The organism is Streptomyces sp. OR43, from assembly GCF_008042275.1.
Taxonomy (GTDB): Bacteria; Actinomycetota; Actinomycetes; order Streptomycetales; family Streptomycetaceae; genus Streptomyces.
In genome coordinates this window covers 459736-517406 of the sequence record NZ_RDBK01000001.1, presented here as the reverse complement: position 1 = coordinate 517406, position 57671 = coordinate 459736, and the positions used below count along the sequence as shown (strand labels likewise).

At 72.7% G+C, this 57671-nt stretch carries 39 protein-coding genes and 1 pseudogene (1 of these 40 running past the window's edge); 23 read left to right on the top strand and 17 right to left on the bottom strand.

Translation table 11 applies throughout. The features are described 5' to 3' along the window. The 6 genes from EAO72_RS02265 to EAO72_RS02240 all read right to left on the bottom strand — a co-directional run. A protein-coding gene (locus tag EAO72_RS02265) for a non-ribosomal peptide synthetase (RefSeq protein WP_148015544.1) crosses the window boundary here: on the bottom strand, window positions 1-1154 show its 5' portion. The gene continues 1138 nt to the left of window position 1, outside the view; 1154 of the gene's 2292 nt are visible here — the first part of the coding sequence; its start codon is at window positions 1152-1154; its stop codon lies off the left edge, out of view. A gap of 5 nt (window positions 1155-1159) precedes the next feature. Beyond that, window positions 1160-5737 (bottom strand): non-ribosomal peptide synthetase, encoded by a 4578-nt coding sequence (locus EAO72_RS02260; protein WP_148015471.1) that lies wholly within the window; start codon window positions 5735-5737, stop codon window positions 1160-1162. Window positions 5738-5812: 75 nt separating this feature from the next. Further along, window positions 5813-6595 carry a thioesterase II family protein gene (locus EAO72_RS02255; protein WP_148015470.1) on the bottom strand — a complete coding sequence of 261 codons (783 nt, stop codon included), beginning with the start codon at window positions 6593-6595 and terminating at the stop codon, window positions 5813-5815. A gap of 187 nt (window positions 6596-6782) precedes the next feature. Next, window positions 6783-8132 carry a serine hydroxymethyltransferase gene (locus EAO72_RS02250; protein ID WP_261991275.1) on the bottom strand — a complete coding sequence of 450 codons (1350 nt, stop codon included), beginning with the start codon at window positions 8130-8132 and terminating at the stop codon, window positions 6783-6785. After that, window positions 8129-11434: a non-ribosomal peptide synthetase gene (locus EAO72_RS02245; RefSeq protein ID WP_187284894.1), complete on the bottom strand. Its 3306-nt coding sequence runs from the start codon at window positions 11432-11434 to the stop codon at window positions 8129-8131. Before EAO72_RS02245 ends, EAO72_RS02250 begins: the two co-directional genes overlap by 4 nt. Before the next feature lie 86 nt (window positions 11435-11520). Further along, complete coding sequence (locus tag EAO72_RS02240; RefSeq protein WP_148015468.1) at window positions 11521-16950, bottom strand: non-ribosomal peptide synthetase; 5430 nt, start codon at window positions 16948-16950, stop codon at window positions 11521-11523. A gap of 192 nt (window positions 16951-17142) precedes the next feature. On the opposite strand from EAO72_RS02240, the gene EAO72_RS02235 reads away from it, so the two are divergent. Next, entirely contained in the window at window positions 17143-17877 is a 735-nt protein-coding gene (locus EAO72_RS02235; protein WP_148015467.1) for a hypothetical protein, read from the top strand. Window positions 17878-17969: 92 nt separating this feature from the next. Here the strand turns inward: EAO72_RS02235 and EAO72_RS02230 are convergent, their stop codons facing one another. From EAO72_RS02230 to EAO72_RS02220, 3 genes are all read right to left on the bottom strand, one after another. Continuing rightward, window positions 17970-18152 (bottom strand): MbtH family protein, encoded by a 183-nt coding sequence (locus tag EAO72_RS02230; RefSeq protein WP_148015466.1) that lies wholly within the window; start codon window positions 18150-18152, stop codon window positions 17970-17972. Between the two features lie 133 nt (window positions 18153-18285). Then, on the bottom strand, window positions 18286-20643 hold the full coding sequence (locus tag EAO72_RS02225; protein WP_148015465.1) for a M20/M25/M40 family metallo-hydrolase: 2358 nt from the start codon (window positions 20641-20643) through the stop codon (window positions 18286-18288). Further along, window positions 20640-21956 (bottom strand): MFS transporter, encoded by a 1317-nt coding sequence (locus tag EAO72_RS02220; protein WP_222724061.1) that lies wholly within the window; start codon window positions 21954-21956, stop codon window positions 20640-20642. The genes EAO72_RS02225 and EAO72_RS02220 overlap by 4 nt, the downstream gene beginning before the upstream one ends. Window positions 21957-22195: 239 nt before the next feature. Between EAO72_RS02220 and EAO72_RS02215 the strand changes: the two genes are divergently transcribed. From EAO72_RS02215 to EAO72_RS02200, 4 genes are all read left to right on the top strand, one after another. Further along, a complete protein-coding gene (locus EAO72_RS02215; RefSeq protein ID WP_148015464.1) occupies window positions 22196-22588 on the top strand; it encodes an ACT domain-containing protein in 393 nt (130 codons plus the stop codon). Between the two features lie 121 nt (window positions 22589-22709). Next, the gene (gntD, locus tag EAO72_RS02210; protein ID WP_148015463.1) at window positions 22710-23795 is read left to right on the top strand and encodes a guanitoxin biosynthesis L-enduracididine beta-hydroxylase GntD; all 1086 of its coding nucleotides are present in this window, start codon (window positions 22710-22712) and stop codon (window positions 23793-23795) included. Between the two features lie 170 nt (window positions 23796-23965). Then, complete coding sequence (locus tag EAO72_RS02205; protein ID WP_148015462.1) at window positions 23966-27202, top strand: non-ribosomal peptide synthetase; 3237 nt, start codon at window positions 23966-23968, stop codon at window positions 27200-27202. Next, on the top strand, window positions 27199-28671 hold the full coding sequence (locus EAO72_RS02200; protein ID WP_148015461.1) for a condensation domain-containing protein: 1473 nt from the start codon (window positions 27199-27201) through the stop codon (window positions 28669-28671). Before EAO72_RS02205 ends, EAO72_RS02200 begins: the two co-directional genes overlap by 4 nt. Window positions 28672-28747: 76 nt before the next feature. On the opposite strand, the gene EAO72_RS02195 is transcribed toward EAO72_RS02200, so the two are convergent. Next, the gene (locus EAO72_RS02195) at window positions 28748-31147 is read right to left on the bottom strand and encodes a helix-turn-helix transcriptional regulator (protein ID WP_148015460.1); all 2400 of its coding nucleotides are present in this window, start codon (window positions 31145-31147) and stop codon (window positions 28748-28750) included. 1043 nt (window positions 31148-32190) lie between these two features. On the opposite strand from EAO72_RS02195, the gene EAO72_RS02190 reads away from it, so the two are divergent. The 5 genes from EAO72_RS02190 (at window position 32191) to EAO72_RS02170 (ending at window position 37828) form a co-directional block, all read left to right on the top strand. Next, window positions 32191-32733, top strand: coding sequence for an NUDIX domain-containing protein (locus EAO72_RS02190; RefSeq protein ID WP_261991274.1), 543 nt, complete (start codon window positions 32191-32193; stop codon window positions 32731-32733). A gap of 418 nt (window positions 32734-33151) precedes the next feature. Further along, window positions 33152-33634 (top strand): DUF6643 family protein, encoded by a 483-nt coding sequence (locus EAO72_RS02185; protein ID WP_148015459.1) that lies wholly within the window; start codon window positions 33152-33154, stop codon window positions 33632-33634. A gap of 46 nt (window positions 33635-33680) precedes the next feature. Beyond that, the gene (locus EAO72_RS02180; RefSeq protein WP_148015458.1) at window positions 33681-34505 is read left to right on the top strand and encodes an MOSC domain-containing protein; all 825 of its coding nucleotides are present in this window, start codon (window positions 33681-33683) and stop codon (window positions 34503-34505) included. A gap of 132 nt (window positions 34506-34637) precedes the next feature. Then, a complete protein-coding gene (locus tag EAO72_RS02175) occupies window positions 34638-35240 on the top strand; it encodes an Rv1733c family protein (protein ID WP_148015457.1) in 603 nt (200 codons plus the stop codon). 152 nt (window positions 35241-35392) lie between these two features. Next, window positions 35393-37828, top strand: a complete 2436-nt coding sequence (locus EAO72_RS02170) for a right-handed parallel beta-helix repeat-containing protein (RefSeq protein WP_148015456.1) — start codon at window positions 35393-35395, stop codon at window positions 37826-37828. On the opposite strand, the gene EAO72_RS02165 is transcribed toward EAO72_RS02170, so the two are convergent. Further along, window positions 37788-40172, bottom strand: coding sequence for a hypothetical protein (locus tag EAO72_RS02165; protein ID WP_410089960.1), 2385 nt, complete (start codon window positions 40170-40172; stop codon window positions 37788-37790). The two genes, EAO72_RS02170 and EAO72_RS02165, sit on opposite strands and share 41 nt — an antisense overlap. A 182-nt stretch (window positions 40173-40354) precedes the next feature. Here EAO72_RS02165 and EAO72_RS02160 point away from each other — a divergent pair, with 182 nt between their 5' ends. The 4 genes from EAO72_RS02160 (at window position 40355) to EAO72_RS02145 (ending at window position 44423) form a co-directional block, all read left to right on the top strand. After that, window positions 40355-41197, top strand: coding sequence for a DeoR/GlpR family DNA-binding transcription regulator (locus EAO72_RS02160; protein WP_148015455.1), 843 nt, complete (start codon window positions 40355-40357; stop codon window positions 41195-41197). A gap of 53 nt (window positions 41198-41250) precedes the next feature. Then, window positions 41251-41703 (top strand): SRPBCC family protein, encoded by a 453-nt coding sequence (locus EAO72_RS02155; RefSeq protein ID WP_148015454.1) that lies wholly within the window; start codon window positions 41251-41253, stop codon window positions 41701-41703. A gap of 123 nt (window positions 41704-41826) precedes the next feature. Continuing rightward, the gene (locus EAO72_RS02150; protein ID WP_148015453.1) at window positions 41827-43827 is read left to right on the top strand and encodes a hypothetical protein; all 2001 of its coding nucleotides are present in this window, start codon (window positions 41827-41829) and stop codon (window positions 43825-43827) included. 116 nt (window positions 43828-43943) lie between these two features. Beyond that, on the top strand, window positions 43944-44423 hold the full coding sequence (locus tag EAO72_RS02145) for an SRPBCC family protein (protein WP_148015452.1): 480 nt from the start codon (window positions 43944-43946) through the stop codon (window positions 44421-44423). A gap of 6 nt (window positions 44424-44429) precedes the next feature. Here the strand turns inward: EAO72_RS02145 and cds1 are convergent, their stop codons facing one another. After that, window positions 44430-45590, bottom strand: a complete 1161-nt coding sequence (gene cds1 / locus EAO72_RS02140; RefSeq protein WP_148015451.1) for an L-cysteine desulfhydrase Cds1 — start codon at window positions 45588-45590, stop codon at window positions 44430-44432. 224 nt (window positions 45591-45814) lie between these two features. Here cds1 and EAO72_RS02135 point away from each other — a divergent pair, with 224 nt between their 5' ends. Together EAO72_RS02135 and EAO72_RS02130 are read left to right on the top strand one after the other, a co-directional pair. Next, window positions 45815-46132 (top strand): hypothetical protein, encoded by a 318-nt coding sequence (locus EAO72_RS02135; RefSeq protein WP_148015450.1) that lies wholly within the window; start codon window positions 45815-45817, stop codon window positions 46130-46132. A 187-nt stretch (window positions 46133-46319) separates the two neighbouring features. Next, on the top strand, window positions 46320-46841 hold the full coding sequence (locus EAO72_RS02130; protein WP_187284893.1) for an ATP-binding protein: 522 nt from the start codon (window positions 46320-46322) through the stop codon (window positions 46839-46841). 118 nt (window positions 46842-46959) lie between these two features. Here the strand turns inward: EAO72_RS02130 and EAO72_RS02125 are convergent, their stop codons facing one another. From EAO72_RS02125 to EAO72_RS02115, 3 genes are read right to left on the bottom strand one after another with little or no spacing between them, the layout of a single operon-like run. Continuing rightward, complete coding sequence (locus EAO72_RS02125; RefSeq protein ID WP_148015449.1) at window positions 46960-49530, bottom strand: ABC transporter permease; 2571 nt, start codon at window positions 49528-49530, stop codon at window positions 46960-46962. After that, on the bottom strand, window positions 49527-50303 hold the full coding sequence (locus tag EAO72_RS02120; protein ID WP_148015448.1) for an ABC transporter ATP-binding protein: 777 nt from the start codon (window positions 50301-50303) through the stop codon (window positions 49527-49529). Before EAO72_RS02120 ends, EAO72_RS02125 begins: the two co-directional genes overlap by 4 nt. After that, a complete protein-coding gene (locus tag EAO72_RS02115) occupies window positions 50300-50590 on the bottom strand; it encodes an SHOCT domain-containing protein (protein WP_148015447.1) in 291 nt (96 codons plus the stop codon). The genes EAO72_RS02120 and EAO72_RS02115 overlap by 4 nt, the downstream gene beginning before the upstream one ends. 202 nt (window positions 50591-50792) lie before the next feature. On the opposite strand from EAO72_RS02115, the gene EAO72_RS02110 reads away from it, so the two are divergent. The 4 genes from EAO72_RS02110 to EAO72_RS02095 all read left to right on the top strand — a co-directional run bounded on the left by EAO72_RS02110 (window position 50793) and on the right by EAO72_RS02095 (window position 53428). After that, a complete protein-coding gene (locus tag EAO72_RS02110; protein ID WP_261991273.1) occupies window positions 50793-51362 on the top strand; it encodes a TetR/AcrR family transcriptional regulator in 570 nt (189 codons plus the stop codon). A gap of 176 nt (window positions 51363-51538) precedes the next feature. Next, on the top strand, window positions 51539-51937 hold the full coding sequence (locus EAO72_RS02105) for a (R)-mandelonitrile lyase (RefSeq protein WP_148015445.1): 399 nt from the start codon (window positions 51539-51541) through the stop codon (window positions 51935-51937). A gap of 10 nt (window positions 51938-51947) precedes the next feature. Next, a complete protein-coding gene (locus EAO72_RS02100) occupies window positions 51948-52529 on the top strand; it encodes a DUF4865 family protein (RefSeq protein ID WP_148015444.1) in 582 nt (193 codons plus the stop codon). Beyond that, window positions 52523-53428 carry a phosphotriesterase family protein gene (locus EAO72_RS02095; protein ID WP_148015443.1) on the top strand — a complete coding sequence of 302 codons (906 nt, stop codon included), beginning with the start codon at window positions 52523-52525 and terminating at the stop codon, window positions 53426-53428. Before EAO72_RS02100 ends, EAO72_RS02095 begins: the two co-directional genes overlap by 7 nt. 37 nt (window positions 53429-53465) lie before the next feature. Here the strand turns inward: EAO72_RS02095 and EAO72_RS02090 are convergent, their stop codons facing one another. Beyond that, complete coding sequence (locus EAO72_RS02090; RefSeq protein WP_148015442.1) at window positions 53466-54680, bottom strand: ROK family protein; 1215 nt, start codon at window positions 54678-54680, stop codon at window positions 53466-53468. A 299-nt stretch (window positions 54681-54979) separates the two neighbouring features. Here EAO72_RS02090 and EAO72_RS02085 point away from each other — a divergent pair, with 299 nt between their 5' ends. The 3 genes from EAO72_RS02085 (at window position 54980) to EAO72_RS02075 (ending at window position 57459) form a co-directional block, all read left to right on the top strand. After that, window positions 54980-56200 carry an MFS transporter gene (locus tag EAO72_RS02085; protein ID WP_148015441.1) on the top strand — a complete coding sequence of 407 codons (1221 nt, stop codon included), beginning with the start codon at window positions 54980-54982 and terminating at the stop codon, window positions 56198-56200. Window positions 56201-56313: 113 nt separating this feature from the next. Continuing rightward, a complete protein-coding gene (locus EAO72_RS02080; RefSeq protein ID WP_148015440.1) occupies window positions 56314-56685 on the top strand; it encodes an SCO4225 family membrane protein in 372 nt (123 codons plus the stop codon). A gap of 21 nt (window positions 56686-56706) precedes the next feature. Continuing rightward, window positions 56707-57459 (top strand): maleylpyruvate isomerase family mycothiol-dependent enzyme, encoded by a 753-nt coding sequence (locus EAO72_RS02075; RefSeq protein ID WP_148015439.1) that lies wholly within the window; start codon window positions 56707-56709, stop codon window positions 57457-57459. Here the strand turns inward: EAO72_RS02075 and EAO72_RS02070 are convergent. Continuing rightward, window positions 57452-57671, bottom strand: a pseudogene (locus EAO72_RS02070) (maleylpyruvate isomerase family mycothiol-dependent enzyme); the annotation flags it as partial. The gene EAO72_RS02075 and the pseudogene EAO72_RS02070 overlap by 8 nt on opposite strands.

Here is a 57671-nt window from a genome sequence, read left to right as displayed (position 1 = left end):
GCCAGCCGCCCGCCGTTGACCAGGGGCGTCCAGATCTCGAAGGTCGAGGCGTCGAAGGCGACCGGGGCGAGCTGCAGGAACACGTCGTCCGGCCCGAACTTGGCCCAGTCCGGCTCGACGACCAGCCGGGAGACCGCGGCGTGCGGCACCCGGACGCCCTTGGGAACACCGGTGGAGCCGGAGGTGAAGCTGACGTACGCCACCGCGGAGGGCGCCACGCCGGCCGAGACGGGCGCCGATACCCCGGCGGCGGTGTCCTCGGCGACGGGCACCACGCACATGCCGGCCGGCGCGTGCGTGCCGAACCTGTCCTGCGCGACGAGGAGGCGGACCCCGGCGTCATCAAGGAGCCGGTGCAGCCGCTGGGTGGGCAGGTCCGGTTCGAACGCGGCGTACGCGGAACCGGCCTTGAGGATCGCGAGCAGGGCCACGACCAGCTCCGGCGACCGCTCGGCAAGCACGCCGACCACGTGCCCCGGGCCCGCGCCCCGCGCCATGAGCCGGTGCGCGAGCCGGTCGGCACGGCCCACCAGCGCGCGGTACGTCAGCTGCTGTCCCGCACAGCTCACGGCCACGGCGTCCGGAGTCCGCTCCGCCTGGTCCTGGACGAGTACGTGCACGGGCCGGGCCGGCGCCGCGGCGTGACCGGACCCCGCCAGACCGCCGACCAGATATCCGTCGTCGTCGGCCAGGGGAAGGGCCGACAGCAAAGAGGACTCACCGGCGTTCAGCGCCCCGGCAGCCGTGGCGAGGAGCCGGGCGAGGTCCACGGGCGGCGCGGTCGCGCCGGCCGAAACCCACCAGCCGTCGAAGCGGACGGCTGCACCGAATCCGACGCGCTGCTCCGGCGGCCCGGCGTCCCCGCTGAGCCGCAGGTCCACGGTGGCTCCGGGGTCGGCGTCCTCGGCCGCCTCCCGGTCGGGGGCGGACAGGGCCGTGCGGATCTCGGCGAGCAGACCGGCGAGGGTCGGATCGGCGGAGACGTCGAGTTCGAGCACGCCTTCGTCCTCACCGTCCGGGTAGGAGAGCCGCACGGTCTCCTGAAGCGTGCACCGGTGCAGGACCGCCACGGCGACAGCCGCGGCGGCGGCGAGTCCGAGAGCGGTTCCACCACCCGAAGGACCCGGCGTGGCGCGTTGCTGCGATTCCGTCATGGGGGTCACGGGGTCTCCTTCGAAGGGGCGGTGCCGGCCGGGATCCGGGCGCGTCGCCGCCGGAGCGAGGAGCGGTCGACGCGCTGGATGGGTGCGACGGCCTCGCGGGGTTTGGCCAGTTGCTCGTCGACATAGGACGCGACGGCGGCGATCGTCGGTGATCCGAAGAGCAGCCCGAGAGGCACGTCGACCTGGTACTCGTGGCGGACCCGCTCCATGATCTCCGAGCCCATCAGGGAGTGGCCGCCCAGAGCGAAGAAGTCGGCGTGCACACTGACCCGGTCCACCCCGAGCGCCGCCGACCAGATGACGGCGAGCCTGGACTCCGTCTCCGTGCTCGGTGCCTTGTGCGCGTCGGCGGCGGCTGTCGGATCCGGGTCGGGCAGCGCCGTGGCGTCGACGGCTCCGGACCTGCCCAGCGGGAAGCCGGGGATCACCAGGAGGTCCGGCGGCACGGCGTGGACGGGCAGCCGCTGCTGCAGGTGACGGCGGACCCGTGCGACGGCCGCACGGCCCCGGGCGACCGTCGACGGGTCGTTGTACCGCTGCGGCCCGGCGTCGACTCCCTCACCCTTCGGCCGCTGCCCGAACCCGGTCGGCAGCTCCGTGCCGGCGCCCGCTTCGCCGCTGCCCGCTTCGGCGCTCCGGGTGAGCAGGACCGTCACCGTGCCGTCGGCGGGGTCCGCGCCGTACTGCACGGTCGCGGCGTAGCCCTCCCGTGCGGCGAGCGTGGTCAAGGTGTGGGGGTCGACCGGGGAGCCGGGGCCCTGGCTTCGGGGGGCGAGGGCCGCGGTGGTGTCGGAGACCGTGCCGGTACGGCCCTCCAGGAGCTCCGCACACGCACGCAGCCGGGTGTGCACCCTGCTGTCCGGCACGGCACCGAGCAGCAGCCGCTGCGGAGTCCGCTCCCGCAGGAGCCCGGCGAGCGCGTCGGCGGTCAGGCCATCGGCCTGCCAGTCCAGGGTGAGGTCCGGAGTCCCGGGCGCGACAGGCGTACCGGCCCGCAGGACGGCGTCGTAGCGGTAGGCGCCGAGCTCGTTGCGGTGGCGGCTCAGCCTCGGGAGCAGGAACACCTCGGAGATACCCGGGAGCCGGGTGGCCAGCTCGGCGAAGTACCGCGGGTCCAGGCAGAGTTCCTCTTCCTGGGCGACCCGGGCCGACACCGCCGCGCGCAGCCGGTCGGCGGGGTCCGCGGCTTCGTGGAGTGCCAGCTGGGCGGGCAGATGCAGCGGCCCGAGCAGCGGCAGGCTCCGTACGGCCCCGAGATAGACATGGCCACCGGGCCGCAACGCCCGCAGCGCGCCTGCCAGGACCCGCTCCAGATAGGCGGCGTCGGGGAAGTACTGGACCAGCGAGTTCAGGACGACGGTGTCGAAGCTGCCCTCGGCCAACGCCCCGAAGTCGTCCGCGGCCCGCTCCAGGAGCTGTACCTCGTCCGCCTTGTCGGCCAGCCAGTCCCCGTGGTCGCGGATGTGCTGCAACGCGTGTGCCGACAGGTCCGTGGCGGTGTATCCGGAGCAGCGCGGCGCCAGCCGGAACAGCAGCGCGCCGGTCTTGCAGCCGATCTCCAGGACATCGCTGGGCCGCAGCGCGAGAATCCGGCGGAAGGTGGTGTCGGCCCACTCCTTCATCTCGGCGGCCGTCAGGTACTCGCCGGTCTGCGGGCTGTTCCAGCCGGCCGGGTTCAGGGTCGGGTCGTCCTCCGCGGCCCGGGTGGAGTAGATCTCCGCGAACCGGGCGCGGCCCGGGTCGCCACCGTCGCCGCCCTCCTGCGGGAGCAGCGTCAGATGGGCGGTCAGGCCGGTCTCCTCGCCCGGTCCGGGCCTGGCCGTGATCAGCGCGCGCTCGACCTCCGGAGCCGTGTGCAGGATCGCCTCGACCTCACTCGGCTCGACCTGGTGGGTGTGGACGCGGATGTCCTCACCGAGCGGGTCGAGGGTGCCGTCCGGGAGCCTGCGGGCCCGCAGGCCGGTGCGGAACAGGCGGGTGCCCGGCCGGAGCGGATCGTCGGCGAACAGGGCCCGGTCCTCGTTCGGGCGGCCGAGGACTCCGTCGGGCAACGGAACGCCGCCCAGGCACAGTTCACCCGGTACACCGAGCGGGACCGGGAGTCCGCAGGCGTCCAGGACCCGCGGTACGGCGCCGGGTTCCTCCGCGCCGACCTGGGACAGGGTGCCCGTGCGGTGCTCGGCCAGCAGGGGCTGGGCCACGACGTCGAGCGCCGCGTGCGCGGGGCCGTACTGCAGATGGACGCGGCAGCCGGGCGCGCGTGCCCGCAGCCGGCGCACCAGTTGCGGCCAGGGCCGCTCGTCATGGCAGACGACTTGGCGCAGGGCTTTCCCCGGCAGGCCGGTGTCGAGCAGTGCGGCCAGCTCGGACGGGGTGCAGCTCAGGGTGTTCACCTCGGGGTCGCCGGGCGTCCCGGCCCGGTCCACCGGTTCCTCCCGGCCGGTCAGGGTCAGGCTGCCGCCGGCGGCGGGGGCCCACAACAGCTCCCAGGGCGAGAGGTCGAAACCGGCTCCGGTGACCAGGCAGTGGGGGCGGTCCGTGCCGGTCTCCGCGTAGGCCGAGGCCGCCCAGCGCAGGCGGTGGGTCACGCCCGCGTGGGTGTTGACCAGGCCGCGGGGCGTTCCGTTCGCCGGCTGCGGGTAGTTGACGAAGGCCCGGTCCGCGGGCGTCCGCGTGAGCGCGGGGCGGTCGGCCGGCCACGCGCCGAGTCCGCCCGTGGCGTCGAGGCGGCTGACCATGGAGTCGAGGCCTTCGGGACCGTCACCCTCGACGAGCACGAGGCCGGTGGAGCAGTCGAGCAGGACGTCGTTGAGGTCCGCGACGGGGTAGCCCGGATGCAGTGGCACCGCCAGGGCGCCGGCCTTGAGTACGGCCAGCAGGGCGACGAGGAGGTCGGGGGACGGCGGCAGGCAGACGGCGACCGGCTGGTCCGGGAGCACCCCCCGGTCCCGGAGCAGCCAGGAGAGGCGGTTGGACCGCTCGTCGAGCTGCCGGAAGGTCAGGCTGCTGTCGCCCGCCCGGACGGCGGTCTCGTCGGGCCGCAGCCCGGCCTGCTCCTGGAAGAGTGCGGGGACCGTGGCCGGCGCGTCCTGTTCGCGGCGGGGGGCGGGGTGGCCGGAGCCGATCCGGGCCAGCTCGGCGGCGCCCACCACCGCGAGTTCCCGTGCGGGGACGTCCGGCTGCCGGCCGGCCTCCTCCAGGACGGTACGCAGGGAGTCCAGCATGCGCACCACGACGTCCTCGGTGAACGCGTCGGTGGAGAAGTAGACCGTGCCGGTGATGGCGCCGTCATCGGCCGGCGACAGGTCCACCTCCAGGTCGAAGCGTGCCGTGTTGGTGCTCAGCGGCTCGATGGTGAAGGTGAGGCCCGGCAGCTGCGCGCTCCAGTGCGGTTCGTTGTGGAAGCCGAGCTGGTGCCGCACCAGGGGCATCCGCGCGAGGGCGTCGCGCTCGGGCGTGACCGCTTCGATGATCCGCTCGAACGACACGTCCTGGTGGTCGTAGGCGCTGAGGCAGGCGTCCCTGGACTGCCTGAGCAGGTCCCGGTAGGTCGGGGTGCCCGAGGTGTCCATGCGCAGGACCACCTCGTTGATGAAGCAGCCCGCGAGGTGTTCCAGCTCGGCGTGGCGGCGCCCGGCCACGGGGCAGCCGATCAGGATGTCGTCCTGGCCGCTCCAGCGGGAGAGGACGAGGGACTGGGCCGCGACCAACGCCATGTACGGGGTAGCCCGTTCGGCCTCGGCCACCTCGGTGATGCGGCGCACCGTCTCGGGGTCGATCCGGTACTCCAGGGTGCCGCCGGACCAGCTGAGCTCGGTGGGCCGGGGCAGGCCCGTGGCGACGTCCACCAGGCGGGTCTCGTCGAGGCGCTCCCGCCAGTAGTCGAGCTGGCGCCGGACCGCCGCGTCGTCCAGCCAGCCGCGCTGCCAGGCCGCGAAATCACCGTACTGGACCGGCAGTTCGGGCAGGTCGGCGGGAACGCCGCGCACGTGTGCGGCGTAGCGCTCGCCCAGCTCCCGGATGAGGACGTTGAGCGACCAGCCGTCGGTGGCTATGTGGTGCTGGCAGATGAGGAGCAGATGTTCGTCGTCGGCCAGCCGCAGCAGCATCGGGCGCAGCATCGGGTCGCGTTCGAGGACGAAGGGCCGGTCGGTCTCCTCCTGGCAGCGACGCCGGGCCGCTGCCTCCCGCTCCGCTTCGGGCAGACCGGTGAGGTCGACCGTGGGGAGCTCCACGCCGGTGAAGGGGTGGACCGTCTGTATGGGGATGCCGCCGGTCTGCCCGTACGTGGTGCGCAGGATCTCGTGCCGTTCGACGATCTCGCCCAGGCAGCGGTGGAGCAGCTCCGCGTCGAGCCGGCCGCGGAGCCGGGCCGCGCCCGCGACGTTGTACACGGTGGCTTCGGGTTGCAGCCGGTAGAAGAACCAGATGCGCTGTTGCACGGAGGACAGGGGCATGCTCGTGCGGTCCCCGTCGTAGCGGGGGATGCGGGTGCGCGCACTGGCCGGAGCCTCGTGCTCCGTCAGCCGGCTGAGCAGTTCCCTCTGTTCAGCTGTCAGCGTTGCCGGTCGCATGGACGCCTCACTCTGTCTGCGGGGACGGGTCGGTGGAGTTGGCCGTACGGCTGCGAAGACGCCGTACGCGGTCGGTCAGGGCACCCGCTGCGCGGGCCCGCTCCTCGGGGACCCGATGGTGTCGGTGACATCGGCGCACAGCCGTGCCAGCACCTCGGCCGTCCGGTCGTGCACGAAGAAGTGACCCGAGTCGAACGTGTGGACCGCGAAGTCGCCGTTGCTCTCCGCCCGCCACTCGGCGGCCCGCTCCGGCCGTACACCGGTGTCCGATTCCCCGAGATAGACCCGCACGGGGCAGTCCAGGGGCCGGGTGTCCTCGGGCCAGGGCCCTGCCAGGACCGCCAGGTCCGCGCGGAGCGGGGGCAGCATCAGCGCTATGTAGTCCTCGTTGCCGAGCAGTTCCGGCGGGGTGCCGCCCATCTCACGGAGGAACGCGCGTGCTCCGTCCTCGCTGAGCCACTTCGTGTAGTCCGTGTCCCGGGCGGGACGCGGGGCCTCGCGGGCCGCGGCGATCAGCAGCGCGGGCGTGATGGCCCGCTCGCGGCGGAGCAGCCGGGCGAGTTCGGCGCCCACAGCGGCGCCCATGCTGTGCCCGAAGATCACCAGCGGTCGGTCCGCGAGCGTCGCCACCTCGTCGGCGAGCGGTTCCAGGATCTCCCGCACGGTCCGTGCGGGCGGCTCGCTCAGCCTGCTGCCGTGCCCGGGCAGCTCCACCGCCACCACCCCGATGTCGGCCGGCAGCAGCTGCGACCAGCGCCGGTAGGTGTGCGCCGCGGTGCCCGCACCGGGAAGGCAGAGCACCCGCAGGGTGACCTGCTCGCTGTGCGACCAGTCACGCAGCCATGTCAGCCGTGCCATCCTCATGTTCCCTTCACAGCCCGTCCGGCGCCGCAGGACACCGGGTTCCAGCTTCGCCACCGGGGGCGGGAGTTGCAGTCGGGGGTGTTCCTGACAGGGACACCGTTGCGGGCGCGCCCGGCCCGCTGAGTGCCGCAAGGAGCCCTTCGGCCCCACGCCGTCGGGGGCGCGGGGCGTCCGCTTGCTGTCATCGCCCGGGCAGCGGGTGATCGGGCAGCGGGAAGCGCCGGCACAGTTCCGTGACCCGGCCCGCGACCCGGGCCCGTACCTCCTCGTCCAGGACGTAGGTACGGTCGCCCGAGGGACGTACGGCATCGAGCACGGTGTCGAACAGTTCCGCGCACTCGGTCATTTCCGTCACCCCCATGCCGCGCAGCGCGAGCACATTGGTCCCGAGGCGTACGCCGCTGGTGATCTGTGGTCCGTGCCGGTCGCCGGGGATGCTGTTCTTGTTGACGACGATCCGGCACTCTTCCAGCGAACCCTCGGCGATCTTCCCGGTCAGTCCGCGCCGGCCCACGTCGATCAGGACCATGTGGGTGTCCGTGCCCCCGGTCAGCACGCGGTGTCCGAGGCGGTCCAACTCCTTGGCCAGGGCACTGGCGTTGACGACGATCCGCTGGGTCAGCGCACGGAATCCGGGCTTGGCCACCCGGGCCAGGGCACGTGCCTTGGCAGCCACCGTGTTCAGCCGGGGGGTGCCCTGGAGGTAGGGGAAGACGGCGTCCTGGAGTGCGGCCGCGAGCGGTTTGCCCGAGGCGGTGGGGGTCTCCGCGTCACGGCCGAGCAGGATCAGTCCGCCGCGGGGTCCGTACAGCTGCTTGTAGGTGCTGGTCGTGGTCACATGGGCGACGTCGACGGGGCTGGGGTGCTGGCCGGTGGCGACCAGACCGGCGATGTGCGAGATGTCCGCCACCAGGTAGGCACCGACTTCGTCGGCGACCTCACGGAACCGCCCGAAGTCGATGGCCCGGGGGTAGGCGCTGGCGCCGCAGAAGATGAGCCGGGGCCGGTGCCGTCGGGCCAGTTCGGCCATGGCGTCGTAGTCGATGAATCCGTCCTCGTCGAGGCCGTACCGGACCGGCGTGAAGAACCGGCCGCTCATCGACGCGGCGGCACCGTGCGTGAGGTGCCCGCCCGCCTTGAGACCCATGCCGAGGACGGTGTCGCCCGGGTCGAGCAGGCTGCAGAGGACCACCTGGTTGGCGGTGGATCCCGAGTGCGGCTGGACGTTGGCGTACCGGGCGCCGAAGGCCGTCTTCGCCCGGTCCACGGCCAGGCGTTCGATCGCGTCGACCACGTCGCAGCCCGCGTGGTAGCGGGCGCCGGGGTATCCCTCGGTGGTGACGTTGCCCGCCGCGCTGGCCTCGCAGGCCAGGACGGAGGGGTCGGCGACGCTCGCCGCGGCGACCATGGCCAGCGTCTCGTGCTGGCGGAGCTGCTCACGTTCGAGCAGCCCGTGGAGCTCCTGGTCCTGCTCGGCGAGCAGCTCCACTCCGTGGGCCAGGGTGCGGCCGACGATCCCGGCCGCCCTCACCGGGCCTCCTCGAGGTCGTTGAGAAGTTCCCTGGTGCGTTCCTGGTCCAGCGAGATCACCCGGAGGTAGATCTCGGCGATGGCGTTCACGTCCGTCCCCAGGTCCCGGGCGGTGCGCTCGGCGACTTCCGCCTGCCCGGCCACGGTCGCGGCCTCGAAGACGTCGCGCAGCGGCAGGTCGACGCGCAGGTACTCGCTCAGGGCGGACGCCACCTGCGTCACACCGAGCGAGTTGCCGCCCAGCTCGAAGAAGTCGTCATGCAGTCCGACCCGTTCGCCTCGCAGCACGCCCTGCCAGATGTCGGCGATCGCCCGCTCCAGGGCGGTGGCGGGTTCGACGAACTCCCCGGACAGCGCCAGTGTCCCGGCCCCGGCGGCCGGCAGCGCGCGGCGGTCCACCTTCCCGTTGGCCGAGAGCGGAAGCCGCTCCAGCGGGACGAACGCGTCCGGGACCATGTAGTCCGGCAGGGAGGCGGCGAGGTGCGCGCGCAGCTCGCCGACGGTCGGGAGCAGGTCGCCCTCGGCCACCAGGTACGCGGTGAGACCGACGCCGTGTCCCGCCTCGTCGGTGCGTACGGCCGTCACCGCCTCGGCGATGTCCTGGTGCCGGCCGAGCGCCGCGTCGATCTCTCCCAGCTCGATCCTGAAGCCGCGCACCTTGACCTGGTGGTCCAGGCGCCCGATGAGGTGGATGGTGCCGTCCGGCGCGTAGCGCGCGAGGTCCCCGGTCCGGTACAGCCTGCTGCCGGCGGGGATGCCGGGGCGGGTGCCCGCGTACGGGTGCGGCACGAAGCGCTCGGCGGTCAGTGCGGGGCGCCCCAGATAGCCGCGGGCCAGGCCGATACCGCCGAGGCAGAGCTCGCCGGGCACGCCGACCGGCACCGGTTCGAGCCGTTCGTCGACGACGAGGGCCTGCTGGTTCGCCATCGGCCTGCCGTAGGGGATGTGTACCCAGTCGGGGCCCACCTCGCCGACCGGCTGGACGATGGAGTGGATCGACGCCTCGGTCGCGCCGCCCATCACGATCACGTTCAGGTCCGGGAAGAGCGCCCTGGCCCGGTCCGGCAGCGGGACCGGCACCCAGTCACCGCCGAGGAAGGCGACGCGCAGCGTGGGGCGGGCCGGGGAGCCGTCGCCGTAGCCGTCGACCAGGGCCTCCAGGAGCGTGGGGGCGGAGTTCCATACGGTGACGCCGTGCCGTTCGATCAGTTCGGCCCAGTGCCGCGGGTCCTTGGCGCGGTCGGGGTCGGGCAGCACCGTGGTGCCGCCGGCGGCGAGCATCCCGAGCAGTTCGTACACCGACATGTCGAAGCTGAGCGACGAGAGCGAGAGGACGGAGTCGGAGGGCCCGATGTCCTGGCCCCTGTTGAGGTCGGTGATGTTGTTGACGACACCGCGGTGGGTGACGGCGACGCCCTTGGGGCTCCCGGTCGAACCCGAGGTGTAGATGACGTAGGCGAGATGGCCGGGTGTCACCGCGGCCGGTGCCCCGCTCTCGGCCAGGAGTCCGTCGTCGTCGAGCTCCGCCACGTTCATCACGCGCACGGCGGCCGGACCGGCGCCGCCGGCCACCTGCCCGGTGGCCGCGTCCACCGGCAATCGTGACAGGGCGGCGGAGTCGGTGAGGAGGACCGCGGGCCGGGCGTCGGCCAGCATGAAGGCCAGACGTTCGGCCGGGTAGCCGGGGTCCAGCGGAACGTAGGCGCCGCCCGCCTTGAGTACCCCGAGCACCGCCGCGGCCAGATGGGCGGAACGCTCCATGCAGAGGGCCACGGGAACATCGGGCCCTACGCCGGCCGCGCGCAGCGCCGCGGCCACGTGCCCGGCCTTCCGGTCCAGTTCGCCGTAGCTGATCCCGCCATCGGTCCAGGCCAGCGCCTGCGCTCCGGGGCGCTCCTCGGCCTGCCGCTCGAACAGCTGGTGCAGGCAGAGGTCCGGTGCGGGCGCCGCCGTGTCGTTCCACTCGGACACGGCACGTTCCGTCTCGGCCCCGGTGAGCCAGGGCAGTTCGCCGACCCGGCGCTGCGGGTCGCGGACCGCCGCGGTCAGCAGCACCTGGTAGTGGTCCCACAGGCGGGCCACCGTGGCGGCGTCGAAGAGGTCGTCCGCGTACTCGATGAAGCCCGTGAACACCCCGTCCACGGAGCGGAGCTGGACGTCGAGGTCGCACTGCGCGCCGCCGCGCTCCATCCCGGTGACGGTGGCCCGGAGACCGCGCAGGGCCGGCTCGGGCACCGGCGCGTTCTGGAGGATGAACATCACCTGGGCCAGGGGGTTGACGCTCAGATCGCGCTGTGGCCGGACGTCCTGGACCAGCCGCTCGAAGGGTAGGTCCTGGTGGTCGAGGGCGCCCAGGGTGGTGTCACGGACCCGGCCGAGCAGTTCGGCGAAGTCCGGGTCGCCCGCCAGTGAGGTGCGCAGCAGCAGCGTGTTGATGAAGCACCCGATGACCTGTTCGGTCTCCGGTGTACGGGTGGCCGCGCCGGTACTCACCACGATGTCCTGCTGTCCGCTGTAGCGGCCGAGGAGGAGCTGGAAGGCAGCGAGGAGCGTCATGAACGGGGTGACGCCCAGACGTTGCGACAGGTCATGGACCGCGGCCGAGAGGTCGGGGGCCAGTCGTACGGCCAGTTGCCGGCCCCGCAGACTCTGCACCGCGGGACGCGGGCGGTCGAAGGGAAGGTCGAGGACCGGCGGGGCCCCGGCCAGTGCCGCCCGCCAGTAGCCGAGCAGTTCGCCCAGGCGCTCGCTCTGCAGCTGCTCCCGCTGCCAGACCGCGAAGTCCGGGTAGTGCAGCGGGAGTTCCGGAAGGTCCACGGGCTCACCCGCGCTCAGGGCGGCGTAGGCGATACCGACCTCGCGCAGGAGTATCCCGCAGGACCACATGTCGGCGACCAGGTGGTGCAGGGTGACGGCGAGCACATGGTCGTCCTCGGCGAGACGCAGCACGCGGCCGCGCAGCAGCGGCCCCCGGCCCAGGTCGAACGGCCGGGCGGCCTCGGTGCCCAGCGTCTCGTCGAGGTCCGCCTCGGCCACCTCGACGAGCGGCAGAGCGATCGGCGCCGCCGCCTCGACCACCTGCACCGCACGCCCGTCCACCTGCCGGAACACGGTGCGCAGCGCCTCGTGACGGTCCACGACGTACTGCAGGGCACCGTGCAGTGCCTCGCGGTCGAGGCTGCCGCGCAGCCGGAAGGCCAGCGGGATGTGGTAGGCGGCGGTGTGCGGGGTCAACTGCTCCACGAACCAGAGCCGTTCCTGGGCGGAGGCCAGGGGGAAGATCGTCGGTTGCGGGGTCTGCATGGCCGTCTCCACACGTCGGTATTGCGGTCGGGGACAACAGGACTGCGGGCCGTACCCCATGCCGTGGGCACCGGGCGCGGCGGCTTTCAGGAGAGGGTGTCGGGGAGGGTCAGGCGCCCGGAGCCGGTCGTGCCGGCCAGATAGCGCGAGCGGTCGACCCGGGCGATGACGGTGCGCGACGCGCCCTGCCCGCCCGGGCCCCCGGTGCCGGCCGCTCGCTGCATGCCGGTGTCGACCGAGGCCGCGACGCGGGCGACCGTCGGCTCGACGAAGAGTTCCTGGAGCGGGACCTTCACCCCGAACCGGTCGTCTATGCGCAGCGCGAGCCGGGCCATGAGCAGGGAGTGCCAGCCGAGGGCGAAGAGATCGTCGTCGCGCCCGACCCGCGCGGTTTCGAGGAGCTCGGCGACCAGGCCGGCCACGGCCGCTTCGGTCGGGCTGAGCTGCGGGGCGGCGCCGGCCGTGGCGTTGTCCGGCGTGGCGTCCGAAGGTTCCCGGCCCAGGGCGACGAGCGCCCGGCGGTCCACCTTGCCGTTGACCGTCAGCGGCAGGGCGGAGACCGGGCGGAAGCTGCCCGGCACCAGGTACTCGGGCAGCCGCTCCCGCAGATGCGCCCGGAGTCCGGCGGCCGTCGGCGGCGCCTCGCGGGGCACCACGTATCCGGTCAGCCCGGTGCGGCCACGGGAGTCCTGGTCCGCCAGGACGAAGGCGTCGCGGACGCCGGGGTGGGTGCGCAGCGCCACGGCGATCTCGCCCGGCTCGATCCGGTGACCGCGGATCTTGACCTGGGAGTCGGCGCGGCCGAGGTACTCCAGGGAACCGTCCGGCCGCTGCCTGGCCAGGTCGCCGGAGCGGTACATGCGCTCCCCGGCCCGGTCGGGGTGCGGGACGAACCGTTCGGCCGTCAGGGCCGGCTGCCCCAGATAGCCGCGTACGACTCCCCGGCCGCCGATGCAGATCTCCCCTGCCTCACCGGGGGCCACCGCACAGCCGTCCTCATCGAGCAGGCGCAGATCGGTGCCCCCGAGCGGAGCACCGAGCGGGACCTCGGCGGCCGTGTCCGGTGGCGCCGGAACAGGAGACGGCGCCGGTCCGGTCCCCCGCCGCAGCGGCCCGTAGGTGGCGTGCACGGTGATCTCGGTGATGCCGTACATGTTGGTCAGCCGGGTCGCCGGATCACCGTGCGCCGCCCAGCCGGCGAGGTGGCCGGTCTCGAGCTTCTCTCCGCCGAAGATGATGTGGCGCAGGTCCAGGCCGCGGAGCAGCCGCGGTGGGACGTCGGTCAGTTCGGCGAAGACGGCGGGAGTCTGGTTCAGCACGGTGACCCGGTGCCGGCGCAGCAGTTCCCAGAAGTCCGGCGGCGACAGCGTCTCCCTCGCCTCCACCAGTACGAGCTTGCCGCCGTGCACGAGCGGGCCCCACATCTCCCACACCGAGAAGTCGAAGGCGTAGGAGTGGAAGAGCGTCCACACGTCGGTGTGGTCGAAGCGGAAGTCCGCGGCGGCCGCGAAGAGGTTGGCCACGCCCCGGTGGGGCACGAGCACGCCTTTGGGCCGTCCGCTGGAGCCCGAGGTGTGGATGACGTACGCCAGCCGGTCGAGGTCGCCCGGAACACCGGGGTCGGTGGCCGGCAGCGCCGCGAGCGTCTCCGCCTCCGCGTCGAGGTCGATGAGCAGGGCGTCGTGGGCGGGGACCCGGGACCGGGTCTCCGCACAGACCAGGACGATCGGCGGCCGGGCGTCTTCGAGGACGTACCCGGTCCGCGCGGACGGGTGCGCCGGATCCAGCGGCACATAGGCACCGCCCGCCTTGGCCACCGCGAGGACGGCCACGACGAGCTGGGGCGAGCGGGGGAGGCAGAGCGCCACCAGTGACTCGGGGACCACCCCGGCCTCGCGCAGCCGGTGGGCGAGCCGGTTGGCCCGGACGTCGAGCTCCGCGTAGGTCAGTGCGCCGCCGTTCCAGACGAGCGCCGTCCGGTCCGGTGCGATCTTTGCGCGGCGGGCGAACATCTCGTGCACGGGGAGCGGTTCGGCGCTCTCCCCGTAGTCGTTCCTCGCCGTGCTCGGCTCCGGGCCGAGGAGCCGCGGATCGGACAGCGGCGTCCGCGGGTCACGGGTCACCGTGTCGAGGACGGTGCGGAACTGATCCGCCCAGTCTCCGGCGGACGCGGACCGGACCAGCGCCGCGTCGAAGTGCAGCACTCCGTGCCACTGGCCGTCGATCTCGGCGAGGGTCACGCCGGTCTCGAACTGGCTGGCCGGCGGAGTGAACGGCACTGATTCCAGGGCGAGTCCACCGACCGTGCCGCGGGCCCCCGCGAGTCCCAGGGCGCAGGCTGCCGCCAGCGGACCGTGTCCGCCGACCGGCCGGTGCACGGTGATGACGGCCTGGGCGAGCGTGGGGCGCCCGGGGCTGCGCCGTGGCCGCAGGCGTTCGATCAGGACGGGCAGGGGCAGTCCCGCGTGGGCGGCCGCGGACCGTGCGGTGCGGTGGGTGCGCCGGAGCAGTGTGCCGAAGTCGTCGGTGCGCCCGAGCCTGCCGCGCAGCACCAGCATGCCCGCGAACAGCCCGATGCCGTCGGCCTCGTCCGCCGATCGGCGGCCGTGCTCCGGGGTGGCGACGAGCAGGTCCTGTCGGCCGCTGAGGCGGGCGAGGAGGATCTGGTAGGCGGCGAGCAGAACCGTGTAGGGGGTGGTCCGGGCAGCGGTCGCGGTGGCGGCTGTCCGGGCGCTGAGCTCCGGGCCGAGAGCGAAGGGCACGCTCGCACCCCGCGACGCCGTGCGGGCCGGCAGCGGGTGGCCGGCGGGCAGCACGTCGGGAGACGGCCCGTCCGTGGGCAGCGGCAACAGCGCTGGGGCGCCCGCCAGTTCCTCGCTCCAGTACGCCCACAGCCGCTCCTGCTCGTCCGCGGCCGGTTGCTTCGGCTCTCCGCTGTCGCCCGGCCGCGCGGGTGGCGTGTCGCCCCGCAGCGCAGCGGGATAGAGCAGGTCGAGATCGGCCAGGAGGACCTCGACCGACCACAGGTCCGCGACGATGTGATGGATCGCGAGGACGAGTCGGTGGTCGTCGGCACCGAGCGTGAAGACCGCGGCCCGCAGAAGCGGCCCCCCGGCCAGGTCGAACGGCCGGTAGGCGGCCTCGGTGAGACGCTCGCGCAGGGTCTCCGCGTCGAGCCCGGAGGCGTCGTGCCGGACGAAGTCGATCCGCGGGTCCTGCCGAAGGCGTCGTACGGGACCGTCGCCGGTCATGGGGAAGGTGGTACGCAGCCCCGGGTGCCGTGCCACCGCAGCGTGCAGGGCCCTCTCCAGCGCTTCGGTGTCCAGGGGGCCGCGGACGGCCACCGCCGAGGCGATCACCTGGGCGCGGCCGTCGGGCGCGACCTGGTGTCCCAGCCACTGCGCGTACTGGTTCGAGGTGAGTGGCCGGTCCCCGGCGGGCTCGGCGGGTGTGGTTTCGGCCGGGCCCTCGATGGTGGGCTTCGGTGCCGCGACGAGCGCGGCGAGCTCGGAGAGGGTCAGGGCCGCCGCTTCCTCGAAGTCGATCCGGTATCCGAGCTCGCGCTCGATCCGGTGCTGCAGTTCCACCGTGCCCAGCGAGTCGAGGCCCAGCTCGATCAGCGTCCGGTCGGCGGGTAGGTCGTCATGCCGCAGAAGGCGGCTGAGCTGCGTGCGGAGGAGGCTCAGAGCCCGGCCGGCGTCGGCCTCCGGCAGCGCGGGGCCGGGCACGGCGGGAACGGGAGGCGCAAAGGGCGCGGAGGGAACGGAGGGCGCGGAGGGAACCGTGGGCGCGGAGGCGGGTTCCGCGTCGGCGGCCGGCCCGGCGGCACCTTCGTCGTCCGCGTGGACGGTCTTCAGTGAACCGGCCAGGAGCTCCGCCTTGCAGGCACTCCGCTGCACCTTGCCGCTGGACGTGCGCGGCAGGCTGCCGGCCCGGATCAGCACGACGGTGTGCGGCCGTACCTGATGCGCGGCGGCTACGGCGGCGCGGACGGTCGTCACCACCTGTGCGCAGTCGCCGTCGAAGCCGCGGTCGAGTTCGTGCACGAGGGCGAGTTCCTCGGCCCCGGCGTCGCCGCTTCCGGTGAGGGAGAAGGCCGCTCCCCCGCCGGGACGCAGCGCCGGATGGCTGTGCTCGACGGTCTGCTCGATGTCGGTCGGATAGTGGTTCCGGCCACGCACGATGATGAGGTCCTTGAGCCGGCCGACCACGTGGAGCTCGCCCCCGGACCGGTACCCCAGGTCGCCCGTACGCAGGAAGCGCGGCTCGGTGGTGCCGCCGAGGGTGGCCGCGAAGGTGGCCTCGGTGAGCTCGGGCCGGCCCAGGTAGCCCTCGGAGACACCGGGTGAGCTCACCCAGATCTCGCCGACCCGGCCGGGTTCGGCGAGATCGTGCGTGGCGGGGTCGACGATCTCCACACGGACGCCCGGGGCCGGTGTCCCGCTGGACACCACGGGAGCGCTGCCGTCCGGTGGGGCCGCGTCGACGGCCGCCGCGGTCCCGCGCGGTTTCGCCGAAACCAGCAGGGTCGCCTCGGCGAGGCCGAAGCAGGGTGTCAGCGCCTCGGCACGAAAGCCGCTGTCGGCGAAGGCGTCGGCGAAGCGGCGCAGGGTGGAGGGCCGCAGCGGCTCGGCGCCGTTGAAGGCGATCTCCCAGGAACCGAGGTCGAGCGCGGCCCGCTCCTCGGGCGAGATGCGGTCGACGCACAGGTCGTAGGCGAAGTTGGGGCCGCCGCTCGCCGTTCCGCCGGCCGCGCTGATCGCCTCCAGCCAGCGGGCGGGCCGCTGCGCGAACGCGGAGGGCGACATCAGTACGCAGCTTCCGCCGCAGTACACGGTGCCGAGGACCGAGCCGATCAGGCCCATGTCGTGGTACATGGGGAGCCAGGACACCACCCGTGTGCCGGCGGACGTCCCGAACGCCTGCTGGGTCACGTGTGCGTTGGACAGCAGATTGCCGTGGCTGAGCACCACGCCCCGCGGGCTGCTGGTCGAACCCGAGGTGTACTGGATGAACGCCGTGGTCCGCTCATCGGCCCGGTACGGCGTCCAGCCGTCGGCCGCTGCTCCCCGCGCCACGGAATCGGTCGCCACCAGCCGCAGTCCCGCGACCGCGGGCGCCCTGGACGCCAGGCGTGCGGCGAACTCCGCGGTGGTCAGGGCCGTGTCCACGCCGCAGTCCTGGATGATGCCCGCGATGCGCTCCAGCGAGCGCGCCTGGCGGGTGGGCGGATAGGCGGGGACCGCCACGGCGCCCGCGTACAGACAGCCGAAGAACGCCGCCACGTAGTCGAGACCCGAGGGGTAGAGCAGCAGCACCCGGCGACCGGCCAGGCCGAGTCCCTGGAGGTGGACGCCGATCATCCGGGCCGTGGAGTCGAGCTGGGCGTACGTCAGTTCTCCGGCCGGCACCTCCCCGTCGGAGAGGTAGCTGAAGGCGACACGGTCCGGTGAACGCAGTGCGGTATCGGCGAGCAGCTCGGTCCAGCTGCCTGCCACGGGGCGGATCTGGGTCATCAGCACCTCTGTCGTCCGAGGGCGCGGCGGAAACACCCACCCGTGGGTACGCGAACAGCCTGGCCACACGCGGGGGACGCAGACAGTCGGGAACACTCCTGACACCGGCGCCGCCCCGACCGGGGCCCGGAACACCGTCCGGGCGCTCTAGGGTCGCTGGCACGATCAGCCACCTGCCGCTGAGGAGACACCGTGCCCCCGATAACGACCTTCTCCGTCGACGCCGCCTTCAACGGACCCCCCACCAGCGCCAACGGCGGCTACGCCTGCGGTGTTCTGGCGGAGCTCGCCCGGTCCGCCGGCCATCTCAACGGCCCGCTCGCGGTCTCCCTGCACCTGCCGGTTCCACTGGACACACCGCTCGCCTACCGGCCCGCCGGACGGCGTGGTCATGCCTGGCACGGGGAGGACGTGGTCGCCACGGTCACGGCGGCGAACGGCGACGCGACCGTGCCTGCCGCCGTCTCCGCCACGGCGGCAGCGGTGGCGCAGGAGTCGTTCAGCGGGGCCGGCCACCCGTTCCCGACCTGTTTCGTCTGCGGAACCGAGCGGGAGAAGGACGGCCTGTCGCTGCGACCGGGAGCGGTCGAGGGCCGTCCGGACACGGTCGCCTGCGGCTGGCGCCCGCGCCCCGAACTGGCCGACGCCTCCGGTCTCGTACGGCCCGAGGTCGTCTGGGCCGCCCTGGACTGCCCCGGCGGCTGGACGACCGATCCGGTCCGGCGTCCCAGGCTGCTCGGCCGGATGACGGCCGGGATCGACGAGCGCCCGCGCGCGGGAGCGGACTATGTCGTGGTGGGCAGGCTCGACGGCGTCCAGGACCGCACCGCCACCAACGTCACGGCCCTGTACGAGGCGGAGACGGGCCGTCTGCTGGCCCGGGCGAGCGCCCTCTGGATAGCCATCGACGCGGACCCCGCGGCCTGAGGAATCCGCGCGAGCGCGAAACGGCGTACGGGGCTCCGCCTTCGGTCCGAAGGCGGAGCCCCGTACGCCGTTGGGTGACGGCTCCGGTCCGGTCAGCGGGCGCTGAGCGGGCGCATGTCCGTCCAGACGGTGTCGATGTGTGCGAGGCACTGCTCCTTGGACCCGGTGAAGCCCGCCTCGCTCCAGCCGTCCGGGAGATCCCGCCCGGCCCGCCAGATCGAGTACTGCGCCTCGATGTTGACGACCACCTGATAGTCCTGGGTACCACCGGCCATGTGAACCTCCTGATGTGGTGCGCCCCGACGGACGCCTTGTACCGTTACCTGTCCTGGATCGAGTCCGGTGCGGACGAGCCGGGCGTCCGGGGCGGCGACCTCCGTCGCGGGAGCCGTCGGATGCGGCCGCCCATCAGACGGTGAACTCCGTTGCCACCAGGGTGAAGCCGGCGTCCCAGGCGGCCCAGGCGACATCGGCGGGCGGGTCCTGTGCCAGCGCCCCTTCCGGGAAGCCAGAGGATTTCGCCAGCAGTCGTAGCCGCAGTGGCCCGTCGCCCGCGACCTTCAGCCGGAGCTCGACCCCCTCGGAGGGTGGTGCCACATAGGTGAACCCCCAGCCCCAACGGCCCTTCACCCCGGGCCTGTTGTTCCCGCCGGGCCACTTCTCGCCCGCCACGGTCAGGCTCCGTACGCCGCCGCTCCCGGTGTCCGCGTACAGCATCAGCTGACTGGCCGCGCCATGGGCGGCGCCGATGCGTACGGTGACCTCGCGCGATCCGTCGGTTCCCCGCCGGGTGGAAAGCACGCGCGCGGTCGGCGCCGGGGCCTCGGCCCGCGGCGCGGGGCCGGTGCGCCACTCGTCCGGCTCCTTGAGATAAGGGAACTCCGCCGCCAGCGGCTCGGTGTCCGCGTCCACGTACGGATCGAGCCACGGATGGCTGCCCCGCCCGGAGCTCACCCAGCGGGCTCCCTTCCCGTCGGCGACGTAGACCATGCTGACCTGGGACGGGTGTCCGCTGTCCGTGCCGTCCCGGGCCACTCCGACCCCGCAGACGACGACGCCCGCGAGGGCCGCCGCACCTGCCCCGAGGAACAGCGGCCGCCGCGCCAGGGGACGGGCGAACGGCGCCGCCACCAGGGCGACGAACAGCACGAGGACGACCAGCGGCGCCATGGCGAGCACCAGGCCGAGCGCGGCGAAGAGCAGCGCCACCATGGGGGCCAGCAGCGCGGCGCCGGGCACGGCCGGAAGTGCCGCGACCGCGGCACGCCAGGGTGAGGACGCCGGCAGCCGGACCGCGGCGGCGAACCCCGCCGCGCCGGTCAGGGCGGGCCAGAGGAACAGGTACGAGGCGCCCGGGACGAGCAGCGCGGTGAGCAGGGTGAGGAAGGTCAGCCAGCAGGTGACCGCCGCGGTGAGCTCAAGAAGGCCGCATCTGCGCCGCAGCACCGTCGCCCAGACCCAGACGGCCACCGCGGTCACCAGGCACAGGCCGAGCGCGGTGGGGCCCGGACGGTAGGGGTCTCCGAAGATGAAGCCCGCGTAGTGCGGCCGGACGAGGGTCATCAGCTGCCAGCCCGCCCAGCCGACGGCGGCGGCCGTGATCAGTGGCAGGGGCACCGTGGCGGCGGCGATCGTCAGCGCCCGGCCTCCGACGGCGCGCCGCCGGAGCGCGAGCCACACGACGAGGGCGGATGCGGCCACCGCGATCCCCGCCAGCGGCAGCACCAGGGCGCCCGGATAGCGCACCAGGAGCGGACCGAGGGTGAAGTAGGTGGCCTCGCCGCCGCTGSCGGTCGCGGCGATGTCGGCCGCCGCCAGGCTCCTGGTGGCGCTCAGGACCGTGGCGCCCATGTCCTGGAGGGAGGCCTTGCTGGAGTTGGCGAGCTTGTCCTGGGGCGTGTCGTAGTTCGCCGACGTACCGACGTTGGCGAAGTTCATGCCGGTGAAGCCGGCCTCGCGGAAGACCGTGAAGTCGGTGTTGTTGGGAAGCAGCCGGTACACCTCGTAGGCGAGCGAGGTGGTGACCGGCGCGTGGTCCGCCAGGGCGGGCACGAGCGCCGCGTTGTGCGCACCGGTCTCGAACATGACCGCACGGCCCGAGGTGCCGCGGGACTCCAGATTGAGTACGACGGTACGGTCCGCATCGCCCCGGTCCGCGGCGGCGAGCCGGCCCCGGGCGCCCATCAGGCCCGGCTCCTCGGCGTCGGTGAACAGGACGGTGACGTCGTTGCGCGGCGCGGGGCCCGACCGCAGTGCCCGCACGGTTTCGAGGAGCGTCGCCACTCCGTGCGCGTCGTCCGTGGCGCCCGGCCCGATCTCCACGGAGTCGTAGTGGGCCACGACCAGTACCCTGCCCGTCGGGTCGCTGCCGGGCAGCGTGGCCTCGATGTTCTGGACCGGGGCGGCCATGGTGTGGCCGGGGGTCCGGTCGACGCCGAGCTCCTTGTGGACCACCGGGTCCAGGCCGAGTCCGCGGAGTTTCTGCACGAGTTGGTCCCGTACCCGGTCGTGTGCGGCCGACCCGACGGGGCGCGGCTCCGTCGCGATCTGCTCGACGTGGGCGTGGGCCCGCGTGGCCGAGAACTCCGCGGCGGGCGCGTCGGCCGGCAGCGGGTCGGGCGGTGTGGCGACGGACAGCACACCGAGGACCGCCACGGCCAGCGTGGCCAGGAGGACCAGCAGGCCGGGCAGCCACCGGCGGCCGGGTCCGTGTGTCTGCCCCGGGTCCGCGGCGGTGGCGGGGAGCTGGATCTCGCGCAGGGTCATTCGCCGTCCGTTCCTGTCGGTGTGGCCGGACTCCCGGCGCCCTCGCGTCCGGGCGGGGTGTCCTGGTCCGGGACGTGGCCGATCCTGCGGTTGGAGAGCAGCGGCAGGGCCGCGCACGTGACCCCGGCGAGCACGACGGCGGCGAGGAAGAAGGGCGCGCGCAGTCCGAACCGGTCCGCGGTCAGCCCGCCCGCGAGCCCGCCGAGCGGCGAGAGGCCGTTGATGACCAGCCGGTAGGCGCCGTTGATCCGGCCGAACCTGTCCGGCGGAATGAGTGCCTGGCGCAGCGTCGTGGTGACCACGTTGACCAGGGCGACGCTGATCCCGGCGAAGGCGAAGACGACGGCGGCGACGAGCGGCTGCGAAGTGATGCCGCCGAGCACGAACACGAACGGGCAGATGCCGAGTGACAGTTGGAGGACGCGGCCGCGGCCGAGGCCGGCGATCAGCTTCGGCGCCAGGGTCAGTCCGGCGAGCCCGCCGACCGCGATCACCAGGAGCAGCAGGCCGTACACCGTCTCGCTGACGTGCAGCACGTGCAGGGCGTAGAGGACGGCGACGCCCATCACCGCGAGGACCGCGAAGTTCAGCAGCCCCGCCATCACACACATGGTGCGCAGCAGCGGATGGCGCCACAGCCAGACCACGGCCTCGCCGGTCTGGGAACCGAGCAGCCGCAGTGTGACCCGGCCCTCGTCCGCGGCCGTGCGGCCCGATGCCGGCCGTACTCCGAAGATGAGGAGCGCGGAGAGGGCGAAGCAGACCGTGGCCAGTCCGAAGGGCAGCAGATGGGCGGTGGCGAACAGTGCGGTGCCCACGGGTGCGCCGAGGAACTCCATCGTCACCAGGCGCCCGGTCAGCAGTTTGCTGTTGGCCGAGTCCAGCGAATGGGAGCCGGCCACGTCGGGCACGACGGCCTGGGACAGGTTGTCCGCCATGGTCTCGATCGAGCTCAGCAGAAAGGCCGTGACCGCCAGGACGGTGATGGTGACCCGGTCCCCGACGATGGCCGACACGAAGCCCGCCAGGACAACGGCCCTGGCCACATCGCAGATCCAGAGCATCCGCCAGCGGTCGAGATGGTCGATCAGGGTGCCGGAGAACGGGCCGACGAGGACCCACGGCAGTTGGCCGGCGACCGCCACCATCGACACCTCGACGGGGTCGCTGGAGACGGTGGCGGCGTACACGGACAGGGCGAATATCCGGACGCCGTCACCCAGCCCGGAAATCGAGGTCGCGGTCCACAGCCGCCAGAATCCTGCCCCGAAGCGGCGTTTCGGCACCGTAGCGGTGCTCGGTTCGGCCACCACGGGCGCCTCCTTTCTGAGGCACTTGAGCAGCAGAGGTACGCCGATACTGGCAACCCCGCGCCGCGGGCAGCAGTCGGGGGAATCCCCCACGGCGGCGGCCCGTGCGCCCGCCGGTCAGGGAGCCTCCTGACCCGCACCCGTCCGGCCACGCGGTTCGGCCGGTTTCGCGCAGGGGACCCGCGGGGCCGCGGCGACGCGCGCGCCCCTCCCGATCGGGCGAAAGGCCCTAGGGTACGCGCATGATCACCCCTGCCGCGCAGCACCTGCGGGTGCTGCCCTCCGAGTTCACCGTCGAACAGCTGCCGGCCGGGCAGCTGCCGCCGGACGGTTCCTGGTACGTCCTGCACCGGGCGCCGGAAGGCCTGACCGTGGTGAGCGAGATACCGCCGGACCCGGCGGCGGAGCCCGACGCGCCCGGTGCTCCGGAGCGCTGGGCCGGTCTCTACGGCGAGACGTCGCACGGCCTCGACCTGCCCGGCATGCTGGCGGCCGTGCTCGGCCCGCTCGCGGCAGCGGGCGTCCCGGTGTTCGTCTCGTCGAGCTACCTCAGCGACCTGGTCCTGGTGCCCTGTGAGCGCCGGGCCGAAGCCTGTTCCGTACTGCGGGAGGCGGGCCACACCGTGACCGGGTGAGGGCGTCCGCCGCCGCCGGGCCCCGGTGTCAGGAAGGTTCCCGACTGCCTGGCGGCACCGGACCACTGCCAGCCTTTCGCGAACGGCCCCGACCCTGGCCGTTGACTCCAGGAGGCTGAACGTGGGACTGGCACATGTCGAAGAAGCCGAAGACCTCGAGATCCGGGCGGACGACGGTGTGCCCTGCCTGGCACTGGACGGGCAGGAGAGCGCGACGGTCCGCGACATCGCCGACACCCTCCTCGACGAGGACCCGGAGCGCCCTCTCGAGGACCGGCTGAACCGCATCTCGGTCCGCTCCCACGAGCTTCCGTTCCGCCTGCGTCGGCGGCTCACCGATTTCCGGCTCACCGGGCAGCCGTACGGGGGCCTGGTCGTCTCCGGGCTTCCGCTGGACGCCGCCGCGCTCGGCCCGACCCCGCTGGAGTACACCGACGATCCCCGGAGCCGCGAGACGGACCGGGCGGCGGCGGTCCTCCTTCTGATCGGTTCGCTGATCGGCGACCCGATCTCCTATCTCACCCAGCAGCGCGGCCGGCTGGTCCTGGACGTCTTCCCGGTGGCCGGGCACGAGGAGTCGCAACTGGGTTCGAGCTCCACGGTCAACCTGGAGTGGCACAACGAGGACGCGTTCCATCCCCTGCGCGCCGACTGGATCATGCTGTTCTGCCTGCGCAACCCCGACCGGGTGCCCACCACCTTCGCGCCCGCCCAGGACCTGCGACTGGACGAGGAGACCCGGAGGATCCTCTTCGAGGAGCGGTTCATCATTCTCCCCGACGAGTCGCACACCGCCGCGTTCAACGAGACGACGACCGGGCTGGAGACCGACGCCTGGGCCGACAAGGCGTTCCGGCAGATCGCGGAGATGAACAGCAGTCCACGGCCGACCGCGATTCTGAGCGGCAGTCAGGAAGCCCCGTTCATCCGCATCGACCCGGCCTTCATGGAGCGCTCGCTCTCGGACCCGGCCGCCGAGAAGGCACTGGAGACCGTGATCGCGGCCTTCGACACCCGACTGCGCGATGTCTCCCTGGCCCCCGGCGAGCTCCTGCTCATCGACAACAAGCGGGCGATCCACGGGCGCCGGCCGTTCAAGGCGCGTTACGACGGCACCGACCGCTGGCTGCGGCGGATCAACGTCACGTCGAACCTCCGCGATTCCGAGGACCGCCGCTACGGCTCGCACGGACGCGCGCTGGTCTGAAACGGCGGGGCGTGTTCCGAGAGCAGCGCCGTCCGCCGAAAGGCCTCAGGGCGTGTCTGAAAGTCCCGCCTGCCCGGCGACGCCCGGCACGCCCCCAGGGGTACCCGGTCCCGGCCGGGTACCCGCACGAGGTGTGTCCGCCAGCCCGCCCACCGCGACAGGAGCCCCCCATGACCACCGCACCAGAAACCGGGTCCGCGGCGACGGACGACCGGCCGGCGGACGACGAACCGCTGATGGCCGAGACGTCCTTCAGCCAGCAGAGCCTGTGGCTGCTCGACCAGGTCGACCCGGATCAGCCGACGTACAACGTGCTCGCGGCGGCCCGCATCCGCGGCCCGCTCGACGTCACGGCGCTGCGCAGGGCGCTCGACAGCGTCGTGGAGCGGCACGAGTCGCTGCGCACGGTCTTCCACTTCGACGGCGTGGAACCGCTCCAGGTCATCCTCGACGAACTGCGGATCGAACTGCCGGTCGTCGAGGTCGCGGGCCGGGACACGGACGAGCTCATCCTCGCCGAGATCGAGCGGCCGTTCTCCCTGGACACCGGCCCGCTCCTGCGTATGCGGCTGCTGCGGCATTCACCCGAGGAGCACATCGCCGTCCTGACGATGCATCACATCATCACGGACGGATGGTCGTCAGGCATCCTGTTCCAGGAGCTGTCGCTCTGCTACGAGGCCCATGCGAGCGGCCGGCAACCCCAGCTGGAACCGCTCCCCCTCCAGTACGTCGACTACGCCGTCTGGCAGCGCGAGTCGCTGCGGGGCGAGACGCTGGCCGGCCTGGTCGACTACTGGCGAGACCGCCTCGCCGGCCTCGCACCGCTCCAGCTCCCCACCGACCGGCCGCGTCCGGCCGAACCGTCCTCGGCCGGTGCCGTGCACGCGTTCACCATCCCCACGGCCCTGGTCACCCGGGTGGACCGGCTCGCCCGTGAGCACGAGGCCAGCCCGTTCATGGTGTTCCTCGCGGCGTTCAACGTCCTGCTCGGCCGCTACTCGGGCAGCGAGGACATCTCCGTGGCCACCCCGGTCGCGGGCCGGGGCCGTTCCGAACTCGCCGGGCTGATCGGGTTCTTCGTCAACACCCTGCCCCTGCGCGTCGACAGCTCCGGCGATCCCGCCTTCACCGAGCTGATCGCCCGGGCCCGGGAGGCCTGTCTCGGTGCGTACGCCCATCAGGAACTGCCGTACGAGAAACTGGTGGAGGAGCTCCGGCCGGCGCGCTACGCGGGGCTCGGTGGGCCTCTCTCGCAGGTCATGTTCTCCCTGCAGAACCTGCCGCAGGAGGGCTGGTCGGCGGGCGGACTCTCCTTCGAGGCGATGCCGGTGGCCACGCGCACCGCGAAGTTCGACCTCTCGCTGGAGATCACCCCCGGGCCGGAGGTCGCCGACGCCACCCTCGAGTACAGCACCGAGCTGTTCGACGCCGGAACCGTCGAGCGGATGGCACGGCAGTTCGTGACCTTGCTGCACTCCGTCGCCACCCGGCCGCAGGAGCCCGTCTCCCGGCTGCGGTTGCTCGACGAGGACGAGCGCGAGCTGCTCCTCGGCTCCGCCCGTGCGTCCGCGTCGGATGCGGAGGAGCAACCCGACTGCCTGCACCGGGCGTTCGCCCGCCGGGCCGCCGCGGCGCCCGATGACGTCGCCGTGGTCTGCGGGGCGCGGCGGCTCACCTACGCGGAACTGGACGCCGCCGCGGACCGGCTCGCCTGGCACCTGCGGGACCGCGGCGTCGGGCCCGGCACACCCGTGGCCGTACTCCTGCCCCGCTCGCCCGAGCTGATCACCGCCTACCTCGGTGTACTCAAGGCCGGTGGCCACTATGTGCCGCTCGACCCGGACTACCCGTCCGACCGGATCGACTACATGGTGACCGACTCGGACGCGTCGCTGGTCATCACCACGGCGGAGTGCGCCGCGCAGCCGTGTCTGCGGGGCCGTGAACCCGTGCTGCTCGACGCGCTGCCGCCCGCGGCCCGCCAGGGACCGCCGCCGGACGAGGCCACACCGGACCAGCTCGCCTACCTCATCTACACCTCCGGCTCCACCGGACGTCCCAAGGGCGCCATGAACACCCACCGCGGCGTCACCGCCTTCGCCCGCGCGCTGGCCGGCTCCCTCGGCTTCACCCCGCGGGACAGGGCCCTGCAACTGGCACCGCTGGGCTTCGACGTGGTCGCCGAGGAGGTCTATCCGCATCTGCTCACAGGCGGCTCGATCGCCCTGCCCGACGGTAAACCCCCGCTGGCGACCGAGGAGTTGTGGGAACTCGTCGCGGAGACCGGTGCCACCGTGCTGTCCACCACGCCCAGCCGGCTCGGCGCCATCACGCAGGCCGAACGGGAGGCGGCGCCTTCCTGCCTGCGCATCCTGATCTTCGGCAGCGAGGCGGCACCCGCGCTCGGCCGACTGCTGCCGTGGCGGCAGTGGCCCGGCCGGCTCGTACAGGTCTACGGCGTGACCGAGGCCGCGTGCACCTCCGTGGCGGCGCCCGTCGACTACGACGGCCCCGCCGACGCCATCGCCCCGCTGGGCCTTCCGCTGCCGCACTGCCGGGCCTACGTGCTGGACGCGTGGCTGGAGCCGGTGCCGCCGGGTGTGGCGGGCGAGCTGTGCCTGGCCGGCCCGTCGGTCGGCCGGGGCTACCACGCCCGTCCGGGCCTCACCGCCGAACGCTTCGTGCCCGACCCGCACTCGGCCGAGCCGGGCGCCCGGCTCTACCGCACCGGCGACGTGGTGAGCCGGCGCGCCGACGGCACCCTTCAGTTCGTCGGCCGGTCGGACGAGCAGGTGAAGATCCGGGGATACCGGGTGGAGCCGGGCGAGGTGGAGGCCGTACTGAACCGGCACCCCGGACTCTCCGGCGGCGCGGTCATCGCCCGGCCGGACGCGCTGGGCGCCCAGCAGCTGGTGGCGTACCCGGTGCCCGTGGCGGGTGCTGAGGCCGGCCCCGCGGAGCTGCGGGAATTCCTGGCCGAGCGGCTGCCGGAATGGATGGTTCCCGCCCTGTACGTGCCCCTGGACGAGCTCCCGCTGACCGCCAACGGCAAGATCGACCGGGCGGCGCTGCCGGACGCGTCGGGAGCCGCCGCGTCAGCGCGGTACGAGGCCCCGCGGACCCCGGTGGAGGAGGAACTCGCCCATATCTGGTCGGAGCTCCTGGGCCTGGAACGAGTCGGCGTCCACGACAACTTCTTCGATCTGGGCGGCCACTCACTGCTCGCCGTCCGGATGCTCGCCGAGGTGAGCGAGACGCTCGGCATCCAGGTCCCGATGCGGATCCTGTTCACGATCGAGCCGACGGTCGCCGAGGTCGCCCGGCACATCTTCGAACTGCTCCTGGCGGACAGCGGGGACAGCACGGACTACGCGGACAGCGCGACCGAGGGGGCCGGAGCATGACGGCGGGCCCGGCCGACCTGGCCGCGCGCGCACGCATCGAGGCCTCCCTGCTGGCCCGGCGCGCACGCACGGGCCGGTCCGCGGTCCCCCGCCTGCCGAGGAGCGAGGGCGACAACCGTTTTCCGCTCTCACCGGTCCAGCACCTGATGTGGCAGCTGCACCACGACTCGCCCACGCGGAACAACTGGGTCACCCTCGGAGGCATCAAGCTGTTCGGAGCTCTGGACATCAGCGCACTCGAACGCGCCTGGAGCGCCCTGGCCGACCGGCACGAGGCCCTGCGGACGGTGTTCACCACCGACGGTCAGGGCGAGCCCTCGCAGCTCGTGCGCGCGCCCGGAACCGCCCGCCTGTCCTTCCAGGTCGTCGAAGTGACACCGGAGGACGCCGACGACGCGATGGGGGCCTTCTTCGACGAACCCTTCGACCTGTGCGCCGATCCGCCGGGACGGCTGCGGATCCTGCGGGTGGGGCCGGACGAACACCACATCGCCATCGTGGTGCACCACATCGTCAGTGACGGCCACACCATGTCGGTGCTCATCGAGGAACTGACCACGCTGTACTTCGCCTGCTCGGCCGGGCTGCCTTCACCGCTGGCACCGCTCCAGGTCCAGCCCGCGGACCTGGCCGCCTGGCAGGACGACCGGCTGACCACGGCCCGGCGGCAGCAACTGCTCGGCTACTGGCGGACTGCCCTGGAAGGCGCCTCCGTTCCGCTGCCGCCCGCCGACGTACCGCCGCGGCCGGGGGCCGACTGCACCGGGCGGACGTATCAGCTGCCGGTCTCCGAGCAGACCGTGTCCGGGCTGCGGCAGCTCGCCAGGAAACAGGGAGCCACCCCGTTCATGGTGAGTCTGGCCGCCTTCCAGGTACTGCTCGCCCGCTACACGGGGATACGCGACGGAGCGGTGACGACTCCGTACTCCTGCCGGGACCGCCCGGAGGCCGACCGCCTCGTCGGCGTCTTCATCAACCTGTTGCTCGTACGGGCGGATCTCTCCGGCGATCCCACGTACCTCCAGGTCCTGGAACGGGTGCGCGACCGGACGGCGGCGGACTTCGAGCACCACGACCTCCCGGTCGCCGAGGTGATCGAGGCCCTCGGCCACGAGCCCGCGGCCGGCCGGCGCGAGATGCTGCGCACCCTGTTCACCGAGGAGGACAACCCCGCCGTACCCGATGAGGCCGAGGAGATCCTGCGCAGCGAACTGGTCATGGATCCACCGTGGCACCAGGCCGAGCGGGACTTCACGCTCCGGGTGACGCATGACGCGACGGCCGGGACCCGGATCATCGTCACGTACCGGACCCATACGTACACCGCCGCGCGGGTCCGGGACATCGCCGCCGACTACCGTGACCTGCTGGACCGCATCGCGGCCGATCCCTCGTTCCGCGTCTTCGACGACCGTGGCGGGCCGCCCCTGCGGGTGCCGTCCTCGCCTCCGGTCGTGTGCGGAACCTGACCGGCCGTCGTCGGCGGCGCATGAGCGAACGTGGCCCGGTCCCGGCGGCCGCCGGGACCGGGCCACGCTCCTGCCGTCAGCCGCACTCCCCCTCGGGCCCGAGGCCCGGCACTTCTCTGGGGAGCACGTACGACCGGCCGACCAGGGTGGCGAGTTCGGCCCTGGAGGAGACGTCGAGCTTCTTGAAGATCCGGCCCAGGTGGGTCTCCACGGTCTTGTGGCTGACCGTGAGGGCGCGGGCGATCTGCTGGTTGGTACGGCCCCGGCTCACCTGGACCGCGACCTCCAGTTCGCGCTTGCTCAACCGGCCCAGCCGCGTCTTCGCCGTATGGGTCGGCCCCGGCGGCTGCGCCGAATCCGGCCGCGGAACAGGGACCCGGGCCATGTGCGGCGTGGCCGTCCCGGCGCCCCGGCCCGCCGCCCGCAGGGCCGCTTCCGCCTCCTCGGTGACCGCACGCAGATACTCGCTGTCCGTCATCGCGGCGGCCGCCGCCGCAACCACCGCATGCCGTACCGAACCGGCGAGGTCTCCGTCCGCCAGGTCCATCTCGCCGACCGCGAGCGCGAACTGCGGTACGCGGCTGAGCTGTTTGCCGCGCTCGGCGAGCAGCAGTCCCCGCTCGTAGTGCCGGGCCGCGGACTCCCTGCGCCCGAGTGCGGACTCGGCCGCGGCCAGCCAGTACAGACCGTCGAGATACCGGACGGCCTCGTCGTCCTGTGCCTGGTCGAGGAGCCGGCACGCCACCGACCGGTGGAGCACGGCGTGTTCGATGGCCCGGCTCCGGGCGGCGCCCATGGCCAGCAGTGCGTACAGCCAGCCGCGCGTCACCGCGGACAGTCCGGCCGCGTCGTCGAGCAGCGCGTCCTCCTCGATCTCGGGCAGGGGCGCGTTGGCGGCGAGCGCGTTCTCCAGGCGTGCGCCGAGCAACAGGGCGTGCCGCTCGCGTTCCTGTCCGCCGGTCAGCTTCAGGGCCGCGGCGATCTCCTGGTCCGCTCCGTCCGGCCTGCCCAGCTGGCGCAGCGCCCACGCACGCCAGAGCGTCGCCTTCAGATGGGTCGGGTGCGTCTCGTCCTCGCCACGGAGACCGTCCAGCACCGTCATGCCCTGCGACAGTTTTCCGCTGAGCATCAGTGCGCTCCCCAGCAGCAAGGTCTCCGGCCCCGATCCGGGCCCCGGCCGGCTCATGTCCCTCGCGGTCGCGGCCCACGTCGCTGCCTGCCCCGGGTCGGTCCACAGCGTTTCGGCCGCCGCCTCCAGCAGAATCCGGCTGCTGTCGGTGTCGCCGGTCACGGCGGCGTACTGGAGATGCCCGGCCAGGTCCAGCGGGTCACCGCCCTGCTGGGCAAGGATCGGCGCGGCCCTGCCATGGGCGCCGAGGAGCCAGCCGGTGCCTGCCGTCTGGTAGGCGGCGGCGCGCAGGAGGGGGTTGCTGTACCGCAGCCGCCTGGTGGCTGTGTCGACCCGCAGCAGGTCCTCACGCACCAACTCGTCGATGGCCGAGCAGAGTTCCTCGCCGTTCACGCAGGCGACATATCCCACGTTGGCGGGGATGAAGGGTTCGCCGAGCACGGCGGCAGCCCTGGCGACCTGCCATGCGAGATCGGAGAGCCCCCTGAAGTCCCGCAAGGTGTCGGTGAGTACGTCCAGCGGGAGCCGGGGCATGGTCGGCGCGTGCTCCCCGGGGATCGAGCGCAGCGCCGAATACGCCTTGAGCAGACCGGGGTTGCGGTCCGACTCGTCGAGCATGAGATTGCACTGCACCCGGCTCATGTCTTCCGGAAGCAGAGCGAGGGCCGCCTCCCGGGAGATGCCTGCCGCGACGACCCGCTTGGCCCGGCCGTTTGCCACGGCCTGGTTCAGCACGTCCTGCAGGTTGTGGTCGAGCTGGCGAGGGCGATAGGCGAGTGCCATCAGCACGGGTCCGGCCGGCGGGTGCCGCACCAGGTGCGCGACCAGTTCCATCGAAGCCTCATCGGCACAGTGCAGATCATCGAGGGTGATCAACAGCCCGCCGTCCGAGCCCAGGTGCTCCAGCAGGGCCCGCACCGCGCTGAACAGGTGGTACCTGCCCAGCGGGCTCGTGGGTACGCATAACTGCGCTGTTCCGGAGAGGGCGGGAAAGACGGCCTTCAGCCATTGCGCCTGTTCTTCCGACCAGGGGTGACGGGTCCTGTACTGGACCAGAACGTCATCCAGAGCGTCGACGAAAACACCGAATGGCATTCCGACGCGCGAGCGCGGCACGGCACACCCGGAGGCGATGACCCTGCCTCTGCGGGAACCGCTTGCGGCCAGCGTCGAAAGCAGGAGGCTCTTCCCTGTCCATCGCTCGCCAGGTATTTCCAGAACTGAACTGCCGGACGGCTCATCAAAGATGGTTTCGAACCAGGACTCCGACTCCTGCCCCGAGATTTCCGGTCCAAACTCTCTATTGATTACACATGCCGAAGACGAAGTCTCAGCTGTAGCGCACATACCTCATCCACAAAGTCGCCAACCATTGAAACGGAGAGGCTCTCTCACATACTTGAGCCCGAAGACGCCACGAAAACAAGGTGAAGGATCTGCACGCGGGTCACGTCTTCACGACCTGAACGCCGAGCTCCGGTCCGTCGAGGGACTGCCCGGCGGGGACGAGTGCCCCGGAGGCAGGGAGCCGTCCGTGAACACCTCTCCCACCTGGCTGTTCCGTGCACGGGTGAGCTCATCCCGCACGTGAAGGAGCCACCCGGACACGCCGTGCCGCACGAGCCTGTCCTCTGAGACGCCCGGACGCCGGGCCCGGTTCCCCGGTCGCACCTCTCGCCGCGACCGGCATCCGGGAACACGTAGCGGCCCGGTCCCCGGCAGCCCCGGCCTCATCCCGTCCGGGCACCGCACCACCGCATCCGGACCGCACTCATACGCACGTTTCGTGTACGAACGGACCGTCCAGCCGCAACCGACCATCAAGAGTTTTCCCATAGTTCCCCCTTGACACCATCACGTGCCCAGCTATTGGTGGGCCGATCATTACGCAACTCCCTCTGCTCACACAAGGATTCGAGGGGGTTTATATCTTGAACGGATGGCGTGCCGCCGGCCACCCGGGGCAGTTTCGAGAGATGTCGGCGCAAGACTGCGGGAGAGCACGATCTGTGCACGAAAGAGCCGGTCTCGAACAGATACGGACAGGGTTCGCGGCGGTCATAGCAAGAAGTCCTGCGACCACTGTGATGAGGTCCGAGCTGATTTGTTCTCGGCCGGCGGCGCGGAGGCAACTGTGCGAACCACGCGTTCCGACGCGGAAATCCGCCGCGATCCGGGCTCGGGCGCAGCCGGTGCGCAGGCGGGCCGGGACGGCCTGGGGCCGGGGCCCCGCCCGGGTCCTGCCGGGCGCCGGGCCAGCGGCGCGGAAGCACTGCCCGTAACCGAAGGAATCACGCGCGCGTTGGTTCGACGGGACTGCCGTCACCCGCCCCGCCCCACGAGTCGAGACCCGCCAGAAAGGCAGGAACTCCTTGCCGCACGCCCGGTCGATGAGCGAAGAGCTGCACCCAGGCCGCAGGGGGCAGGTGGTGAACCCGGGATGGCTGCCGCCGGAGCAGTACGCCGAGACGGTGATGAAGGCGACCGCGTTCGCGTGCATGTACTTCACCGACGAACACGACAACCCGCTTCAGCTGAAGGCGGTGTACTCACGGACCCATCCGTGGCAGCTCGTCGGCGGAACGATGGATCCTGGCGAGCGGCCGTGGGAGACGGCCCTGAGGGAGTGCCGGGAGGAGACCGGGATCGTCTACGACGGGCCCGCGGAACTCCTGGCATCGGTGTTCGGCCAGCCAGGGGCGGAATGGCCCTATGCCACCATCGGCTTCGTCTTCGACGGCGGCCGACTCACCGACGAAGAGATCCACTCCCTCGTCCTGGACCCGGCCGAACACGACCAGGCCCGCGTGCTTCCGCTGGCTGAATGGCGGGCACTCATGCCGCGTCGGGATTTCGTCCGGCTGGACGCGGTGGCGCAAGCCCGTCGCACCGGCACTGCGGCCTACTTCGGTTCATGGGACTGGGAGACGTGACAGCCGAAAGAGATCATGGGTTCGTGCCACTCCGGTGAGAGTTCCCGCGCGGCGGGGCCCGCCCGGACGATGCGGCCCAGCGTGTGTGCGATCCGGACTGAAGCGCAGGTGGGAGGCGCCGCCGGGAGCAGGGTGATGACCTGTGCGCGGCTGCCGTCGGCGACCCCTGGCCGTCGCGAAGTTCCGGATGCCGGGGGGGCGAAGCCTCGCGCCGCGGCGCCCGCCGAGCGGATGTCGCCCTTTGTAGTGCATCCGCCACTTCTTGTTGACCTCAGAGGCTCTCGCACGGAAAAGCCCCCGTCGTTAACGGCGGCTTTAACGGTGTCCAGGCATGTCGGGCCGACAAAAGCAGCGTAAAACGGATAACCCCAAGATTGGGACTCCCCAATCAGCACATCGTGGGCTTAACTTAGGTGCCATGACCTCCCCCCGCTCCACCTACGGCGGCGGCTACTACGCCGCACCGTCGTTCCCCGACACTCCGATCTACGACTCCCTGGTCGCGGAGCGGGGCACGCCTCAGATCGCACCGATCCGAGTGCCCGCCGCGTACGACACCGGCAACAGCTATCTGCCGGCGCTCCCGTCGGCCCTGCCGGCCCTGCCCGCGGCACCCTCCCAGCCGAATCCGTCGTACGGCTACCCACAGCCGGCGGCGCAGCAGGGCTACGCGCCGATGCAGCCGGCGCAACTGCAGCACGCGCCGGCGCCGTACATCCCGCAGCAGCCCTCCGCGGGGCGTGGCGGCTACCAGCAGTCGCCCCCGCAGTACCAGCAGCCGCAGCGGCCCGCTCCGGGCACCGGCTACGAGTCGATGCGCCCGGCCTCGCCGCGTCCCGCGCCCGCGCAGTCCCCGTACGAGGACCCGTACAACCGCCCGTACCAGGGCCGGGGCTACTAGGCGGCTCAGCGGCAGGTCACCGGGGAGTGGCTGGCAGGATGGAGGCATGCCCTCTCCCGAACTGAGTGCCATCTGCATCCACCCGGTCAAATCGCTGGCCGCGTGGACGGTGGACGAGGCCGCCGTCGAGCCATGGGGACTCGACGGCGACCGGCGCTGGATGCTGGTCGACAGCGCGAGCAAGGTGGTCACACAACGTCAGCGGCCCCGCATGGCGCTGATCTCCGCCACCCCAGTGCCGGGCGGTGGAATCGTGCTGAGCGCGCCGGGGAGCGCGCCCTTGGCCGTGGAGGTTCCCGAGCCCCGGGAGATGACGGGCGTAACTCTGCACCGCAGCCGGCTCGACGTCGTCGAGGCGGCGCCGCGTGCCCATGCCTGGCTGGGTGCGTACCTCGGGGCCGAGGTCAGGCTGGTCCATCTCGACGCGCCGGACCGGCGCAGGCTCATCGACCCCGCGTACGCACGGCCGGGTGAGACCGTCAGCCTGGCCGACGGCTACCCTCTGCTGCTCACCACCCTCGCCTCGCTCGACGCGCTGAACTCGTTCGTCGCGGACGGCGACCATGCCGGTGAGGGGCCGGTGCCGATGGACCGTTTCCGGCCCAACGCCGTGGTGGCCGGCACGGCCGCGTGGGCGGAGGACACATGGACGCGGCTCTCCATCGGCGACGTGACGTTCCGCGTGGTCAAGCCGAGCGCCCGCTGTGTGATCACCACGACCGATCAGCACACCGCCCGCCGGGGCACCGAACCCCTGCGCACCCTCGCCCGGCACCGCCGCTCCGGCAAGGAGCTCCTGTTCGGCCAGAATCTGATCCCGGACACGACGGGCGTCATCCGGGTCGGGGACCCGGTGCGCGTTCTGGGCTGACGGGCTCCGCACACCGGGAACTCACCATGCCGCCGGGCGCGTTGACCGCGTGAGGTTGCTCTCTCTTCGACGCTCCAGCGCGCGGACCGCGCCGTATCGGGTTATGACGGATACGGAAGGGGGTGAGGGACTGTGCGAGCGCTCACGGGAGTCTGGCGTTGGCGGCACAATCCCCTGCGCCGCGCCACGGACACGCTCGAGGCGTGGGTGGCTCTGGTCGCGTTGCTTCTGCTCGTCGTGGCGGCGCCGGCGCTCGGCTGGTTCTGCGGCTCGCGCGCCGACGACGCGCTGCAGGAATCCGTGCGGGCCCAGCAGGCCGGCCGCCGCCTCACCACCGCCGTCGTGGTGCGCCCGGCCGCCCGGCACTTCACGACCGATCCCGAGGCCGCCACGGACCGCGGGGCGCAGACCCCGGTGGTCGCCCGCTGGCACGCCCCGGACGGGACGGCGCGCAGCGCCACGGTGACGACCGCCGCGCGCGACACCACGGCCGGCGCACAGGTGAGGATCTGGACGGACCTGGCGGGCAACCCCGCGCCGCGCCCCATGGACGCGCCCACGGCCCGCACCCATGCCGCGCTGGCGGGTTTCGGCGCGACCATGACGGCCGTCCTGCTGATCGAGGGCGGGCGGCGTCTGATCGTATGGCGCATGGTGCAACGGCGGTACGAGCGGCTCGACCGGGCATGGGCCGAGGCCGGTCCGGACTGGGGCAGGACGGGCACCGGCAGCTGAGGAGCCGCTCATCGGGTCAACTCCCGGCCTTCGCGCGCGCTACGGTGGACCGGCCCGCCCGTCACTCCTGCGGGGCAGGCCCCGGGTGACCGCTGCCGCGAGGCCGGTGACACGGGCTTCACACACGCACGAGGTGGGGGCACAACAGCGCCATGGCACAGGGCACGGTCCAGGTGACGCACACCGGCACATCGCGGTGGCGGCGCCGCACAGGCGAGTACGCCTCCCTCACCGCGGCTCTGGAAGCGGCGGCGGACGGTGATGTACTCACCGTCGCGCCGGGCACCTACCGGGAGAATCTGGTCATCGCCCGCGCGGTGACCCTGCGGGGGCCCGAGGGCTCCGTCGGCTCCGTGCGGATCGCCCCCGTCGACGGTGTTCCGCTGACCCTGCGCGCATCGGCCGTCGTCCAGGACCTGCACGTGGAGGGCCAGGACTCTGCCGCTCCCGCCCTGCTGGTCGAGGAGGGCGCCCCGGATCTCTCGGACCTGCGGATCGTGACCCGCTCGGCCGCCGGCATCGAGGTGCGCGGGGCCGCGCGGCCCACCGTGCGCCGCTGCACCGTCGACAATCCGGCCGGTGTCGGCATCGCCGTACTCGACGGGGCGGGCGGGGTGTTCGAGGAGTGCGAGATCGTCTCCGCCGGGCAGTCCGGTGTCTCGGTGCGCGACGGCGCGCATCCGAGGCTGGAGCGCTGCCGCGTCCATCACGCCTCGGGGGCGGGCCTGTCCGTCACCGGCGAGGGCAGCGGTCTGGAGGCCGTGGGCTGCGAGATCTACGAGATCAAGGGCAGCGGGATACAGGTGTCGGCCCGCGCCGCCGCCCATCTCACCGACTGCACGGTGCACCGCACGTCCGCCGACGGCGTCACGCTGGACACCGACGCGGTGCTCACGCTGGCCGACTGCGACATCCACGACATCCCCGAGAACGCGGTGGACCTGCGGTCGCGTTCCGTTCTCACCCTGACCCGCTCCACGGTGCGCCGCTTCGGCCGCAACGGGCTCTCCGTCTGGGACCCGGGCACCCGGGTCGACGCCAACCAGTGCGAGATCCACGACAGCACCGGCGACTACCCCGCGGTCTGGGTCAGCGACGGGGCCACCGTGATACTGGATTCGTGCCGCGTCCACGACGTGCCGGACGCCCTCTTCGTCCTCGACCGGGGCTCGCGCGCCGATGTCGTGGACAGCGATCTGTCCCAGGTTCGCAACACGGCGGTGTCGGTCAGCGACGGGGCGACCGCCCAACTGGACGACTGCCGGATCCGGGAGGCGTCCACGGGCGCCTGGTTCCGCGACCACGGCAGCGGCGGCACCCTGAACAACTGCACCGTCGACGCGGTGCAGACCGGCGTGATCGTCACCAAGGGCGCCGATCCGGTGATCGAGCGCTGCACCGTCACCTCGCCCGCCGAAGCCGGCTTCTACGTGTCGGCCGAGGGCCGCGGCACCTTCCGCGGCTGCCGGGTCACCGGCAGCGAGGGATACGGCTTCCATGTGATGGACGGCTGCCGTACGACGCTGACGCGCTGCCGCACCGAGCGGTGCGCACGCGGTGGTTACGAGTTCGCGGAGGGCGGGGCACACGGTGACACCTCGGCCACCGGGCCGGTCGTGGAGGACTGCACCAGCGACGAGAGCGGTCTGCGTACCGCCACTCCCCCGTCGCCCGCCGTCCTGACGGCCACCCAGTCGGCCCCGGGGCTGCTGCTGGGTGCGGTGCCCGCGCCGCGCGCGGTGGAGCCCGTGGCGGCCGAGGTACCGGACGAGCCCGCGCGTACGTCCGCGGCGGTCCTCGGCGAACTGGACGCGCTGGTCGGCCTCGACAGCGTCAAGCGCGAGGTGCGCGCGCTCACCGACATGATCGAGGTGGGGCGCCGGCGTCAGCAGGCCGGGCTGAAGGCGGCTTCGGTCCGCCGCCATCTCGTCTTCACCGGCTCCCCCGGCACCGGCAAGACCACGGTGGCCCGGCTGTACGGCGAGATCCTGGCCTCACTCGGAGTGCTGGAGCGGGGCCATCTGGTCGAGGTGTCCCGGGTCGACCTCGTCGGCGAGCACATCGGCTCGACCGCGATCCGCACCCAGGAGGCCTTCGAACGGGCCCGCGGCGGGGTGCTGTTCGTCGACGAGGCCTACGCCCTGTCGCCCGAGGACTCCGGCCGGGACTTCGGCCGGGAGGCCATCGACACCCTGGTGAAGCTGATGGAGGACCACCGGGACGCGGTGGTCGTGATCGTCGCCGGGTACACCCACGAGATGGAGCGGTTCCTCACCGTCAACCCCGGGGTGGCGTCCCGGTTCTCACGCACGATCACCTTCAGCGACTACGAGCCCGGTGAGCTCCTGCGTATCGTCGAGCAGCAGACCGAGGAGCAGGAGTACAGCCTGGCGTCCGGGACCGGGGAGGCGCTGCTGAAGTACTTCACCGAGCTTCCCAAGGGGCCCGCCTTCGGTAACGGCCGTACGGCCCGCCAGACCTTCGAGTCGATGGTCGAACGGCATGCGGGCCGGGTCGCCCAGCTCGCCGAGACGAGCACGGACGACCTCACTCTGCTGTTTCCGGAAGACCTTCCGGAACTTCCCTGACCGCTCTGCCGGACTGGCCCGCCTGGTGGGGCAGGACGGGGACGAGCCGTTCCAGGAGTGCGGCCCGCTCCTCGGCGAAGACGGGGTCCGCCTGGTAGTCGGAGTGCCCCAGCACCGGCTCGGGAAGCGGGTGTTCGGGGGTACGTCCGTAGACCAGCGGATCCTTCAGCGGGCCCCGGTCCACTTCGGGCCCGGACTCCTCGCCGAGCCGGACCTCTCCGCCGATGGGGTCGGTGGCCCGCCACAGGTTGCGCCAGCAGTGCACGGAGCGGTGCAGCCCGTGCAGCTGGACGGGACCGAAGTAGGCCGGGAACCAGCGCCCGTAGAGGCGTTCGATCGGTGAGCCGTAAGTGAGCAGGGCAACCCGGCCGCGGGTCTCGGCCGGCAGCTGCCAGACGGCCGACGCGGCGAGCACGCTGCCCTGGGAGTGACCCGAGATGACGAGCCGGCCGCGGGTGCGCGCGGTCCAGCCGGACATGCGTGAGGCCAGGTCGGGGACGGCCCGCTCGGCGTAGCACGGCGGGGCGAAGGGGTGTGCGGCGCGCGGCCAGAAGGTCCCCACGTCCCAGAGGATGCCGATGGTGCGGCGGGCCGCGGCGTCCCGGTAGGCGCGGCGCCCGCAGGCGACGAACACCAGGAAGCCGAAGCCGATGAGCCAGGAGCCGGTGGACTGTGCCGCCTCGGCCACCGATTCGACGAAGGGACTGCTGCCGTCCATCGCGAGGCCGGGTACCTGACCGCTCGCCCAGGCACCGCCGACCGCCCCCGCACCGAGAAGCAGCGTGGCCCCGGAGAGCAGGCCCAGCATGCCGGACGCCGAGTCGGTGAGCGCGGCCGTGGCCCGGATCCGGGCGATCTGCCTGGTCCGTGCCGGATCGGGCCGCTCCGGCGCGTACTCCGCGTCGATCAGCGGCTCCAGCCGGCGGGCCGCACGGTATGTCCGCAGGCCGAGCACGAGGACCGGGATCACCAGGAGCACCAGGAGCACCGGGATGACGGAGGCCTGCCAGCTCAGGAGCACCGGCGGTCCCTCTATGAGGGCGCTGCGGCCCATCCCGGGGCTGCCGGGGCCGTCGAGCCAGTCCGCGACGCGCTGGGCCACCCCGCCGGTCATCACACCGCCGAGCGCACAGGCCAGCATCGCGACGGCGGGACCGCCGAGCCCCCGCATCACAGTGCGCGGCTCGGGGCTGCGCCGGTACAGGTCCAGCGCGACGACGGCGAGGAGCACGACGAGCGCTCCCTGGGCGAGGGTCACGACGCGGAACATGACGTCGCCGGGAAGCGCTCCGGCGGAGACCCAGCCCGGGCGCGACCATGCGGCGTGCAGCGCGGCCAGGACCAGCAGAACGAGGGTGGTCGCGGGCAGATACGTGACGAGGGCGCGGTCGATCCGGTTGTCGAGGCGCCGTTCGCTCCGGCCGCGCCGGCAGACCACCGCGAGCACCACGAGCGCGCCCGCCACGAGGGCCGCCCCGATCAGCAGGCCGAACACCTCGGGCACCGGCCCGGCCACCGACCGGTCCCTGCGGGTCGCCGCGCCCGTGACGAACGCGGTGACGGTGAGGAAGCCCGCGGCGGTGTGGGCGGCCCGCAGCCGCGCGACGAGCCGGCGTCCGTACCAGAACCCGGGGCGTCCGAGCGCGGGCCGCACCACGGGAGCCGCGTCCGATCCGGAGCCCGGCGGCGGCGCGTCGTCGTCCGGGTCGGTTCCGGTGAGCGGGCGCTGCGACTCGTACGCGCTCCAGGTCCGGTTGGACAGGTACCAGAGCAGCACCACCAGCGCGGTCGGCGCGAGGGCGGCGAGGGCGAGGCGGCGGCCCGGCTGGGACCACCAGCCGCCCTGCGCGGCGGAGAGGAACCCCAGCCACGACCGCTGGTCGGAGCACTCCGCTACGCCCGCGCACTGCCAGGCGGTCAGGTCGAGCGCGACCTCGCACACGGCGGCGGTCAGCAGGATGGTGAGGCTCAGCGCGACCAGCCGGACGAGCACGCCGTACAGCCGGATCGCCCGTGGTCGGCGCGTGGCGGCCGGGCGCATCCAGTGGGCGAGGTTGATCACCATGAACGGCAGGAGCAGGAGCCACAGCGCGCGGGAGCCGTTGCCCGACGTCAGGTTGGACCAGCAGTACGCCTCGGGGATGGGCCGGTCCCGGTAGCGCTCGGGGTGCGCCTCCGCGTCGATGTCGCCGGGGCGCCGGTAGAGAGCGGCGGTGGCGTCGCCGGTGACGCGGACGGTGCGCGGGTCGACGAGCATCTCCTGGGGCGTGGCTCCGCCCACGCCGTGGACCAGCAGCTCCAGTGCGGGTCCTTCGCTCTGCGGGGCCTGGGGGGCAGGTGGCACGGGGGTGACTCGCTCTCGGAGGGGGACGCGGCTGACGGCCGGTCACCAGAGTGCTGGATGAGACCGGGTGTCCGCACCGCTCTTACGGAATCTCCCCAGTGCGGCGGCCCGCGACACCGCGTGGCAGGATGAGCCGTCGACACGGACTGCCGCACGGCCAGAGGAAAGGACCGGGCACAGCGTTGAGCGAGAATCAGAATCTGCTCGCGGAGCAGCGGCGTGCGCTGATCCTCGACGAGGTGCGCAGACGCGGCGGGGTCAGGGTCAATGAGCTGACCCGGAAGCTGAATGTCTCCGACATGACCGTCCGCCGGGACCTGGACGCGCTGGCCCGCCAGGGAGTCATCGAGAAGGTGCACGGCGGCGCGGTGCCCGTGGTCGAGGCGAGAACGCACGAGCCCGGCTTCGAGGCCAAGTCGGCGCTGGAATTGTCCGCCAAGGAGGACATCGCGCGCGCCGCCGCGGCGATGGCCGTGCCCGGCAGCGCCATCGCGCTCTCCGGCGGTACCACCACCTATGCCCTTGCCCAGCATCTGCTGGACGTACCGGACCTGACGGTGGTGACCAACTCGGTGCGGGTCGCCGACGTGTTCCATGCGGCGCAGCGTCCGGGCTCGCCCGGCTCGCGGCCCGGTGCCGCGACGGTGGTGCTCACCGGTGGGGTCAGGACCCCGTCCGACTCGCTGGTCGGCCCCGTCGCCGACCGGGCGATCGCCTCGCTCCACTTCGATGTGCTCTTCCTCGGCGTGCACGGGATCTCGGTGGAGGGCGGACTGTCGACGCCGAACCTGGCGGAGGCCGAGACCAACCGCCGCTTCGTCCAGTCGGCGCGACGGGTGGTGGTGGTCGCGGACCACACCAAGTGGGGCACGGTGGGCCTGAGTTCGTTCGCCGCGCTGGAGCAGGTGCACACGTTCGTCACGGACGCGGGTTTGTCCGACGGCGCCCGTGAGGAGATCGAGGAGCGTCTGCCGGGCCTCGTGGTGGCGGGCCGGGCGGCTGGCGGCGAACCGGAGCAGGACTGAGCACCGGATTCCGCTCAGCTCGCGCCGGAGCCGTGACGTCCTAGGATCGACCTGTGGCCGTCTTCCGCATCGAGCGTTTCACCCCTCTGCCCGCAGCCGAGTCCTGGCGCCGGGTGACGGACTGGGAGCGGCACGCCGCGCAGGTCCCGCTGACGACGATCACGGTGCCGACCGGGCTGCCGACCCGTGTCGGGACGGTCTTCGTGGCCCGGACGGGGATCGGCCCGCTGGCCTTCGACGATCCGATGGAAGTGGTGCGGTGGTCGCCGCCGGCCGGCAGCCGGGCGGGGATGTGCCGGCTGGAGAAGCGCGGCCGGGTGGTGCGGGGCCGGGCGTCGATCGATGTGTATCCCACCCACGCCGGCTCCCATGTGGTGTGGGTGGAGGAACTCTCCCTCCGGCTGCTGCCGCGGTGGGGCGACCCCATGATCGCCGGCGCGGGCAGGCGGATCTTCGGCCGGGTCCTGGACTCCATGCTCGACCGGCCGGCACAGCCGTACGGCTGACCGCACGTGCCGCGCCGGCGCGGGTCCGGGCGCGTGCGTCATGGGCAGGTGATGTGACCGTCACACGATCGAGTCGTTTGTCGGTGTGACGGTTTCCGCCCACGGCTCAGAAGGCACCGAATCATGCCGATCCACCCACCGCGGCAGCGTTCCGCCGGCAACAGCGAGCGCCCCGGCGTGCAGCAGGCCGAGTCCGCGCTCATGGAGCACTATCCCCGTCTCGTCCGGCTCGCCTATCTGGTGCTGCCGCCGTCCCTCGGCCGGCACCGCCGGGTGCTCGCCGCGCACGCGGCGGTACAGCGTGCGCTGCCCGGCGTGCGTACGGCGTCCGAGGCCCCGGCCCTGTCGCGGGTCCCGGCCCAGACCCGTGGTGCCGTCCGCGGCCCGGCCCCGGACGGGACCGGCTCGGCGTACGCCTGGATGCGGCTGCGGGTGCTGCGCGCCGCGTTGGCGCACGAGCGGCGGCCGCGCTGGTGGCCAGAACGGCTCCCGGCACCCGCGGCCCTGCGCCCCTCGCTCCCGGCAGTCTGGGGTCTGCGGCTCTTCCCGCGCGCCGGCGGAGCGGCGGAACTGGCTCTGGACCAGGCGCTGTCGGCGGTTCCCGGAGCCGTACGGGCCGCGTTCGCGCTGCGGCTGCTGGAGGCGCTGGACGCCCCCGAGGCGCAGGCCCTGCTCAGCCGGGCGGGCTCGACGGACCCGGCGGGGGCGGTGCGGGCCGCGAGGCGGCTGGAGGACGCCGACCGGGCGGGCGCCGAGGAGCTGCTGCGCTCCGGGGAGTTCGACCCGTGTGTGCTGCAGACGCGTCCCAGCGATCTGCTGCGGCGCAGGCACCGCGTGCGGGCGGTGGCGGCGGTCGCGGCACTCTGTGCGGTGGCCGGCGGTCTGGTCGCGCTGACGGAGCAGGGTGCGTCGGCCCCGCAGCCCGGCGCGCGGAGCACGTTCGCTCCCGCACTCGACCCGCAGACGCTGCTGACCACCGCGGACGGCGAGTGGGCGGACACCTCCCGCATCGACTTCACCGCCTGGCCGGCCCGCGGTGACCGGACCGGGGACCGGGCCCTGCTGAGCCGGGCGCTGCGGACCTGGGGCCACACCCCGGCCGGCGTCGCCGTCTCGGCCACGCCCGGCACGCTCGCGGTGCCGCCCGCCCAGCCGCCGCAGCTCCTGTACGCGGGTGAGGTGGACGGCGCCGCCGTGGTGCTGTTCCACGACCGCGGTGTACGGGTGGTGCGTTACGCGGAACCACTGACCGGGTCCGCGCCGCCCGCACTGGACTTCGCGCGGACGGACGGCGCGGATGTGACGACGGGAGCGGCCCTGGTCGTCAGCCGCGGCGGGGACCGGGCCCGGTTCCTGATGGCTCCCTGGATCTCGCGGACCACGACCCGCGACCTGCTGGCGCCGGACAGCCCGGCGCGCACGCTGGAGGTGAACGCGGACGGGGTCACCGCGGCCGTGCCGCGGCCCTCGCCGGGCGGACGCTGCGATTCCTGGCCGGTGCTCCAGTTGCGCTCCTCCGGACGCATCGTGGAGAACCACGCGTTCCTCCTCACCGACCTGGGCGACCTCGCCCCGGTCCACCTGACGTTCACGCCGGGCCCGGCCGCCGGTGCCGGGGCGCGGCAGCCGAGGGAGGCGACGAGCACCCCCGCGCTGCTGGCCTGGGCCCGCAGCGCCTGTTCGCTGACGGCGCTGCGGGGCACCGGTGTCCGCGCGGTCAACAACTGGAACTTCGCCGAGCAGCGCCTGCCGGAGTCCGGCACGCCGGCCCAGTGGCTCTGCACCCGGGCCGACACCTGGCAGGGGCCCGGACGTGTGCTGGTGCAGTTCCTGCCGCCCAGTTCCTCGCCCACCGGACCGGGGACGGTGGTGGCGGACGAGCGCGACACGGCCCTGTGCAGCCGGTTCGGACAGCACATTCTGGCGGGTACGCACTGGAAGGCGCCGTCCGGGCGTTGGTACGTGCTGGCGGCGGGGAGCCGTGCGGTGGACCGGATCGAGGCCACCGGCTCCGTGCGGGACGCCGCGGCCGGGACGACGCTCGCGGTCCGGGCACCGCGGGACGCGCCGGTGGAGCTGACGGCCCGGCTGAGGGAGGGCGGTTCGCTCACCGCGGTCCGCTGACCCCGTCCTCGTACCGTGGCACGATCGGGTTCCGTCGCACCTGGCGACTTCTGGGGGTCCGCCGGTTAGGGTGTGCGCGGCTCCATCCGCCGCCGATCGCACGGGAGGTGCGTTCCATGGCACGCCGACTCCGCTCCGTGGACCTCGACTTCGTGGAGTCCGCTCCGGTCAGGCTGGTCTTCGCAGCCGAGGTGTCCGCGCCGCCCGAGGCCGTGTACCGGGCCCTGGCCGACGACATCGAGGGCTGGCCCTGCTGGTTCACCCAGCTCACTGCGGCGTTGCCGCTCGACGGCGGGGCGGGCCGCGAGGTGCGGTTGCGGGGCGGGATCGCGTTCCGGGAGACGGTCGTGGCGACCGACCCGGGTGAGCGGTACGCCTACCGGATCGACCAGTCCAACGCCCCGGGCCTGCAAGCCCTGTTGGAGGAGTGGCGGCTGACCCCGGCCGGGACCGGCACCCGGGTGCAGTGGACCTTCGCCGCCGATGGTTCGGCACTGTTCCGGTTCACGTTGCGGCGGGCGCGGGGCGCGGTCGGCAGGTCGTTCCGGGGCGCGGTGCGCAATCTGGACCGCCGGCTGTCGGCGGCCGGCGCCTAGGATTCCTCACCGGGTGCCGGACGGGCCCTTGTCCTGTCCCGGCCAGTTGCCCGTGGCCAGGAAGTGGTCGATCGTCCGGGTGTACGGGGCGATGTCCAGGCCCTGGGCGGCCAGCCAGGTGTCGGAGTAGTACTTGTCGAGGTAGCGGTCGCCCGGGTCGCAGATCAGGGTAACGATGCTGCCGGTCCTGCCCTGCGCGACCATCTCGGCGACCAGCTTGAACGCGCTCCACAGGCCGGTACCGGTGGAGCCGCCCGCCTTGCGGCCGATGGACCGCTCCAGTGCGCGCACGGCCGCGACGGTGGCCGCGTCCGGGACCTTCATCATCCGGTCGATGGCGCCCGGGACGAAACTCGGCTCCATCCGCGGTCTGCCGATGCCCTCGATGCGGGAGCCGCAGTCGCTGGTGGCGTGCGGGTCGTGGTGCGTCCAGCCGTCGAAGAAGCAGGAGTTCTCCGGATCGGGGACGCAGATCCGGGTGTCGTGCTGCATGTAGTGCACGTACCGCGCGATGGTCGCCGAGGTGCCGCCCGTGCCCGCCGTGGCGACGATCCAGGCGGGCTCGGGGTACCGCTCCATCCTCAACTGCTGGTAAATGGACTCCGCGATGTTGTTGTTGCCCCGCCAGTCCGTGGCCCGCTCGGCGTAGGTGAACTGGTCCATGTAGTGACCGCCGGTCTCCTCGGCGAGCCCGGCGGACTCCTCGTAGAGCTTGCGCGAGTCGTCCACGAAGTGGCATCGACCACCGTGGAATTCGATGAGCCGGCACTTCTCGGGGCTGGTGGTGCGGGGCATCACGGCGATGAAGGGGACGCCGATCAGCTTGGCGAAGTACGCCTCCGAGACGGCGGTCGAACCGCTGGACGCCTCGATCACGGGCTTGCCGGGGCGGATCCAGCCGTTGCAGAGCCCGTAGAGGAACAGCGACCGGGCCAGCCGGTGCTTGAGGCTGCCGGTGGGGTGGGTCGACTCGTCCTTGAGGTAGAGGTCGATGCCCCAGCTCTCGGGAAGCGGGAAGCGCAGCAGATGGGTGTCGGCGGAGCGGTTGGCGTCGGCCTGGACCTTACGGACGGCCTCCTTGAGCCAGGCGCGGTACGCCAGGTCGGTGCGGTCGATGTCGACGGTCGCCGCAGCGTCTGCGTCGTCTCTGTGCTCGCTCGTGCCCATCAGTGCGCTTCTCCTCGTACGACCGGTCCCGGCGATGCCCACGATATGCCCCCCACCTGGGCAAACGTTGACTTTGATACTCCATAGCACTGCCTTGGTGCCGCGGGCCGTCTCCGTGGGCCGACGTGTCGGGAATGAGCCTTCGCGTCCCGTTCCGCCCTGGTGCACACGCCCCTGGATGTGCACACTCCTTGCAGGGGTGCGACGAAGGGGGCGAAGGGGCCGTGTACGAAACGGAGTTCAGTGAGACGGGCGTGCGTATCGACCGGTGGGCGCGCTCGCTCACCCGGGCCGGGCAGGTCACCGTCAAGGACGGCCGGGTGGCGCTGCTCACCAGCTACGGCCGGGAGATCGACAGTGCGCCTGCGGGCACGGTGAGTGCGGGCAGACCGTGGTTCGCCGGTGCGGACGCCACGGTGGCGCGGGTAAACGGGACGCGGTACCGGCTGACGATGCCGCGGCGCCCCGGCAAGCCCGATGACGCCGCGCCCGCCCGCCGTTTCCTGGAGGCCGTACGCCGGGCCGGCGGACGGCGGGGCTGACGGAACGGGGCCGCGAGGACACCGCGAGTTGCGGAGCGGTGGCCGCTGGGTGACATTGGAGACGCATCACTCATGGTTCACCGGCGGTGACAGTGAGATCCAGGCCGCCGGGCCAGAACCAGCAGCCAGCCATCTGCTGGATCCGTTCCTTCGTCTTCTTCCGGACCTACTTCGGGGAGTCGCAGCCGTGATCAGCGAGCCAAGCAGGCACTGCACGGTGGAGCTCCAGGCCCTGCCGTCGCGGATCGGTCAGGTCCGCAGAATCATTTCGGCGCAGTTGCGCTACTGGCATCTCGATCCTCTGGTCGACCAGGCAGCACTCGGCGTCACTGAACTGCTGACCAATGTCCACCGGCATGCACAGCCGGACAAATCATGCACCGTCGAGGTCGAGTTGCTGCTCGAACGGCTGACGGTGTCCGTCCATGACCACGACCCACGGCTGCCGACCGTGCGCGAGGCGGGCGACTCCAGTACGTCGGGGCGCGGACTCGCACTGATTGCCGCGGTCAGCGAGAGCTGGGGCGTGCGTCCCCGGGGCGGTGCGGGAAAGGTGGTCTGGTTCACCCTTCCCACTCCCTCCCTGTTCGCCACACAGCCACCGCACGCGCTGTACGGGGCGACGACCGACGGGCCGTTCGACCTGAGCGGTGTCACCGCGCCGGAGGGCGTCACGCCCTCGGCGGCACGATCGGTGGTCGTCGGCTGACGCCGCAGGAGCGGGGCGCCTCTCGGGGCGCCCCGCTCCTGCCGTTCACCTGCGCCTGGGGTCTTTCGTCCGGATCAGGCCGGCCTCGCGGGGTCCGGCCCGGTCCGGACGAAGAACCCTAGTCGGTGGCGATGGCGCGGAGCACATCCAGCCGTGCCGCCCGCCGGGCCGGCCGCCAGCCGGCGAGCGCGCCCGCCGTGATGCCCACCAGGGCGACGACGAGCAGTCGCGCCGGCGGGAGGGCGAAGGCGAAGGCGGTGTCGCCCGCGCCTTCGGACGCCCTGACCAGCACCCAGCCGAGGAAGCCGCCCAGCAGGAGACCGCCTGCCGTGCCGAACGCGGCGACCAGGACGGACTCCCAGCGGACCATGGCCCGCACCTGCTTCCTGGTCTGTCCCACGGCCCGCAACAGGCCCAGTTCCCTGGTGCGTTCGTGGATGGCCAGGGTGAGGGTGTTCGCGATGCCGAGCAGGGCGATCAGGACCGCCAGGGCCAGCAGTGCGTAGACGAGCGTGAGCATCATGTCGATGCCGCCGGCCGAGGACTGCGCGTACTCACCGCGGGACTGCACCTCCGGGTTCCCGTACGCGGCGGCGGCCTTCTCGACCGCGGCCCTGCCGTCCGCGGTGGACACCCCGTCCTTGAAGGACACGGCGACCAGCGCGTCGGAGTCCTGGCCGCGGTGCGGGGCCCAGGCCTGCCGGGTGATGACGTAGTCGCCCGCCAGTTCCGGTTGTCCGTACACGGCCCGGACGGTGAAGGTGCGCTCCGTACCGTCGGTGAAGGTGAGCCGTGCGGTGGAGCCGGTGCGCAGCCCCCGCTTGTCCGCCTCGGTGTCGGAGACGGCGATGCCGTTCGTTCCCAGCGCCTTCATCGATCCGTCGACCTTGCCGAGGTCGAGGACCGCCGCGAGTGCGGCGGGGTCGGTGACGGTGAGGGCGCGTCCGGATCCGTTGACCTCGGCGACACCCTTGCCGAGGCCGACAGCGGTGGCCACGTCGGGCAGCCGGTCGACGGCCGGGGCGAGGCGGGGGCTGAGCCCGCTGCCGCCGGCGCCGAAGGCGGGTGCGCTGATGGCCAGGTCCCCGGCGAAGGAGCGGTCGACGGTCTGGTTCATCGTGGCCTTCAGCGAGGCGCCGAACACGGTGAAGAGCGAGACCACCGCCACGCCGATCATCAGGGCGGTCGCCGTCGAGGCGGTCCGCTTCGGGCTGCGCAGCGCGTTGCGCCGGGCGAGGTGCCCGGTGGCGCCGCGCAGCCGGCCGAGCGGCGCGCCCAGAAGACGTACGGCACAGGTGGAGGCGACCGGGCCGAGGACGACGAAGGCGGCGAGGGCCAGCACGGCGCCGGCGGCGGACAGCCAGACGGACGGATCGGCGAGCACGCCGGTCAGGATCACCCCGGCCGAGGCGAGCAGAAGCAGGAGCCCGGTGGCGGCGCGGTTCCTGGAGGCGGCCGAGTCGTCGACGGCGGTCTCCCGCAGTGCGGCGAGCGGTGCGGTGCGTCCGGCGTGAACGGCCGGCACCAGGGCGGATCCGATGCAGACGACGACGCCGACGGCGAGCGGCAGCAGCATGGACACGCCGCTGATGACGAGCGAACCGTCGGGGAACGGGAATCCGATCGCGGGGAAGAGCGCCTGGAGCCCGGCGGCGATCGCGATGCCTGCGGCCAGTCCGGCCGCGGAGGCGATCACGCCGACGATGCTCGCCTCGGTCAGGGTCGATCCGAGGATCTGCCGGCGGGACGCGCCGAGCGCGCGCAGCAGGGCGTTCTCGCGGGTGCGCTGGGCGACAACGATGGCGAAGGTGTTGTGGATGGAGAAGGTCGCGACCAGCAGCACGATGCCGGAGAAGACGAGCAGCAGCGTGGTGAACAGGCTCAGGAAGGCGCCGGAGATCATGTCCTGGTTCTCGGCGGCCGAGGCCTGTCCGGTGATCGCCTCGGTGTCCGGGGGCAGCACGGGCCGCAGGGCGTCGACGAGTTCCCCCTGACTGACCCCGGGGCCGGCCCGGACCTGGATGCTCGACGCCTGGCCGGGCTTCGGCGTGAGGTGCTTCTCGGCGTCGGCGAGCGTCATCCCCGTGTATGTCACCTGCGCCATGCCGTCCTCGCCGCCGAAGGTGGCCAGGCCGACGACGGTGACGCGGACCGGGTCCGGGGTGCGCAGGACGGTCGTGTCACCGATCTTCAGCCCGCCCTTGTCCGCGGTGCCGCGGTTGACGACGACCTCGCCGGGTGCGGACGGGGCGTGGCCCTCGGCCAGCCGGTAGGGGTTGAGCTTCGGGTCGTCGATCCAGTTTCCGGCGAGAGTGGGCGGTCCCTGGCCGCCGATCGGTTCGCCGTCGGTGCCGATCAGCTGGCCGGCACCCTGGATGTCGGGGGCGGCCGCGGCGACCTGGGGCAGTTGCCCGATGCGCTGCGCGAGGCCGGTGCTCACGGGCTGCCGGGTGCCTTCGGACTCACCGGAGACGGTGACGACATTGGTGCTGCGGACGACCGCGTCGGTGCCGGCGGCCGCGTTGCCGAACATCGTGTCGAAGCTCGCGCGCAGGGTGTCCCCCATGACGAGCGTGCCGGCGAGGAAGGCGACACCGAGCAGGACGGCGGTCAGCGTGCCGGCGAACCGGCGCCGGTGAGCGCGGAGCGAGGAGAGGCTGATGCGCACGGAGGCGCGGGTGCTGGTCATGGCGTCCCCTGGGTGCTCGGTGCGGGGTCGAACGCCTTGAGGCGGTCGAGTACGCGTTCGGCGGTGGGGTCCGGCATCCGGTCGACGAGCCGTCCGTCGGCGAGGAAGACGACTTCGTCCGCGTGTGCGGCGGCGACCGGGTCGTGGGTGACCATGACGACGGTGCGGCCCGTCTGCCGGACGGTGCTGCCGAGCAGCCGGAGCACCTCCTGGCCGGCGCGCGAGTCGAGGTTGCCGGTGGGTTCGTCGGCGAAGACGACGTCGGGGTCCCCCGCGAAGGCCCGGGCGACGGCGACGCGCTGTTGCTGGCCGCCGGAGAGTTCGCTGGGCCGGTGGTGGAGCCGGTCGCGCAGCCCGACGGTGTCGATGACCGCGTCCAGCCGGGCCCGGTCGGGGCGTTCCCCCGCCAGATCCATGGGCAGCGTGATGTTCTCGGCGACGGTGAGCGTCGGCAGCAGGTTGAAGGCCTGGAAGACGAAGCCGATGCGGCGCCGGCGCAGCAGGGTGAGCCTGCGGTCGTCGAGCGCGCCGAGATCGGTGTCGCCGATGAAGGCCGTGCCGGAGGTGAGGGTGTCGAGTCCGGCGGCGCAGTGCATCAGCGTGGACTTGCCGGACCCGGAGGGCCCCATGATCGCGGTGAAACGGCCGGCCGGGAAGCCGACGCTCACCCCGTCCAGGGCCCTGACCTCCGTGTCGCCCGTGCCGTAGACCTTCACCGCGTCGACGACACGGGCGGCGGTCGTGGTGCCGGTGGCGGGAGCGGTGGTGGTCATGCCGCACCGCCCTTGCCGAGCGTGCCGAACTGCTCGTCGAGGACGGAGAGGCGGCGCCAGTACTCGTCCTCGTCGATCTCCCCGGCGGCGAAGCGCCGGCCGAGCAGGGTGATCGGTGAGGTCTCGGGGGGACCGTTCCGCTCCGCGCGGACCTGCCAGGGGCCGCGCCGGCCGCGCCATACGGTGCGTCGCAGGACGGTGACGACGGTGATGACGACGGCTGCCCAGACAAGCGGGAACAGGAGGACCCACGGTCCGGGTCCGCCGTCGAAGGCCAGGGTGTTCATCTCGGTCAGCTCCTCGGTTCACGGTGGTGAAGCACGCTTTTCTGTCACCACCGAGCCTGTCTCCGCAGGGGGGTCCGCGTCGTCGTACGGCCAGCGGCCGTGCGCATACCGCGCCGGGAGTAGACGGCGGTCCTGTGACTGCTCCCGGGGGGCCGGGCACCGGGCCATGGATTCTGTACCTACTAGTATGTACAGTGGGTACATGAGCACTTCGGACCGCCTGATCGAAGCCACCCGTGAGCTCCTGTGGGAGCGCGGCTATGTGGGCACCAGCCCCAAGGCCATCCAGCAGCACGCGGGCGCGGGCCAGGGCAGCATGTACCACCACTTCGCCGGCAAGCCGGATCTGGCGCTTGCGGCCATCCGCCGCACGGCACAGGAGCTGCGCGGGACCGCGGGCCGGGTGCTCGACGCGCCCGGGTCGGCGTACGAGCGGATCTCGGGCTATCTGCTGCGTGAGCGCGATGTGCTGCGCGGCTGCCCGGTGGGGCGACTGACGATGGACCCGGAGGTCGTCGCGAGCGACGAGTTGCGGGCACCCGTGGACGAGACGATCGCCTGGCTTCGCGGCCGGCTCGCCGAGATTGTCCAGGAGGGCGTGGACCGAGGCGAGTTCGACGCTCGCCTGGTGCCCGAGGACATCGCGGCTTCGATCGTCGCGACGGTGCAGGGCGGCTATGTGCTGGCCCGCGCCTCGGGCTCGACAGAGGCCTTCGACGCCGCCGCCCGAGGGCTGCTGGCGCTGCTCTCCCCGCGCACGGCCGCCAGCTGACGTGTCGCCAGGTGTGACGTGACACCCCGCCGCATGCCGCTTGACGTCCCTTCGCGTGCGGCTTCATCGCCCCTGCAGCGTCAACTGGCGCCTTTCGCAGGCCATGTGACCCCTCGCCATACGTGATCACCTGGCGTCCGTCGTACGCCATCCATTCCCCGAGGAGTACCTCACCCATGCTTATCACCAGGAACCGGCCCGACACACAGTCCGGGCCGGCCGGGCAGTTCAACGGATCCGTCTGGATCGACGAGATCGCCGCTCCCGGACCGCCGTCCCGGCTGCGGCTGTTCAGCGTGCACTTCGCGCCGGGCGGTCACACCGGCTGGCACATCCACCCGCACGGGCAGGTCCTGCACGTCACCGAGGGCGAAGGCCTGGTGCAGCACCGGGGCGGTCCGGTGGAGGCGATCCGGGCGGGCGACACCGTGTGGATCGAACCGGACGAGTGGCACTGGCACGGAGCCGCGCCGCGCACCTTCATGACCCATCTCGCCCTCGTCGAGGCGGCCGAGGACGGCTCCACCATCCACTGGCACACCGACCCCGGCGTCCCCGAGTACCCGGCAGTCTGAGGAGCGCCCGATGCATGCGATGCAGTACGAGATCACTCTGCCCCCGGACTACGACATGGCCATCATCCGCGACCGGGTGGCGACGCGGGGCCATCTCCTGGACGCCTTCCCCGGGCTCGGCCTCAAGGCGTATCTGATGCGCGAGCGCGGCAAGGACTCTCCCGTCAGCCAGTACGCGCCGCTCTACCTCTGGACCACGCCCGAAGGCATGAACTCCTTCCTCTGGGGTCCCGGATTCCAGGGCATCGTGCGGGACTTCGGGCGCCCCGAGGTGCAGCACTGGGCCGGCCTGTCGTACGAGGAGGGCCCGGCCTCGGCCGCACTCCCCCGATCGGCCACCCGGCTCCGCTCGCCGATGCCACCGTCGGCCGCCCCGGCGGACGTGGTCGGCGCCGCGCTGGAGGAGAGCCGACGGCTCGCGAAGGCACCCGGCGCGGTCGCCACGGCGCTGGCCGCCGACCCCCGTCACTGGGAACTGCTCCATTTCACGCTCTGGGAGCAGTCCGCCCCGCAGGAGGCCGGCGACCGCTACGAGGTTCTTCATCTCAGCGGGCCGGAGCGCGCATCGCTCGGGGCGGGACGCCAGTGGTAGCCGCGGTCCGCACCGTCCTCGGCGACATCCCCGCCGGCGAGCTCGGCGTGTGCGACGCTCACGACCATCTCTTCCTGCGCAGCCCCGTACTGCCGGGCCAGGAGCTCGACGACCCCGCGGCGGCGGCCGAACGGCTGCGGGCCTTCGGCGGGTTCGGCGGGCGGTCCGTGGTGCAGTGGACGCCGTACGGCATGGGGAGGCGGGCCGATGTGCTGGCGGAGCTGTCCCGTTCGACGGGGACCCATGTGGTGGCGGCGACGGGACTGCACCAGGCCGTGCACTACCCGGCCGCGCTGCTCGGCGGGATCCGGGACGGTCTCGCGGAGCTGTTCGTCTCGGAGCTGACCGAGGGAATCGGCGCGACATCGGTGCGTGCGGGTCTGATCAAGGTCGCCGGCGCGTTCCACACGGTCGACGCCCACGCCCGGCTCACCATGACGGCGGCCGCCGAGGCACATCACCGTACGGGCGCGCCGATCGCCGTCCATCTGGAACTGGGAACGGCCGCGCCTGACGTACTCGACCTGCTGTGCGGAGCGTTGGGCGTGCCACCGCACCGCGTGATCCTCGGACACCTCGGCCGGTCGCCCGACGGCGCCGCGCAGCGGGAGGTGGCGCGGGCCGGGGCGTTCCTCGCGTTCGACGGTCCGTCGCGGGCCCATCACGCGACGGACTGGCGGCTGCCCGAGGAGCTGGCGGCGCTCGCCGGGGCCGGGTTCGGCGGGCAGTTGCTGCTGGGCGGCGACACCACCGTGCCGGAGACCCCGGGCATGCCGCATCTGCTGCGACGGCTGCGTCCCCGGCTGACCGAGGTGCTGGGAGCCGGGACCGTGGCGGACCTGCTGGTCGCCAACCCCGCGCGGGCGTTCGCGTTCGAGGCTCCGGCGCAGGCCGGCTGAGGGCGCGGGCTCGCGGCGGCGCTCGGCCGTCCCGCCCTCAGGCGAGCGCGCCGAGCGGGTCGTCCAGCACCGGCTGCCAGGCCAGCTCCGCCGCGCCGACCAGGCTGTTGTGGTCGAGGGTGCAGGGCAGGATCGGCACGCTGCCGCTGCGGCCCCACAGGCTGCGGTCGGCGACCACCGCGCGCAGCCGTTCCGGGTCGGCGTCCAGCAGGGCGCGGTGCAGACCGCCGAGGATGATGCGGTCCGGGTTGAGGATGTTGACGAGTCCGGCGAGCCCGAGGCCCAGGCGGTCGATGAGTTCCTCCGCGGCGTTGCGCACCGCCGCGTCCCCGTATTCGTTGCGCAGCAGGTCCCCCGACTGCTTGAGCAGCGACTCCTCGGGTCCCGGTGCGCGGCCGGCGGCGGTGAGGAAGGCGAGCGGGTCGGTCTCGACGTCGAGGCAGCCGCGGCCACCGCAGTGGCAGGGGCGGCCCTCGGGGTTGACGGTCAGATGGCCGACCTCCAGGGCGAGCCCCGAACTTCCGGTGTGCAGGCGGCCGTCCAGGACGAGCGCTCCGCCGACCCCGCGGTGGCCGGTGGCGACGCACAGCAGGTGCTGCGCTCCGCGTCCGGCTCCATGACGGTGCTCGGCGAGCGCGGCGAGGTTGACGTCGTTCCCGGTGAACGCCGGTCCGGTGATGCCCGCTTCGCGGACACATGTGGCGAAGATCTCGCGGACGGGGGCGCCGGCGGGCCAGGCGATGTGCAGCGGGTTGAGGGCCGTGCCCTCCGGCTCGGCGACGGCGGACGGCACCGCGAGACCCGCCCCGACACATCGCAGGCCACTGTCGCGCAGCAACCGCGCGCAGTCGTCCACGACTTCGCCGATGACCTGGGCGGGATCGGCGGTGATGGTGACGCAGCCGGGCGCGGTCGCGACGAGTCGGCCGCCGAGCCCGACCAGCGCGGCCCGGAATCCGTCCGAGTGCACCTGGGCGGCCAGTGCCACCGGCCCCGACTCGCGCACGGCCAGCCGGTGCGAGGGCCGGCCCTGCGAGCCCGCTGCCGAGCCGGGGCTGGAGTCGACCCGGATCAGGCCGAGCGCCTCCAGCTCCGCGGCGACCGCGCCTGCGGTGGCGCGGGTGACACCCAGCTCGGAGGTGAGGACGGCTCGGGTGGGGGCGCGTCCGGTGTGGACCAGTTCCAGCGCGGGTCCGAGCGCGCTGCGGCCCCTCTCCAACTTCGTCCGGGTGGTGGTCACCTTGCCGTTCATGGGGGCGAGTCTCCCATGATCCGGAGGTGCTGCCGACGCCGCGGCACCGGTCTCCTCCACCGCGCCGCCCACTCCACGCCGAGGCGCGGCGCCCGCCTCCTGCACCGCGCCGCCCACTCCCAGGCGAGCGCGGCACCCGCCTCCTCCACCGCGCCACCCACTCCACGGCGAGCGCGGCACCCGCCTCCTCCACCGCGCCGCCCCCTCCACGGCGAGGAGCCGCCGAGCCCGGCGCGCCCGCCCGGACGTGGTGGGCAACCGTCTTGCGCCCGTCGTCCGCGGGCCCCTATGCTGAGTTTGTGCCGCAACTAAACAAACTGCGGACGGCCTTGCCGGGGGGACCGGGCGGAAACACCGCCCCACCTCCATCGACACGCCTCCGTACCGCGCTGACCGTGTTCTTCGCCCTCGACGGGTTCCTCTTCGCCGGCTGGGTGGTCCGCATCCCGGCCATCAAGCAGCAGACCGGCGCCTCGGCCTCCACCCTCGGCCTCGCACTTCTCGGCGTATCCGCCGGTGCCGTGATCACCATGATGCTCACCGGCCGGCTCTGCCGCCGTTTCGGCAGCCATCCGGTGACCGTGGTCTGCGGCGTCCTGCTGCCGATCAGCATCGCCCTGCCCGCCCAGACCCATTCGGCACTCTCGCTCGGACTCGTCCTGCTGCTGTTCGGCGCGGCGTACGGCGGCGCGAACGTGGCGATGAACAGTGCGGCAGTGGACCTGGTCACCGCTCTGCGGCGTCCCGTGATGCCCAGCTTCCACGCCGCGTTCAGCCTCGGCGGCATGATCGGGGCCGGGCTGGGCGGTCTGGTCGCCGGAGGCCTCTCGCCCTCCGCGCACCTGCTCTGCCTGACCGGAATCGGTCTGCTCGTCACCGCGTACTGGGGCCCGGTCCTGCTGCGGTACCCCTCCCTGAAGCCCGCCCCCGCTGCGGCCGACGGCGAGGCGGTCGGCCACCGTCCGACCGGACGGGCGCGCCGCGCGGTGCTCCTGTTCGGCGTGATCGCGCTCTGCACCGCGTACGGCGAGGGAGCCCTGGCCGACTGGGGCGCCCTCCACCTGGAGGAGGACCTGCACGCCCACCCCGGGGTGGCGGCGGCCGGCTACTCGCTCTTCGCGCTCGCCATGACCGCGGGCCGGCTCACGGGCACGGCACTGCTCGAACGGCTCGGCCAGACCCGCACCCTGGTCGCCGGCGGCGGCACGGCGGCGGCCGGGATGCTGGTCGGCGCGCTCGCCCCGAACGCCTGGCTCGCCCTGATGGGCTTCGCCATCACCGGACTCGGTCTGGCGAACATCTTCCCGGTGGCGATCGGCAGGGCCGGCGAACTGGCCGGCCCCGGTGGAGTGGCCGCGGCCTCGACACTCGGCTACGGCGGCATGCTGCTCGGGCCTCCCTCGATCGGCTTCCTGGCCGACTGGTTCTCGCTGCCCGTGGCCCTGACCACGGTGGCGATGCTGGCTCTGGCGGCGGCGGCACTGGGGTACGGCGCCCGCAACGCGGCCACCCACGCATGAGTGAGTAGGCGTACTCAGGCAGGAACGGTTCTCCCGTCGCAGGATGGAGACGTAACGACCCCTCCCGCCGACTGTCGCGGGGGAGGCCGGAAGCCGTCGACGGGGAGCACGCCATGAACAAGCCGGTCCTGACCAAGCAGCACGTCCACACGCTCGCACGCCTCACGTTCGGCAACGCCGCGTCGCTGGTCTACCTGGGCGTGGTGGCGGCGACCGCGGTGTTCGTCACGGTGGACACGCTGTTCGTCGCCCACGAGGACGCGTCGTTCGCCGGGGTGTGGCTCTTCTTCCTGGCGGCGCCGACCGTCCTCGTCTTCTTCGCCGGCGGTGCGATGCTGGGCGCGGATTCGGCCGCGCCCGACTGGTTGTTCTACCTGGCGCTGGTGGTGTCCGTGCTGGTGCAGTCGCTGGCGCTGGGCTGGTTCGCACGGCTGGTGCGCGGCGGTCGCGGCCGGGCCCGGCAGAGCCGGCCCCAGAGCGCCTGAGCCCCTGGCACAATCCCTGCCATGAAGATCGCGGAACACATACGGACCCTGGACGCCGAGGGCAGGTTGCTGGCGGACGCCGCCCAGGAGGCGGGGACCGGCGCGCCGGTGCCGACCTGTCCCGGCTGGCAGGTGCGCGACCTGCTCAGACACACCGCGATGGTGCATACCTGGGCGGCCGCCTTCGTGACCGAGGGCCACACCTCGTACGTACCCGACGCCGGGGAGCCGGACCTGGACGGCTCGGAGCTGCTCGACCGGTTCCGTGCGGGCCACCGGCTCCTGGTGGACGCGTTGGAGCGCGCGCCGCAGGACCTGGAGTGCTGGGCCTTCTTCGCCGCACCGTCGCCCCTGGCCTTCTGGGCGAGGCGGCAGGCGCACGAGACGGCGATCCACCGGGTGGACGCCGAGTCCGCACGCGGCGGGCCCCTCTCCCCCGTGACGCCGGACCACGCGGTGGACGGCGTCGATGAACTGCTGCGCGGTTTCCACGCCCGCCCGAAGAGCAGGGTGCGCACCGACACGCCGCGCACTCTGCGGGTGCGGGCGACGGACACCGGCTCCGTGTGGACCGTACGGCTCTCCACCGAGCCACCGGCCACCGAGCGCGAGAAGGACGAGTCGTCCGTGCTGCCGCCCGCGGACTGCGAGTTGAGCGCCACCGCCCAGGAGCTCTACCTCACGCTCTGGAACCGGCTGCCGCTCACCGCTGTCACGGTGGCGGGCGATGCGGACCTCGCCCGGCTGTGGCGCGACAGCTCATCGGTCATCTGAACGCGAGCGGCAGCCGGTTCCAGAGCGTGAGGTAGAGCTCCTGGGCGGTGGCGCTCAACTCGCAGTCCGCGGGCGGCAGCACGGACGACTCGTCCTTCTCGCGCTCGGTGGCCGGTGGCTCGGTGGAGAGCCGTACGGTCCACACGGAGCCGGTGTCCGTCGCCCGCACCCGCAGAGTGCGCGGCGTGTCGGTGCGCACCCTGCTCTTCGGG

Coding starts and splice junctions, on each gene's coding strand:
- EAO72_RS02080 (WP_148015440.1), top strand. CDS start 56,314: ATGAACAAGCCGGTCCTGACCAAGCAGCACGTCCACACGCTCGCACGC.
- EAO72_RS02125 (WP_148015449.1), bottom strand. CDS start 49,530: ATGACCAGCACCCGCGCCTCCGTGCGCATCAGCCTCTCCTCGCTCCGC.
- EAO72_RS02110 (WP_261991273.1), top strand. CDS start 50,793: ATGAGCACTTCGGACCGCCTGATCGAAGCCACCCGTGAGCTCCTGTGG.
- cds1 (WP_148015451.1), bottom strand. CDS start 45,590: ATGGGCACGAGCGAGCACAGAGACGACGCAGACGCTGCGGCGACCGTC.
- EAO72_RS02215 (WP_148015464.1), top strand. CDS start 22,196: ATGATCACCCCTGCCGCGCAGCACCTGCGGGTGCTGCCCTCCGAGTTC.
- EAO72_RS02245 (WP_187284894.1), bottom strand. CDS start 11,434: ATGCAGACCCCGCAACCGACGATCTTCCCCCTGGCCTCCGCCCAGGAA.
- EAO72_RS02075 (WP_148015439.1), top strand. CDS start 56,707: ATGAAGATCGCGGAACACATACGGACCCTGGACGCCGAGGGCAGGTTG.
- EAO72_RS02105 (WP_148015445.1), top strand. CDS start 51,539: ATGCTTATCACCAGGAACCGGCCCGACACACAGTCCGGGCCGGCCGGG.
- EAO72_RS02240 (WP_148015468.1), bottom strand. CDS start 16,950: ATGACCCAGATCCGCCCCGTGGCAGGCAGCTGGACCGAGCTGCTCGCC.
- EAO72_RS02170 (WP_148015456.1), top strand. CDS start 35,393: ATGGCACAGGGCACGGTCCAGGTGACGCACACCGGCACATCGCGGTGG.
- EAO72_RS02260 (WP_148015471.1), bottom strand. CDS start 5,737: ATGCGACCGGCAACGCTGACAGCTGAACAGAGGGAACTGCTCAGCCGG.
- EAO72_RS02180 (WP_148015458.1), top strand. CDS start 33,681: ATGCCCTCTCCCGAACTGAGTGCCATCTGCATCCACCCGGTCAAATCG.
- EAO72_RS02195 (WP_148015460.1), bottom strand. CDS start 31,147: ATGTGCGCTACAGCTGAGACTTCGTCTTCGGCATGTGTAATCAATAGA.
- EAO72_RS02190 (WP_261991274.1), top strand. CDS start 32,191: ATGAGCGAAGAGCTGCACCCAGGCCGCAGGGGGCAGGTGGTGAACCCG.
- EAO72_RS02145 (WP_148015452.1), top strand. CDS start 43,944: ATGGCACGCCGACTCCGCTCCGTGGACCTCGACTTCGTGGAGTCCGCT.
- EAO72_RS02185 (WP_148015459.1), top strand. CDS start 33,152: ATGACCTCCCCCCGCTCCACCTACGGCGGCGGCTACTACGCCGCACCG.
- EAO72_RS02200 (WP_148015461.1), top strand. CDS start 27,199: ATGACGGCGGGCCCGGCCGACCTGGCCGCGCGCGCACGCATCGAGGCC.
- EAO72_RS02090 (WP_148015442.1), bottom strand. CDS start 54,680: ATGAACGGCAAGGTGACCACCACCCGGACGAAGTTGGAGAGGGGCCGC.
- EAO72_RS02230 (WP_148015466.1), bottom strand. CDS start 18,152: ATGGCCGGTGGTACCCAGGACTATCAGGTGGTCGTCAACATCGAGGCG.
- EAO72_RS02100 (WP_148015444.1), top strand. CDS start 51,948: ATGCATGCGATGCAGTACGAGATCACTCTGCCCCCGGACTACGACATG.
- EAO72_RS02150 (WP_148015453.1), top strand. CDS start 41,827: ATGCCGATCCACCCACCGCGGCAGCGTTCCGCCGGCAACAGCGAGCGC.
- EAO72_RS02120 (WP_148015448.1), bottom strand. CDS start 50,303: ATGACCACCACCGCTCCCGCCACCGGCACCACGACCGCCGCCCGTGTC.
- EAO72_RS02205 (WP_148015462.1), top strand. CDS start 23,966: ATGACCACCGCACCAGAAACCGGGTCCGCGGCGACGGACGACCGGCCG.
- EAO72_RS02115 (WP_148015447.1), bottom strand. CDS start 50,590: ATGAACACCCTGGCCTTCGACGGCGGACCCGGACCGTGGGTCCTCCTG.
- EAO72_RS02255 (WP_148015470.1), bottom strand. CDS start 6,595: ATGGCACGGCTGACATGGCTGCGTGACTGGTCGCACAGCGAGCAGGTC.